The organism is Nocardia sp. NPDC059228 (assembly GCF_042754245.1).
GTDB lineage: Bacteria > Actinomycetota > Actinomycetes > Mycobacteriales > Mycobacteriaceae > Nocardia.
The window spans coordinates 1-57,671 of record NZ_JBHZAL010000019.1 but is presented as its reverse complement, the minus strand read 5'-3'; the positions used below and the strand labels follow the sequence as shown (position 1 = coordinate 57,671).

The 57,671-nt window shown below is 68.6% G+C and carries 43 protein-coding genes (1 of these 43 running past the window's edge); 15 read left to right on the top strand and 28 right to left on the bottom strand.

Annotated features, from left to right (window positions below; genetic code table 11):
• Window positions 1–92 carry the final stretch of a TetR/AcrR family transcriptional regulator gene (locus ACFXKA_RS26235; RefSeq protein WP_379429296.1) on the top strand. The gene continues 496 nt to the left of window position 1, outside the view, so 92 of the gene's 588 nt are visible here — the last part of the coding sequence; its start codon lies beyond the left edge, outside the window; the stop codon is at window positions 90–92.
• Between the two features lie 203 nt (window positions 93–295).
• On the opposite strand, the gene ACFXKA_RS26230 is transcribed toward ACFXKA_RS26235, so the two are convergent.
• Window positions 296–919 (bottom strand): TetR family transcriptional regulator, encoded by a 624-nt coding sequence (locus ACFXKA_RS26230; protein WP_379429295.1) that lies wholly within the window; start codon window positions 917–919, stop codon window positions 296–298.
• 97 nt (window positions 920–1,016) lie between these two features.
• Between ACFXKA_RS26230 and ACFXKA_RS26225 the strand changes: the two genes are divergently transcribed.
• Window positions 1,017–1,799 carry an SDR family NAD(P)-dependent oxidoreductase gene (locus ACFXKA_RS26225; protein WP_379429294.1) on the top strand — a complete coding sequence of 261 codons (783 nt, stop codon included), beginning with the start codon at window positions 1,017–1,019 and terminating at the stop codon, window positions 1,797–1,799.
• A 217-nt stretch (window positions 1,800–2,016) separates the two neighbouring features.
• Here the strand turns inward: ACFXKA_RS26225 and ACFXKA_RS26220 are convergent, their stop codons facing one another.
• Complete coding sequence (locus ACFXKA_RS26220) at window positions 2,017–5,457, bottom strand: protein kinase (RefSeq protein ID WP_379429293.1); 3,441 nt, start codon at window positions 5,455–5,457, stop codon at window positions 2,017–2,019.
• 179 nt (window positions 5,458–5,636) lie between these two features.
• On the opposite strand from ACFXKA_RS26220, the gene ACFXKA_RS26215 reads away from it, so the two are divergent.
• From ACFXKA_RS26215 to ACFXKA_RS26195, 5 genes are all read left to right on the top strand, one after another.
• On the top strand, window positions 5,637–5,771 hold the full coding sequence (locus ACFXKA_RS26215) for a hypothetical protein (protein WP_379429292.1): 135 nt from the start codon (window positions 5,637–5,639) through the stop codon (window positions 5,769–5,771).
• 259 nt (window positions 5,772–6,030) lie between these two features.
• Window positions 6,031–7,539, top strand: a complete 1,509-nt coding sequence (locus tag ACFXKA_RS26210) for a carboxylesterase/lipase family protein (RefSeq protein WP_379429291.1) — start codon at window positions 6,031–6,033, stop codon at window positions 7,537–7,539.
• 229 nt (window positions 7,540–7,768) lie between these two features.
• Window positions 7,769–8,215, top strand: coding sequence for a nuclear transport factor 2 family protein (locus ACFXKA_RS26205; RefSeq protein ID WP_354839996.1), 447 nt, complete (start codon window positions 7,769–7,771; stop codon window positions 8,213–8,215).
• Complete coding sequence (locus ACFXKA_RS26200; RefSeq protein ID WP_379429290.1) at window positions 8,212–9,192, top strand: NADP-dependent oxidoreductase; 981 nt, start codon at window positions 8,212–8,214, stop codon at window positions 9,190–9,192. The genes ACFXKA_RS26205 and ACFXKA_RS26200 overlap by 4 nt, the downstream gene beginning before the upstream one ends.
• Window positions 9,189–9,782, top strand: a complete 594-nt coding sequence (locus tag ACFXKA_RS26195) for a TetR/AcrR family transcriptional regulator (protein WP_379429289.1) — start codon at window positions 9,189–9,191, stop codon at window positions 9,780–9,782. Before ACFXKA_RS26200 ends, ACFXKA_RS26195 begins: the two co-directional genes overlap by 4 nt.
• A gap of 187 nt (window positions 9,783–9,969) precedes the next feature.
• Here the strand turns inward: ACFXKA_RS26195 and ACFXKA_RS26190 are convergent, their stop codons facing one another.
• The 11 genes from ACFXKA_RS26190 to ACFXKA_RS26140 all read right to left on the bottom strand — a co-directional run bounded on the left by ACFXKA_RS26190 (window position 9,970) and on the right by ACFXKA_RS26140 (window position 40,884).
• Window positions 9,970–10,680 carry a transporter gene (locus ACFXKA_RS26190; protein WP_379429288.1) on the bottom strand — a complete coding sequence of 237 codons (711 nt, stop codon included), beginning with the start codon at window positions 10,678–10,680 and terminating at the stop codon, window positions 9,970–9,972.
• A 50-nt stretch (window positions 10,681–10,730) separates the two neighbouring features.
• Window positions 10,731–11,984 (bottom strand): saccharopine dehydrogenase family protein, encoded by a 1,254-nt coding sequence (locus ACFXKA_RS26185; RefSeq protein WP_379429287.1) that lies wholly within the window; start codon window positions 11,982–11,984, stop codon window positions 10,731–10,733.
• A gap of 499 nt (window positions 11,985–12,483) precedes the next feature.
• Complete coding sequence (locus tag ACFXKA_RS26180; protein WP_379429286.1) at window positions 12,484–20,037, bottom strand: amino acid adenylation domain-containing protein; 7,554 nt, start codon at window positions 20,035–20,037, stop codon at window positions 12,484–12,486.
• Window positions 20,034–30,458 (bottom strand): amino acid adenylation domain-containing protein, encoded by a 10,425-nt coding sequence (locus ACFXKA_RS26175; protein ID WP_379429285.1) that lies wholly within the window; start codon window positions 30,456–30,458, stop codon window positions 20,034–20,036. The genes ACFXKA_RS26180 and ACFXKA_RS26175 overlap by 4 nt, the downstream gene beginning before the upstream one ends.
• Window positions 30,445–31,290: a 3-hydroxyacyl-CoA dehydrogenase family protein gene (locus ACFXKA_RS26170; protein WP_379429284.1), complete on the bottom strand. Its 846-nt coding sequence runs from the start codon at window positions 31,288–31,290 to the stop codon at window positions 30,445–30,447. The genes ACFXKA_RS26175 and ACFXKA_RS26170 overlap by 14 nt, the downstream gene beginning before the upstream one ends.
• A complete protein-coding gene (locus ACFXKA_RS26165) occupies window positions 31,287–35,672 on the bottom strand; it encodes a condensation domain-containing protein (RefSeq protein WP_379429283.1) in 4,386 nt (1,461 codons plus the stop codon). The genes ACFXKA_RS26170 and ACFXKA_RS26165 overlap by 4 nt, the downstream gene beginning before the upstream one ends.
• 8 nt (window positions 35,673–35,680) lie before the next feature.
• Entirely contained in the window at window positions 35,681–37,513 is a 1,833-nt protein-coding gene (locus tag ACFXKA_RS26160) for an AMP-binding protein (protein WP_379429282.1), read from the bottom strand.
• Window positions 37,510–38,535, bottom strand: a complete 1,026-nt coding sequence (locus ACFXKA_RS26155; RefSeq protein WP_379429281.1) for an HAD-IIIC family phosphatase — start codon at window positions 38,533–38,535, stop codon at window positions 37,510–37,512. Before ACFXKA_RS26155 ends, ACFXKA_RS26160 begins: the two co-directional genes overlap by 4 nt.
• Complete coding sequence (locus tag ACFXKA_RS26150; protein ID WP_379429280.1) at window positions 38,535–39,515, bottom strand: 3-oxoacyl-ACP synthase; 981 nt, start codon at window positions 39,513–39,515, stop codon at window positions 38,535–38,537. The genes ACFXKA_RS26155 and ACFXKA_RS26150 overlap by 1 nt, the downstream gene beginning before the upstream one ends.
• Complete coding sequence (locus ACFXKA_RS26145) at window positions 39,512–40,609, bottom strand: acyl-CoA dehydrogenase family protein (protein WP_379429279.1); 1,098 nt, start codon at window positions 40,607–40,609, stop codon at window positions 39,512–39,514. The genes ACFXKA_RS26150 and ACFXKA_RS26145 overlap by 4 nt, the downstream gene beginning before the upstream one ends.
• Window positions 40,606–40,884, bottom strand: coding sequence for an acyl carrier protein (locus tag ACFXKA_RS26140; RefSeq protein WP_379429278.1), 279 nt, complete (start codon window positions 40,882–40,884; stop codon window positions 40,606–40,608). The genes ACFXKA_RS26145 and ACFXKA_RS26140 overlap by 4 nt, the downstream gene beginning before the upstream one ends.
• A gap of 362 nt (window positions 40,885–41,246) precedes the next feature.
• On the opposite strand from ACFXKA_RS26140, the gene ACFXKA_RS26135 reads away from it, so the two are divergent.
• Window positions 41,247–41,594, top strand: coding sequence for a hypothetical protein (locus tag ACFXKA_RS26135; protein ID WP_379429277.1), 348 nt, complete (start codon window positions 41,247–41,249; stop codon window positions 41,592–41,594).
• On the opposite strand, the gene ACFXKA_RS26130 is transcribed toward ACFXKA_RS26135, so the two are convergent.
• Genes ACFXKA_RS26130 through ACFXKA_RS26120 form a run of 3 tightly spaced genes read right to left on the bottom strand, consistent with a single transcriptional unit; the run spans window position 41,571 to window position 42,865 of the window.
• Entirely contained in the window at window positions 41,571–42,398 is an 828-nt protein-coding gene (locus ACFXKA_RS26130) for an SDR family NAD(P)-dependent oxidoreductase (RefSeq protein WP_379429276.1), read from the bottom strand. The two genes, ACFXKA_RS26135 and ACFXKA_RS26130, sit on opposite strands and share 24 nt — an antisense overlap.
• Window positions 42,399–42,542 carry a hypothetical protein gene (locus tag ACFXKA_RS26125; protein ID WP_379429275.1) on the bottom strand — a complete coding sequence of 48 codons (144 nt, stop codon included), beginning with the start codon at window positions 42,540–42,542 and terminating at the stop codon, window positions 42,399–42,401. It abuts the gene before it with no gap.
• A 5-nt stretch (window positions 42,543–42,547) separates the two neighbouring features.
• Window positions 42,548–42,865 (bottom strand): MFS transporter, encoded by a 318-nt coding sequence (locus ACFXKA_RS26120; RefSeq protein ID WP_379429274.1) that lies wholly within the window; start codon window positions 42,863–42,865, stop codon window positions 42,548–42,550.
• On the opposite strand from ACFXKA_RS26120, the gene ACFXKA_RS26115 reads away from it, so the two are divergent.
• Together ACFXKA_RS26115 and ACFXKA_RS26110 are read left to right on the top strand one after the other, a co-directional pair.
• Window positions 42,864–43,214: a hypothetical protein gene (locus ACFXKA_RS26115; protein ID WP_379429273.1), complete on the top strand. Its 351-nt coding sequence runs from the start codon at window positions 42,864–42,866 to the stop codon at window positions 43,212–43,214. The genes ACFXKA_RS26120 and ACFXKA_RS26115 overlap by 2 nt on opposite strands.
• Window positions 43,215–43,253: 39 nt before the next feature.
• Window positions 43,254–43,850, top strand: a complete 597-nt coding sequence (locus ACFXKA_RS26110) for a nuclear transport factor 2 family protein (RefSeq protein WP_379429272.1) — start codon at window positions 43,254–43,256, stop codon at window positions 43,848–43,850.
• A gap of 238 nt (window positions 43,851–44,088) precedes the next feature.
• Here ACFXKA_RS26110 and ACFXKA_RS26105 read toward each other — a convergent pair whose 3' ends face one another.
• Together ACFXKA_RS26105 and ACFXKA_RS26100 are read right to left on the bottom strand one after the other, a co-directional pair.
• On the bottom strand, window positions 44,089–44,700 hold the full coding sequence (locus ACFXKA_RS26105; protein WP_379429271.1) for a malonic semialdehyde reductase: 612 nt from the start codon (window positions 44,698–44,700) through the stop codon (window positions 44,089–44,091).
• 31 nt (window positions 44,701–44,731) lie between these two features.
• Window positions 44,732–45,151, bottom strand: coding sequence for a nuclear transport factor 2 family protein (locus ACFXKA_RS26100; RefSeq protein WP_379429270.1), 420 nt, complete (start codon window positions 45,149–45,151; stop codon window positions 44,732–44,734).
• A gap of 177 nt (window positions 45,152–45,328) precedes the next feature.
• Between ACFXKA_RS26100 and ACFXKA_RS26095 the strand changes: the two genes are divergently transcribed.
• The gene (locus tag ACFXKA_RS26095) at window positions 45,329–46,111 is read left to right on the top strand and encodes an SDR family NAD(P)-dependent oxidoreductase (RefSeq protein ID WP_379429269.1); all 783 of its coding nucleotides are present in this window, start codon (window positions 45,329–45,331) and stop codon (window positions 46,109–46,111) included.
• 92 nt (window positions 46,112–46,203) lie between these two features.
• On the opposite strand, the gene ACFXKA_RS26090 is transcribed toward ACFXKA_RS26095, so the two are convergent.
• Both ACFXKA_RS26090 and ACFXKA_RS26085 read right to left on the bottom strand, forming a co-directional pair.
• Complete coding sequence (locus tag ACFXKA_RS26090) at window positions 46,204–46,587, bottom strand: lipocalin-like domain-containing protein (protein ID WP_379429268.1); 384 nt, start codon at window positions 46,585–46,587, stop codon at window positions 46,204–46,206.
• Between the two features lie 49 nt (window positions 46,588–46,636).
• The gene (locus ACFXKA_RS26085) at window positions 46,637–47,128 is read right to left on the bottom strand and encodes a luciferase family protein (protein WP_379429267.1); all 492 of its coding nucleotides are present in this window, start codon (window positions 47,126–47,128) and stop codon (window positions 46,637–46,639) included.
• 100 nt (window positions 47,129–47,228) lie between these two features.
• On the opposite strand from ACFXKA_RS26085, the gene ACFXKA_RS26080 reads away from it, so the two are divergent.
• Entirely contained in the window at window positions 47,229–47,597 is a 369-nt protein-coding gene (locus ACFXKA_RS26080; protein ID WP_379429266.1) for a winged helix-turn-helix transcriptional regulator, read from the top strand.
• A 1-nt stretch (window position 47,598) separates the two neighbouring features.
• Here ACFXKA_RS26080 and ACFXKA_RS26075 read toward each other — a convergent pair whose 3' ends face one another.
• From ACFXKA_RS26075 to ACFXKA_RS26040, 8 genes are all read right to left on the bottom strand, one after another.
• Window positions 47,599–48,360 carry an alpha/beta fold hydrolase gene (locus tag ACFXKA_RS26075; RefSeq protein ID WP_379429265.1) on the bottom strand — a complete coding sequence of 254 codons (762 nt, stop codon included), beginning with the start codon at window positions 48,358–48,360 and terminating at the stop codon, window positions 47,599–47,601.
• Window positions 48,360–49,604: an FAD-dependent oxidoreductase gene (locus ACFXKA_RS26070; RefSeq protein WP_379429264.1), complete on the bottom strand. Its 1,245-nt coding sequence runs from the start codon at window positions 49,602–49,604 to the stop codon at window positions 48,360–48,362. Before ACFXKA_RS26070 ends, ACFXKA_RS26075 begins: the two co-directional genes overlap by 1 nt.
• Window positions 49,601–50,533: an MBL fold metallo-hydrolase gene (locus ACFXKA_RS26065; RefSeq protein WP_379429263.1), complete on the bottom strand. Its 933-nt coding sequence runs from the start codon at window positions 50,531–50,533 to the stop codon at window positions 49,601–49,603. The genes ACFXKA_RS26070 and ACFXKA_RS26065 overlap by 4 nt, the downstream gene beginning before the upstream one ends.
• On the bottom strand, window positions 50,530–51,468 hold the full coding sequence (locus ACFXKA_RS26060; protein WP_379429262.1) for an aromatase/cyclase: 939 nt from the start codon (window positions 51,466–51,468) through the stop codon (window positions 50,530–50,532). The genes ACFXKA_RS26065 and ACFXKA_RS26060 overlap by 4 nt, the downstream gene beginning before the upstream one ends.
• A gap of 11 nt (window positions 51,469–51,479) precedes the next feature.
• Window positions 51,480–51,737 (bottom strand): acyl carrier protein, encoded by a 258-nt coding sequence (locus ACFXKA_RS26055; RefSeq protein ID WP_364623680.1) that lies wholly within the window; start codon window positions 51,735–51,737, stop codon window positions 51,480–51,482.
• A gap of 53 nt (window positions 51,738–51,790) precedes the next feature.
• Window positions 51,791–53,005: a ketosynthase chain-length factor gene (locus ACFXKA_RS26050; RefSeq protein WP_379429261.1), complete on the bottom strand. Its 1,215-nt coding sequence runs from the start codon at window positions 53,003–53,005 to the stop codon at window positions 51,791–51,793.
• Window positions 53,002–54,270, bottom strand: a complete 1,269-nt coding sequence (locus ACFXKA_RS26045; protein WP_379429260.1) for a beta-ketoacyl-[acyl-carrier-protein] synthase family protein — start codon at window positions 54,268–54,270, stop codon at window positions 53,002–53,004. Before ACFXKA_RS26045 ends, ACFXKA_RS26050 begins: the two co-directional genes overlap by 4 nt.
• Window positions 54,271–54,569: 299 nt before the next feature.
• On the bottom strand, window positions 54,570–55,295 hold the full coding sequence (locus ACFXKA_RS26040; RefSeq protein ID WP_379429376.1) for a BTAD domain-containing putative transcriptional regulator: 726 nt from the start codon (window positions 55,293–55,295) through the stop codon (window positions 54,570–54,572).
• Window positions 55,296–55,782: 487 nt separating this feature from the next.
• Here ACFXKA_RS26040 and ACFXKA_RS26035 point away from each other — a divergent pair, with 487 nt between their 5' ends.
• From ACFXKA_RS26035 to ACFXKA_RS26025, 3 genes are all read left to right on the top strand, one after another.
• Window positions 55,783–57,327 (top strand): acyl-CoA carboxylase subunit beta, encoded by a 1,545-nt coding sequence (locus ACFXKA_RS26035; RefSeq protein ID WP_379429259.1) that lies wholly within the window; start codon window positions 55,783–55,785, stop codon window positions 57,325–57,327.
• Window positions 57,328–57,343: 16 nt separating this feature from the next.
• Window positions 57,344–57,535 carry an acyl-CoA carboxylase epsilon subunit gene (locus ACFXKA_RS26030; protein WP_379429258.1) on the top strand — a complete coding sequence of 64 codons (192 nt, stop codon included), beginning with the start codon at window positions 57,344–57,346 and terminating at the stop codon, window positions 57,533–57,535.
• Window positions 57,532–57,671 (top strand): biotin carboxylase N-terminal domain-containing protein (locus tag ACFXKA_RS26025; RefSeq protein ID WP_364623696.1); only part of this gene is annotated, 140 nt, incomplete at its 3' end. The genes ACFXKA_RS26030 and ACFXKA_RS26025, both read left to right, overlap by 4 nt.

The following is a 57,671-nucleotide window of genomic DNA, read 5'->3' as shown; positions in this document are numbered from 1 at the left end:
CCTGTGAGACCACACCCGACGCCGCCGAACGCCTGATCGCGGTGACCCTCGACGGCCTGCGCGCCACCCCGGCCGACACCCAGCGGCCGTAGAGCCGTTCCCGAACCCAGCCGAAACCGCGCTCCAGTCTTCTTCGGCGAGCCGGGAAAGACTGTGCCGGACCCTATTTCAGTGGCGTCGGTCCCGACGGCCGTGTCTTCTGCGCACAGTGCAAGGGAAACCCAACGTCGGATCGAGCTGGTGAACCGCGCGTGAGAACCAGCGGTGCGAGCGCGGCGGGATTCGGCGGCGGCTGCTAGAGCAAGCTGTTGGCGGCGAGGCGGGCGAGGCAGGTGTCGACGACGTCGGCGGCGGAGCCGGACGCCTCCCCCGCCGCCCAGAGTTCGGTCGCCAGGCGGACGGCGGTATTGGCCATGGCGGCGGCGAGCGCGACGTCCAGGTCGTCGGCGGGGCGGCCGGTGCGGGCGGCGATGATCGGGATGAGCTGGGTTTCGCAGTCGTATTGGACGCGCAGCCAGGTCGCGCGCAGGGCGGGCAGTTGAGTCGCGGCCCGGACCAGCGGGCGCAGGCGGTTCTCGGCGATGCCCTCGATCGCGAGCGTGCCGACTGTCGCAGTGCGATACGAGCGGCTCAGAGCTTCCCGCAGCGACAGTTCGGGCGGACAGGCGGCGAGTTCGTCGGCCCAGGCCTGGGTTCCGATGGCGAGCAGCGGCGCGACGACGTCCTCCTTCCCGGCGAAGTACCGATAGAACGTGCGCAGCCCCATCCCCGCGGCCGCCGCGATCTCGTCCACAGTTGTTGCGGCATAACCGTTTTCGATGAAGAGCCGGGCCGCCACCAGCGCCACTTCCCGGCGTGTCGCCGCACGGCGGGTCTCGCTGAGCGCCGGACGTCCGGCACGGTTTCGCTCGCTCGTCACCCGGGAACTGTACCGAGGTCGAAAACGTTTGATGGCGCGACGTGCCATTTTCGGCATATCGTGTCAGAAACTAGTTCCACCGATCAGGAAGTGATCCATGAACCGTCTCGAGCAGCGCCGCATCCTGGTGACCGGCGCCGGATCCGGTATCGGCCAGGCCACCGTCCTCCGTCTGCTGTCCGAAGGCGCGGTCGTCGCCGGCGCCGACGTCAATGCCGAGGGCCTCGCCCTGACCCGCAAGCAGGCCGCCGAGGCGGGCACCGCCGCGCGGCTGACCACCGTCGAGATGAATATCGGCGTGGAGTCCGAGGTGGTCGCGGGCGTGCGCACCGCCATCGATGCCCTCGGCGGACTGGACGCGGTGGTGAACGCGGCGGGGATGCTGCGTGCGGCCCACACCCACGAGACGTCGCTGGACCTGTGGAACCAGATCATCAATGTCAACCTCACCGGCACCTTCCTGGTGATCCGCGAGGCCCTGCCCGCCCTGCTCGCCAACCCGCGCAGCACGGTCGTCAACTTCAGCTCGACCTCGGCGAACTTCGCCCACCCGTACATGGCCGCGTACTCCGCCAGCAAGGGCGGCATCCAGACCCTGACCCATGTCCTGGCCCTCGAATACGGCAAGCAGGGCCTGCGCGCGGTGAGCGTCGCCCCGGGCGGCATCAAGTCCGGCATCACCGACGCCACCCCCGGCTATCTCCCCCAGGACGCCGACTGGTCGCTGTTCGGCCGCCTGATCGCCGTTCTGCCCCAGGACAATCCGGCCGAACTGGCCGGCCCCGAGAACGTGGCCGGCGTCATCGCCATGCTGGTCTCCGACGACGGCCGCTTCATCAGCGGCACCGAAATCCGCATCGACGGCGCGGCCCACACGTAATACGGCAGGGCCCCGATCGATACGGCACGGCCCCGATCGACGATCCGATCGGGGCCTGCTGCCGCAACTACTTTCCGGCACCCACCAGCTCGGCCGACGCCCCGCGCAGAATGCCGTCCGCCGTCCCCGCCGGCCATTCGAGCGCCGCATCCAGCTTGTCCAGCACATCCCCCGCGGGCGCCTCGACCAGGCACCGCTCGATCCGACTCGTGCCGTGTCAGCCGTTTTCCGGTGAGTTGTCGCGGTGGAGCGGTACGTCTTCGAACTCGGTGAGCACGTGACGGAGGAATGCTCGAATCAGGTGCTGGGCTGATGTCGTTGCGCCGTACAGGGTTTCGACTACCGGTTGCAGCTGCGGCCCGGTGTCGACGGCCAGGCGCACCAGGCCTTGTTCGGCGCAGCGGGTCAGGGTCGGCTCGAGGAACGTCGCGGCGTCCGCGATCCGGCCGGCGGCCGACAGGCAACAGCCGTACAGGAGTTCGGCATTCGTGAGCGCGCGCGGGCGGTTCTGGGTGGAGATCACGTCGACAAGGCGCTGCGCTTGCCGGCACGCCTGGTCGGTCGCTGCCGGGGTGCCCTTGCCGAGCAGCAGCCGGATGGCCGAGTCGTGGGCCAATTCCGCGGCCACCGCGGTGGGAGCATCGGGGTGGGCGGTATACGGCTCGAGGTTTTCGAGATCGCGGCGGTCGGTGTCGGTGATCGGCAGCCCCAGCCGGATGCGTTCGTTGATCATGCGCGCTGCCAGCCGCGGCAGGATCATGTTCGCCGCGAGCTTGGCTCCCTCGTCCAATCGCTCGTTCATGGCGTCGATATCGCCGCGCACCGCGGCCAGGCGGGCGGCGGTGCCGTAGCCTGCCATCTGGAACTCGACCGCCCCGCCCTCGACGCCGAGCCCGCCCGCGAGCAGTTCCTCGGCCTCGGTGAATTGGCCCTTCTCGTACAGCAATTCGCCGAGCAGCGCGCTGGCGAGCCGGGTGGCCTGCGATTGCCTGCCCGTCTGCAGCGCCTGACCGAGCGCGGTGCGGAACCGGGCCTCGGCGGTGCCGGCATCGAGCTGTTCGGTGGCGGCGCTCCCGTCGACGCAATCGCAGTACACCGGGCCGAACGGTCCGCGCGCCCGGTCGCGGTACGGTTCGATCCAGCGATACCAGCTGTGCACCTCCGCGAAGTCGAAGCGATACAGCGCCGAGATCATCGCCCCCACTGCCAGCCCGTGGGCCATGAAGGGCCGCACCGAATCCCGTTCCTGTGCGAGCTCCGGCGCCAGTACCGTCGTCTGGTCGGTCGCGAGCGCCAGGCTGATACGCACCAGCTTCATCTCGAGCTCGAGCTCGACGGGTTCGCCATCGCGGTCGCGGGCCGCGGCGAGTGCTGTCTCCGCGCGTGCCAAGGCGGTCTCCGCGGCGGCCGGGCGCTGTATGGCTACGTTCGCCCACGCGATGTTCAGCTGCAGCTGCGGAATCGACGCGGTGAGCGAACCCGGCAGTTTGGCCACCAGCCCGAGCAGCGTCCCCATGCGCGATTGCTCTATCAATTGCCCGGCGTGCGCGGCGACCAGCCGGCAGGCCCGCTGGGGTTCGTCCGCGGCGAGCAGGTGATCGACGGCCTCGGTGAGCAGGTCGTGGGCCTCGAACCACTGCGCGGCGGTGAGGTGCAGTTCCTCGAGCAGTCCCGGATACTGCCGGATCAGCCGCTCGCGCAGGAAGTCGGCGAACAGCGCGTGGTAGCGGAACCAGCGCAGATCGTCGTCGATGCTGCGCAGGAACAGATCTCGCTGCCGCACCTGTTCGAGCATGTCCTGGCCGTTGCTCACGCCCGTCAGCACCTCGGCGAGCTCACCGTTGATGCGCGTCGGAACCGATGTCCGCGTGACGAATTCGAGCAGTTCGGGTTCGAGGGTGTCGACGACGTTCTCCATCAGGTACTCCCCGATGGCGTAGTGCCGTCCCGAGATCTGATCGATGTACGCGCCCGGATCGTCGCGCCCGCGCAGCGACATCGAGGCCAGTTGCAGTGCCGCGGCCCACCCTTCGGTGGATTCGCGCAGTCGCTCGACCTCCGCCGCGCCGAGGGTCAGCCCGCTGGCGTCGGCGAAGAACGCGGCGGTTTCCGCGTCGTCGAATCGCAGTGCGGACTCGTCGATCTCGGTGAGCTCGTCGCGAACCCGCATGCGCCCCAGCGGAAGTCCGGTACGGTGGCGGCTGGTGACGATCACCCGCAGGTGGTGGCAGCCGTGATCGAGCAGGAATTCCATCGCGGCCACGGTCGCGGCGCTGGTCACCCGATGCCAGTCGTCGATCACGAGCGCCACGTTCTGGCCGCTGTTGTGGATCTCGTCGATGAGGGTGGTCATGACGTGCCGCGCGGCATCACTGGCATGCTCCTCGAGCAGCTGTTCCAGATCCGCGGCCACACCCGGATGGGCGTAGCGGATCGCCTCCACCACATGGGTCAGGAACCAGACGACATTGTCGTCATCGTCGTCCACGCTGAGCCAGGCCGCTCGAACGCCCTCGGCGGCAAGCACATCCACCCATTCCGCGGCCAGCGTGCTCTTCCCGAATCCGACGGGTCCGTGGATCAGCACCAGCCGCCGGCCCTGCCCCTCCCGCAGCCGGTCGAGCAGGCGCCCACGCAGTACCGGCTGCCGCGGCGCGCTCGGCGGACGGTACCGGGTGGACGGCGTCGGTGCCGGCGCCGGGCTCGAACGCGGCGGCGGGACGGGAACAGGCGGTGTGACCGTCCGGGCTCCGGCGTCGGCCGGCAGCGCCATCGAGTCGACCACGAGCCCGGAGGCGAATTCGATATTGCGCAGCCGGTCACCGAACTCCCTTGCGGTCTCGGGCCGGTCCGAAGGATCCTGCGCCATAGCGGATTCCAGCGCCGAGCACAGCGCTGCCGGTACCTCACTGTTCCGCAGGTCGGGCACCGGCTCGGAGGTGATCCGCACGAATTGCGCGACCATCGACTCGCCCTCGCGGCGTTCGAAGGCGGCGTGCCCGGTGAGCAGGCAGAACAGGGTGGCGCCCAGGCCATAGATGTCAGCGGCCTCGGCAGGTTCGGCTCCCCGCAGCACCTCGGGCGCGGTGAATGCCGGTGTCCCGGCGATGAGTCCGGACCGGGTCTCGAAAGCCCCACTGATGCGAGCGATTCCGAAATCGCTCAGCAACGGCTCGCCATAGTCGGATTGCAGGATATTGGCCGGATTCACATCGCGATGCACCATCCCGTGCCCGTGCGCGGCCGCCAGCGCACCGGCGATCTTCACCCCGACCGACAGCACCTCCTGCCACGGCAGCGGCCCCCGCTCCCGAATCCGCGATTGCAGCGACCCGAGCGCATAGAAGGGCATGACCAGATACGGCCGCCCCGTGACCGTGACATCGGCGGACAGCACCTGAACGATGTGCGGATGCCCGCCGAACCGGCCCAGCGCCCGCTGTTCCCGGAGAAACCGCTCCCGCTCATCCCCGCTCGACCGCGCATCGAGCACCTTCACCGCGACCAGCCGATCCAGCGAATGCTCGTGACACCGGTAGACGACCCCGAAACCACCCCGCCCGATCTCCAGGGCATCGTCCAACCCGGCCGCGGCGAGTTCCTCGGCGACCCCTATCCGCAGGTCAGGCTGCGTACCGTTACTTTCCCGTTCGACCATGCCCGCTCATTTGCTTCGACGAGTTGGGCTCCGACACCCCGATCGTAACCACGGGTATGCCCGATCGGCGGATTGGTGCCCACCGCGGCCGGAACCGCGAACCCGCGCAGTACCCCCAGCGACCACACCAGCCTCACCAGCAACGGCCCGGCCGGCGACCGCCCTCAGCGAGCGCGCGCATGGCATCGATGGTGACCGAGATCGGCTGGTGCTGTACCAGCAGCCGAATCCAGTCCGGGGCGGGCCTGGACGAAGCCGGCGCCGAGCCGAATTCCGACTGGGAAGCCGCTCATGAGCACCCCGCACTGCTCTGACGTGTGCGGAGGCCGCCGCCGGGATTCCGGGGCGATGAGCCGGTTCGGTGAGTGGTCCGATAACCGGAAGCAATCCGCGAGACGAGACGTCCGGTCCACCACGTGTCTCTGACCGTTCCGCCGAATCGCCGCGCCGCCCGCTCCTCGCCGCGCGTCTCGCGCCCATGCGTCGAGTCGCGCGCACCACAGCCGGAAAACTCGGAATCGGGTCCACCCAGCGATCGCTGCGCGATAGTTGAAGTCGGCGAAGGAGTTCAAGATGGCAGAGATCGTGTCCGTCACCGGCGGCAAGGTTCTGGGCACGCGCGAGGGCGGCGTCACCCGTTTCCTCGGCATCCCTTACGCGGCAGCGCCGATCGGGCCCGCCCGGTTCGAGGCCCCGCGACCGGTCGAGGCCTGGTCGGGGGTGCGCGAAGCCCTCGGATTCGGACCCACCTGTGTGCAATCCCCGTATCCGGCACCGATTCACGCCCTCATCGGCAGCGACGGGATCCCCGGCGACGAGTATCTGAACGTCAATGTGTGGACCCCCGATCACACGGGGTCCGGTCTGCCGGTGCTGGTGTGGATTCACGGCGGGGCGTTCGTCCGTGGATCGAACGCCCGGCGTATCTACGATGGCACCGCCTTCGCGCGCGACGGCGTCGTGGTGGTGTCGATCAATTACCGGCTCGGCATCTCCGGGTTCGCCGCGGTTCCGGGATCCGCGTCGAATCGTGGTCTGCGCGACCAGATCCTCGCGTTGGAGTGGGTGCGCGAGAATATCGCCGCCTTCGGCGGCGATCCCGGCAATGTGACGGTCTTCGGCGAATCCGCCGGCGGGATGAGCGTGGTGGCGCTGCTCGCGTCACCGCGGGCACGCGGGCTGTTCCGGCGCGCGATCGCACAGAGCGCCAATGGTTCCGCGGTCGCCACCGCGGAGGACGCGGGCAAGGTGGCGCGGCAGCTGACCGATCTGCTCGGCATCGAACCGACCACGGCCGCCTTCGGCCTGCTCGGGCCGGAGGAGCTGCGCAGCGCCCAGGATGCACTCGCCCTGGCGCTGATGACCGACCCGGATCCGGACCGCTGGGGTGCGTCGATCGTCGCCAGCGGACTCGGCATCATGAGCTTCTTCCCGATGATCGACGGCGATGTCATCCCGGGCCGTCCGGCGGATATCCTCGCCGCCCAACCGGATCGGACCGTACCCCTGCTCACCGGATGGACCGCCGAGGAATTCCGATTCTTCACCTTCCCCGCCGGTCTCGCCGCCGGAATCACCGACCGGACGCTGCCGCATCTCCTCGCGCGCTACGGTCTGGATCCGTCGGTCGCCGAGCGCTACGCCGCCAACCGCCCGAACGCCACACCCGCGGACGTGTTCGCCGCCGTCCTCACCGACCTCGTCTTCCGCGATGACGCCATGCGCATCGCGGAATCCACCGCCGCAGCGGGCAACCCGGCCTACGTCTACGAATTCGCCTGGCGCTCAGCCATTGCCGACCTGGGTGCCTGCCACGTCATCGAGGTCCCTTTCGTCTTCGACCAACTCGCCGCCGCCCACACCCTGACCGGCCCGAACCCACCGCAACCCCTGGCCGACGAGGTGCATCGCGCCTGGGTGCGCTTCGCCACCCACGGCGACCCGGGCTGGTCCCGCTTCGACACCACCACCCGCACCGTCCGTGTCTTCGACGCCCCGGAATCCCATGAGGTGGCCGACCCCCGCGCGGACGAGCTACGCGCCCTGCGCCGAGCGAAGCTCACCTCCAGCGCACCGGTCTAGCGGCATGAAATGGCAAAGGCCGCAGGTCAGGAACCTGCGGCCTTTTGTCGTGCGTGCCCGCTCGAGTCGGCGGGAGGCCTTGAGAACCAACGAATCCGGGCGCGTTGGTCGGCATGCGAGGTCCACGGCCGCTCGACGCACGCCAGTCTTGACGCGTGTGCGGCCGCGCCGCTACCTTGAAATCGAGACAGATCAGTCTCGATTTTGACCCGATGGAGGCGAGTCGAACATGGTTGCGCAGGCACTGGACGTGCGGGAAGCCGTCCAGATCGTCGAACGATTGGCAGAGGCGAAAAGCCGACAGGACCTAGCGGCCACGATGGCCGTGTACCACCCGGACGCCGTACTCGAATCGCCGTCGCTCGAATCCCATTACGCGGGAGCCGGGGTCGAGGGCGCGATCAGGGGATGGTTCGCGTTCGCGCCCGACTACGAGGTCCGGCTGGACGGCCACGGGCTCGATGACGAGACGCTGTGCTGCTGGGGCCGGATCGCCTTCACTCCGGCGTTCACCTTCAATGGCGCAGTGCCGAACGGCAATCGGGTCTCGGTGCCGGTCTTCATTCTGTTCCGCTTCCGGGACGGCCGGGTCAGCTGGGAGAGCTTCCACTTCGACGTCGCCGGGGTAGCCCGTCAGTGCGGCGTCGACGCGAGCGCCCTGGTGCGGGCGTCATGATCGTCGGCGCTCGCCGGCCGAGCACCACCACCATGCGCGCGGCTCGGCACGAGAACTGGGGATCACCACTGGAGATCGCCGACGTCGAACGGCCGGAGCCCGCCGCGGGTGAGGTCCGTATCGCGGTGCGGGCGACCAGTGTGAACCCGATCGACATGCATACCGGCAACAATTCCGGCTACGAGCAGTCCATGCGGCTGCCCTGCATCCCCGGGTGGGACGTCGCCGGTGTGGTGGATGCGGTGGGCTACGGAGTGACCCGCTATGCCGTAGGCGACCGCCTCTACGGTCTGGCCTGGTTCCCCTATCCCGCGGGCACGTATGCCGAATACATGACGGTCCCCGCGTATCACCTGGTGCCGATGCCGAAGTCGGCTTCCTTCACGGAGGCGGCGTGCTTGCCGATGGCCGCGCTGACGGCCTGGCAGATGCTCGACGCGGTCGGGGCACGCGCCGGTCAGCACGTTCTGATCAGTGGCGCCTCCGGCGGCGTAGGTCACCTCGCGGTGCAGTTGGCGGTCGCGCGCGGCGCCACGGTCACCGCCCTGGTGCGTCCCGATCACCATGCCGCACTGTACGAATTGGGCGCGCACGCCTGCGTGGACTACACCGATCCGGATGCTGTCACGGCAATCGGGAAGGTCGACGCGGCGATCGATCTGGTCGGATTCGATTTCGGCGCTTCGCTGTTCGACCGCGTGACACCCGGAGGCGCGATCGCCTTGGCGACCGCATGGTCGGTCAAGGGATACCGGGCCGCCGCGGCGGAGCGAGGTATCCGCGCGGCCTCGTGCCTGGTGGAACCCGATCCCACGGCTCTCGCAGCCATCGCGGAGCTGGTCGATTCGGGCGCGGTGCGCGTCGTCGTCGGCGCCGAGTTCGATCTCACCCAGGCGGCCGATGCCCAGCAGTGGGTCAAGGACCGGCGTGGCTTCGGCAAGGCCGCGATCACGGTGAACGCAACGGATCCGGCGTGACCGAAAAGCCCAAGCAGCTACGCGGAATCGCGGTGCGCGACAAACTTGTCGGCATCGCGACCGACCTCTTCTACGACCACGGTGTACGTGCCATCGGTGTCGATGAGGTGGTGCGACGGGCGGGGATGGCGAAGGCGAGCCTGTATCGCTGGTTCCCCACCAAGGACGACCTCGTTCTCGCGGTGCTGCAGCAGCGCGACGACCGGTTCTGGGCCCGCTGGGACCAGACCGCGTCGCGCCACGCCGACGCACGGGCCGAACTCGATGCCCAGCTCGTTTGGATCCAGGACGTGGCGACGCGGGAGGGCTACCGCGGCTGCGCTTTCGTCAACACAGCCGCGGAATTCAGCACTGCGCAATCGGAGCAGATCCGGCAGCGGTGCGCCGAGCACGAACGCGAACTCGCGCGTCGGCTCCGCGCGCTGACGGCACGGCTCGATGTCCCGGACGGTGATCGGCTCGCCGATCAGCTCCATCTCGCCATCGTCGGCGCCTTCGCGGTCGGCGGGATCTACCCGACCGGTGGACCGGCCGTCCGCCTCAGGGCATTGGCCGAGGACCTGATGGACGGGCGCCGGGCGGCGAACTGACAGTGTTCGGAAGGCAGCACCGTTTCGACGGCCGACCGAGTCGGCAGGGATCGTTACCCTGCCGACGCGGTCCGCGCCAGGACTCTTCTGGATCGTCGGCCGAATTCCATTGCCGCACAGGGCCCACCGGGTCGCCGGGCGCGTTCCGTCGGGAACCGGACACCCCGAGCCACACCGGTGCAACCACTCAGTCGAAAACTGCTGCCGAACTCGCGACCGAGGACCCTGGTGCTCGATCAGTTGCAATTCGGTCATTGCTAGTTTGCAGCGCGCGATAGCCGAAGTAGTACACGACCATCTGGCAAGCCCATGTGGTGAGGGCCAGGATGTAGAAGATCGTGTGGTGCTCGTCGTCGCCGGGTATGCGGTAGAAGTCGTATATTCCGGCGATCGCGGCTGCCGCGGCCGAGACGGCCGCTACCGCAATCGCGTTGCCGCGCGCACCGATATTCCACAGCCGCCACGCGAAATAGAGCAGGAACAGGGTCGTCAGGGCGTTCATCACGACATAGAAGATGGCCCCGGCCAGCCCGAGTTCACCGGCGTAGATGGACATGACCAGTCCGCCCACGATGGCCAGCCCGAAGACGCCGATATCGACGGCAAGCGAAGGCTTGAACCCGTGGGTGACCTGCATCAGACCCAGGACGAGGATCACGGTGATTCCGACCGACCGGGAGAACGCATCGAAGAAGAAGGCGAGGTGATACATCGGACTGGTTTCGTTGGCGCCAACCAGCCCGTAGATGAGGAAGTTGGTTCCCGAGGTGGCGACGATGATCCATTCGAGGCCGAGTAAGTAGTTTCTGTAGTTCCGGATGAACTTCCAGCCGGTGGTGAATCCGGCGACGATCATGAGGAGATCGGCGAGTGCGTACAGTGCGGTTTTGAGATCCATGACCAACCTTGTTTCGAGGCTCGATATCTGACGTGTCGATGAACCGACACCTAGTGCGCGACTTCGAAGATCTCCTCGCGCGGGGTGCCGACACGTTCGAGCGCCTTGTAGAACCGCTCCGGCTCGGCCCACTCTTCAGGCGTGAATACCCCTGTGCGGGTTCCGGGCTCTTCGTCGAGTGCCACCACCATGAACGCAGCGCAGGCCGTTCCCGTCGCCGCGGCCATATTGGTGAACAGATAGGTGCCAGGTCCACTCACTGGAGTACGGCGGGTGACCACCGTGGGCACGCCATTTCGGAGGCCGGTCACCTCGACCTTCAGGGCGGATTTGTGGGGGAAGGTATGGCCCACCGCCGCCTTGGCCAGGAAGTTGACCAGCTCGGTGCGGGTCGCCTCACCGGTACGCACGAGGTTCCGCAATCCGGACAGGACCTTGCGCCAGCCCTGCACGCTGCCGAACTTGTTCGTCATCACGGCTTCCAAGAAGTCGATGGCCTTGTTCATCGGCATGTCGCCCTTCTGCACCGCCAGACCGACGCCGCGGACCATGCCGTTGTAGGGGGCCGGATCGAGCCCGCCGAAGCAGCGAATGTTCTTGGCATCCGGGTACTTTCGCGGCAAGGTCACCGGCTCGGGGTGCGCGGTCTCGTGGACCATGGTCAGCCCCAATCCGGCACCCAGCTCCGTCCAGCGGGTCTCCACCCAGGATTGGTGCAACACCGGTCCGCTGTTCTCCCAGGTCACACAGGGGCCGGCGGCGACCCGCAGCATATGGTCGAGAACCGCGCGGCCGACGGCTCCGCGCTCATCGCCGACTACCCAGTACACGTCGATGTTGTCGACCCGGTCCAACTCGCCGGCCGCGTCTGCTACCAGCACGTTGGTGAAGCCGGGCGACGCACCGCAGCCGATGTACATCGGCACTCCGGCCGCTCGGGCGTCGTCGTGCAGGGACAGCGCGTGCAGGGTGCTCTCGATGTCGTCGTCGAAATCGAGATAGGGCACCTTGGCCTCCAGACACGCCTCCATCACGGGGCCGGCGGTGCGGGTGTACGGACCGGCGCCGAGTACCACCAGCGCGGCGCCCTCGATGGCCTGGCGAAGCCCTTCGCGGTCGTACAGGTCGAGCCGCGCGGCGGTCGCCAGGCCGGACGGCAGCCGCCGCAGCAGCTCATCGAGCAGCTCGGGACGGATGTCGTACAGGGCCAGCTCCCAGTCCCCACCAGCGACGGCGAACCGTTCAATGGCAAGCCGACACATCTCTCCCGCGGCCCCGATGAAGACAATTCGCTTAGTGCCCATGGTCGTACTCCTGTGGATCGAGGGCCGCATGCGGTCCAGGTGACATTACTCGTAATCGATTCGAGTTCGAGTTTCAGTAGAAGCTAGTGCGGAGGCGCGCTCGGCGCTACCCGTTTACCGAAATCGGTTACGGTTTTACCGGAACGTAACGGGCCGTCGGGTTCGAGCTCGACGGTCGCGACAGGCGTGTCGACCTTGAACAGGACCGCTGCCGCGATCCGCATCGACATCTCCCAGCGTCACCATCGACAATGTCTTCGACCACGGCGGATCCGGCCAAGTAGCCCAGGACGAACCGCCGCGACACCTGCCAGGCCACGTCCGAGAACCAGCGGTCCAACACGCCGGTCGTCCACGTCCGACGGCACGCCGGAGCGGTTCATCGCCTCGGCGCCGTCGACGCCCCTTACGGCGAGACCGTAGGAGATCCCGCCCGGCTCCTCACCCGGTGTGTGCCCGCCGCGACTCGCAGATCACCGACTCCGGATCGGCCGCCGGCCTACTGGGGCGGGGCCTGATCGCCGCGGTCTGCCCGGTGGTGCGAGTGAGCGGTGGCCGCCGGTTCGGTACACAGCGTCTCCAGTGCGGAGGTCATGACGGTGACGATGGATTCGACGGTGGGGTGGTCGAAAAGTTCGGCGGCGTAGATCATTTCGCCGTGGATCCCGGCCTGGTCGCCGTCGGGGGTGTACTCCTCACGCAGGTTGAGCAGGAGTTCCCAGGGGATGTGGCGGACCGGGACCGGGCGGTGGCGGATGGTCAGTTCGGTTCCGGCTGTGGCGATGTCGGCTCCGCGAAGGTAGGTGACCATGACCTGGAAGAGTGGGTGGTGGGTTCGGGAGCGGGGTGGGTTGAGGAGTTCGACGAGGTTGTCGAACGGGAACTCCTTGTTGTCGTAGGCGGCCAGGACGCGTTCGCGGACCTGTTGGACGAGGTCGGAGTGGGGCGGGTCGCCGGAGAGGTCGACGCGGACGATCGCGGTGTCGACTACGCAGCCGACCAGGTCCTGCAGGCCCTCGGCGTCGCGGGCGCTCAGGGCGACGCCGATGGGCAGGTCGGGGCCCGCGCCACGCTCGTACAGGGCAAGGGCGAGGGCGGTGTGGACGAGCATGTAGATGCTGGCGCGGTGGGTGCGCGCGGCGTGGGCGAGAGTGCGGTGGGTGGCCGCGTCGAGGTGGACGGGGACGGCTGCCGCGGTGTTCTCCCGGCGTTCGGCGCGCGGACGATCAGTGGGTAGCACCGGATGTGGTGGCAGCCCGTCGAGTGCGGTGCGCCAGTAGCTCGCCTGCCGGGCCAGCAGGCGGCCGTGCGCGCCCCCGGACTCGAGCAATCGCCTCAACCACAATGTGTAGTCCGCGAACTGTGTTGCCGCGGTGGACCATTGGGGCGCTTGACCGGCAGCACGGGCACGGTAGGCGGTGAGCAGGTCCCGCTGGACCACAGGCAGGGATTCGCCGTCGCCGGCGACATGGTGGATGACGCCCAGCAGGATGTGGTGCTCGGGGCCCGAGCGGTAGAGGCGGATGCGCAGGGGTGGTTCCGTGGTGAGGTCGAATCCTCGTCGCAGCTCGGAATCGATTGCACTATCGACGTTTTCGCCGGCGGAGATATCCACAATCCGGAAGTCCGGCAGTGCGGACTCGATCGGCAGGATGCGTTGGATGGGACCGTCCAGGACGTACGGCAGCACGGTGCGCAGGATTTCGTGCCGTTCGACCAGATCATTCACGGCCGCCTCCAGCGCCGTGATGTCGAGCGGACCGTGCAGTTCGAGTCCGGTGGTCATCAGATAGTCGGGGCGGTTGCCGCTGAGATAATTCACGGTCCACAGCCCCTGCTGCATGGGCGTGAGCGGGATCGGGTCCGTTCGGCGCACGGCGGCGATGGCGACTGTCCCGAGCGACAGGGAGCTGCGCGGGAGATCCCCGGGTCCGCGGCGTTCGAGGGTCTGATCGAGGGCGGCGACGGTCGCCGATTCGAACAGATCACGCAGTGACACCGCGACTCCGAGCGCGGACCGCAAGCCCGCGACTATGCGGATCGCGGACAGCGAGTTGCCGCCGAGCGCGAAGAAGTCATCGGTGAGACCGACTTCCACCACACCCAGCGCCCGCGCGAACGTGGTCGCGATGACCTGCTGCCGTGGTGTGCGAACGCGAACGCGCTCACCGGCCACGGGCATGGGCAGCGCGCCGACATCGAGCTTGCCGATGGGGGTCAGAGGTAGTTCGTCCATCGCCACGATGGCCGAGGGCACCAGATACGAGGGCAGGGTTGCGGCCAGCCGGGTGCGCAATGCGGCGGTATCGACGGCGCCGTCCCCTACGACGTGAGCGATGAGCGACTGTCCGCTCGCGGCCCGGCGCGCGGTGACGATCGCCGCGGTGATGCCGGGCTCGCGAAGGATGGCCGCCTCCACCTCTCCCGGTTCGACGCGAAAACCGTTGACCTTCAACTGCCGATCGGCACGGCCGAGGAAATGCAGCAGGCCGTCGGTGTCCCAGCGCCCGAGATCACCGGTGCGGTACATCCGCCCACCGGCGGCGTCGAACGGGTCGGCGACGAACCGCTCCGCGGTGCGCGCCGGTTCGCGGTGGTAGCCGTTGGCGAGTCCCGCGCCGGACAGGTAGATCTCACCGGTGACCCCGGCGGGTACTGGTCGCAGCGCCGAGTCCAGTACCGCGACACGGGTATTGTCGGCCGGGCGTCCGACCGGGACCGGCCGGTCCGGCGTCATGTCGTCCGGGAGCGCAAAGCTGAGCACGAAGCTGGTCGCTTCGACCGGCCCGTACAGATTTCTCACCACGGGCGGGTGCGCACCGAGCCGCACGGCCGCGGCGGCGTGCGGCGGCAGCACATCACCGGCGGACGCGATCATCCGCAGTGCGGCGAGCTCGTTCGGAATTTGCTCGGCCAGTATGTGGAACAGGCCCGGCGACAGCATGATCGAGGTGACCCGGCCCGCGCGCAGTACCTCGCTGTAGTCGTGCACATCGAGGATGCCGGAGCGCGCGAGCACCACGGTGTGACCATTGAGCAGTGGCAGCCACAGCTCCCACACCACCATGTCCCAGGTGTAGGGCAGATGCATCAGCATCCGCTGATGCCCTTCGTCCCGGCCGATCCGGTCGCGGGCGCGCGTCACGATATTGCGGTGGGTGACCTCCACGCCCTTGGCCGCACCGGTCGATCCGGAGGTGAACATGAGCGTGGCCACGGCATCGGCCGGCACGGCGACGCCGAGATCGCTGTGGTCGAACTCGGTTGCCGCACCGTCGAGTTCATGTATCACCAGTTCGGCACCGGTGAACGCGAGCAGCCGCCGCACGTGCGCGGGCGGGTAGCGGTCGCTCAGCGGCACGCATACCGCGCCCACCTTGGCGATGGCGAGAAAAACGACCACGAGATCGACCGAGCGCGGCAATGCGATGCCGATGGGCACGCCCGGTCCCGCACCGCGGGTGCGCAGCCAGCGGGCGACCTGATTGGCGCGCGCGTTCAACTCGATGTAGGTGAGCTCCGCACCGTCGCACCAGAGCGCGACATCGTGTACGTGTGCCCGTACGGTCGACTCGAAACACGCTGCGAGCCCGCCATTGTCGATATCGGCCGCCGTGCCGCGTCCGGCGGCGAGCAGTTCGGCTCGACGCGCGGGCGGCAGCAGGTCGAGCTGCCCGACCGGGGACTGCCGCGGTGCGGTGAGCGCCGCCGCGGCGACGAGGATGCGCGACCACAGCTCGTCGACCTCGGTGAGGGCATCGACCTGTTCGAGCTGCACCGCGATTCGGAAGGTCAGCGCACCCGCGCCGGGCTCCACGATGACGGTCAGCGGGAAATGTGTTCCGCCGACGACATTCACGGAGGTCACCCGCAAGTCCGCGTCCGGATCGTCGAGCAGCGCGGTATCGATCGGGAAGTTCTCGAAGACGAGCGAGGTGTCGAACAGGTCGCTCGCGCTCGCCGCCGCCAGGATGTCGGGCAGCCCGAGATGGTCGTGCTCCATCAACGCCACGCGTTCCCGCTGAATCCGGACCGCGAGTTCGATCGGCGTCTCCGACATGCGCGAGCGCACCCGCAGCGGCACGGTATTCATGAGCAGTCCGACAGTACCGTCCAGATCGCCGCCGTCGCGGCCGGAGACGGTGATACCGAAGACGACGTCATCGCTTCCGGTGAGATGCGACATCACCAGCGCCCACAGCGCCTGGATCATCGAGTTGAGCGTCAGCCCGTGCGCCGCGGCCTGTTCGCGCAGCGCGGTGACCGTGGCGGCGGGAAGGATGAAGCTGCGCTCGCCGGGCCGCCGCCACCGCCGCTGGTCGGCCCGCGCGACCTTGCACGGTTCGGCCCCGGCGAGGGTCTGGGCCCAGGCCCGGCGCGCACCGTCGCGGTCCTGCGCCGCGGACCTTTCGAGGAATGCGGTGAACGGTGTGGCAGCGGGCAATTCGAGGCCGCGGTAGCCCAGCAGCAGTTCACGGAGCAGGATGCCCAGCGACCAGCCGTCGAGCAGCGCATGGTGGTGGGTCACGAGCAGGGTGGCGGAGTTCGGCCCGGTGCGAACGAGAGTGACCGTGAGCAGCGGACCCACCAGCGGCTCCGTGTGCGCGTCCTCGGCGCGCACCCGCGCCACCGCCTCGTCACGCTCGCCCGCTGCCGGATCGTCGAGATCCACTACCCGCCAGGGCAACTCGATGTCAGCGCGAATCTCGTATTCCGGTGTGTCGCCATCCACGACGAACCGGCCCAGCAGGTGCGGATGTCGATCGAGCACCGCGCGCAGGGCAGCGCTCAGCCGCTCCGCGTCGATCGGGCCGTCCACCGTCAGCACAACCTGTATGAGATAGGGGTCCTCGCCTTCCCCGCCCTGGTACAGCGAGTGGAACAACAGCCCGGCCTGTAAGGGAGTCGCGGGCAGGAAGGTACGGCCGTCGCGCATGGCGAGCGGGCTCACCGCCGCTCGGGCGGGCACCGGCGAAGGCGTCCCGACCATGCGCGCCAGGGCACGAATACTCTGGTGTTCGAACACATCCCGCGGTGTGATCGCGATCCCGGCGGCACGGGCCCGGTCCGAGAGCCGGATGGCGAGGATGCTGTCCCCGCCGACGGCGAAGAAACCGTCGTCGACGCCGAAACCCTTGTGCCCGAGCACTTCCTCGAACACGGCGTACAGCCGCGCCTCGGCATCGCCACGCGGCGAAGCACCGCCGGCGGCTGCCGTGCCGTCAATGGTGAGTGCGCGCAGAGCGCGTTCGTCGATCTTGCCGTTGGAGGTCGTCGGGATGGCGTCGACCGCCACGATGATGGACGGAACGGCATGTGCGGGAAGTTGTTCGGCGATCGCGGCGCGCACCGCGCCGATGGCGATACCCGGGCCGGCGACATAGGCGGCCAGCCGCCGGTCACCCGGCCGGTGTTCCACGATCAGCACCACCGCCGCACGCACCGCCGGGAGTGCGCACAGGGCGGCCTCGATCTCGCCCGGTTCGATGCGGAAGCCACGGATCTTCACCTGCCGGTCGGCTCGCCCGAGGTATTCGAGTGTCCCGTCCTCGGCCCACCGCGCCACATCGCCGCTGCGATACATGACGGTGCCGGGTCCGCCGAAGGGGTCGGCGGTGAAGCGCACAGCGGTGCGGCCCGGCCGGCGCAGATATCCCGCGGTGACGCCGGGGCCGGCGACGTAGAGCTCACCCGGCACCCCGGGCGCGGCGGGTCGCAGCGCGGCATCGAGGATGTACACGGCCAGATCCGGTATAGCCGTGCCGATTTCGCCGGCCGACGAGACACCGGTCAGCGGCGTTCCGGTGGTGAACACCGTCGTCTCGGTAATGCCGTACATATTGACCAGGCGCGGCGCCCGCGGATCATGCCGCGCCCACCACTCGGCCAGCCGCCACGGCTCCACCGGCTCACCGCCGAACAGCACGTAACGCAGTGCGAGCCGGTCACTTTCGGCCGGTCGGCTCGCCTCGGCGTCGACCAGCATGCCGAAGGCGGACGGGGTTTGGTTGAGCACCGTAACCTGTTGCGTCACCAGCAGTTCGAGAAATTCACGCGGCGATCGTGCCGTCTCGGCGTCGACGATGACCAGCTTGCCGCCGTGGCCCAGCGCTCCCCAGATCTCCCACACCGAGAAGTCGAATGCGGCGGAGTGGAAAAGGGTCCAGACATCATCGGGCCCGAACTCGAACCACGGCCGGGTCGCGGTGAGCAGCCGGACCACATTCGCGTGTGTGACGACCACGCCCTTCGGGCGGCCGGTCGTTCCGGAGGTGTGAATCACGTAGGCAGGCAATTGCGGCGACCGCAGCACAGCGTGCTCGCACGGAACGACCTGCAAGGGGTCCCCGATGCACAGGACGGGCGCGGCCGAGATCCCCGCCGGGAGTTCGACTCCAGCACCCGTGAGTACGAGCGCCGGTGCGGCATCGTCGAGGACCGCACGCAGCCGCCCCTGCGGAGAGCTCGGATCGAGCGGGACATAGGCCGCACCCGCGCGCAGCACCGCGATGATGGCGACGATGAGGTCCAGGGAGCGCGGTAGTGCGAGGCCGACGAATTCCCCAGGGCCGACGCCGTATCCGGCAATGATCCGGGCCAGTCGGCGAGCCCGCTCGTAGAGTTCGGCATAGGTGAGCTGCTCGTCGCCGTGCACCACGGCGACGGCCCCACCGTTCGCGGCCACCATGCGGTCGAATCGATCGACGAGCGTTTCGGCTACCTCGTCGGTGGCCGAGGGCCCGGCCGGATCCGGTGTGGGCCGCAGCATGCCGAGCGGGAGTTCCTCCGGGGCGACGGCCAGGGCGGCAACGGTCTGGGTGAGCCGGTGGTGGTGCGCGGCGAGGTCGTGTTCGGAGTATCGCAGCGCCGTCGATTCCAGCACCACCGACAGCGCCGGATCGCCGTTGTCGTAGACGCTGATGTTCAGATTGTCGGAGCGTCCGGCCGCCAGATGCCGCAGGGAGGCGGATCCGGATCCGAACCGCAGATCCTTCTGCATGGGCATCACATTGACGGTGGGTCCGAGGATGCCGCCTTCGAGCCCGCTCCCGCCGAGGTCGGCGAGCATATCGCCGTACTGGAAACGCTGGTGGCGCAGGATGATCAGGGATTCGGCCCGCACGGCGGCGAGGAGCTCGCCGAGGGTGGCGGCCGGATCGACCGTGATCCGCAGCGGCAGGATGTTCGCCGTCATCCCGAGTGCGTGCCGGGAGCGCTTGGCGGGTACCGCCAAACCGACAGTGACCGTGCGCGTGCCCGAATCCGCGTGCAACAGCAGCGCGATGGCGGCGAGCAGCCACACCGGCCACGGGGTCCCGGTGGCATCCGCCCGGGCGCGCAGTGTCTTCCACTCGGCTTCGGCGAGCACTCCGGCCTGCCGCAGGTACCGATTGCCGTCCGCGGCCGCCGGCGCGGCGGCGAACTGCGGTGGCTCGTAGGGCCCGCCGATGGCGAGCCGCTGCGCCCAGAATTCGCGGTCGGCCGCGAACCGCGTGGAAGTCCGGAACCGCTCGTCCTCGGCCACCAGATCCGCCACCCGGTCGAATACCGATTCCTCCACCGGACGCCCGTCGAGCAGCGCGGTGTAGGTGTCGGCGACACGCCGGATGAAGGCGGCCGAGGACGCCCCGTCGAGCACCAGGTGATGCGAGCGAATGAACCACAGCGTGCCCGCCTCGCCGGCATCGAGCAGATGGTGTTCGAACAGCGGCGCGCGCCCCAGGTCGAACGGCCGCTGCAGGGCCGCCTCCATGAACCGCACCGCCTCCCCGTGCGCGTCCGCCGCGGCGCGGAAGCTGTTGCGGTGCAAGGGCCAGTCCGGCACCTCCTCCACCACCTGCACGAGCGATCCGTCGGCCTCGGTGTCGAAGCGCACGCGCAGTGATTCCGCCCCGGCGGTGACGAGGCGCAGTGCCCGTTCGAACACCTCCTCGTCGAGCGCGCCGTGAATCTGCACGTAACCGCCGACGATCAGACGCTGCCCGGTGTCGTCGAGTTGCTGTGCGACCCAGACGTGTTGCTGCGCACGTGTCAACGGTAGGCGCCGGGTCATGCTAGCTCCTCGATGGTCGCGTGTGGATGGCGGGCGATGGCGGTCAGCAGTTCCCGCATGGTGGCCCCGATCTCGGCCACCTGTGACTCATCGAAAACCGCTCGGAGATAACCGATTCGAACTCTCAACTCGCGTCCCGGATCGACGGTGACCGACAGCGGATAGTGGGTGGCGTCGGTGAGTTCGAGGCGCCCGCCGGTCACGCCGTCGAGGGTGGCGACCGCGGCGGTGATCTGCTCGGCGTCCACCGGATAGGACTCGAAGACCAGCACCGTGTCGAACAGCAGGTCGCGCAGGCCGGCGGCGGCGTGGATCTCGCTCAGCCCGAGCTGGTGGTGTTCGATCATTTCGGCCTGTTCGACCTGCACCGCGCGCAGCAGATCCGCCACGGGCATGTGCGCACCGATTCGCACACGCACCGGCACGGTGTTGATGCACAGCCCGACAATGGATTCCACGCCGGGCAGTGCGGCGGGTCGACCGGACACGGTCGCGCCGAAGACCACGTCTGGGCGTCCGAGCCTGCGCCCCAGCAGAATTGCCCAGACCACCTGCACCACGGTGTTGACGGTGACACCGATCTCGGCGGCGGTCGCGACGAGTGCGCCGGTGGTCTCCACATCCAGAGACCACCGGTATTCCCCTGTCGTGACCGTACTTTCGCGGAAGCGGGTGGGCGGGGCGACCAGGGTCCGCTCGGCCACACCGTCCAGGGCTCGCTGCCAGGCCCGAGTGGATGCGGCCACGTCCCGGTCGTGGTTCCAGGCGAGGTAGTCGCGGAAGGATCCGTCCGGCGCGGGCAGCGACACACCGGCGTAGAGCGCCAGCAGATCGCGCAGCACCAGCGGCACCGACCAGCCATCGAACAGGATGTGGTGGTAGGTCACGATCAGCACCGGCTCCGCCTCCGCGACACGCGCGAGAGTGAAGCGCAGCAGCGGTGGTCGGGCCGGATCGAATCGACGTGCGCGTTCCTGTGCGGCCAGCTCCACGAGATCGTCCGCCGTGGCCAGATCCACTTCACGCCACGGTAGTTCGACTGTTTCGGGTACCACCTGCCGAGGCTTACCCGAATCGTCGAAGACGAAGGCCGCGCGCAGATTCGCATGGCGCTGCAGGATGTCCTGCCCGGCCTGCCGCAGCCGATCGCGGTCGATCGCCCCACCGGGTCGCACCACCGTCTGCACGTTGTAGACGTCGGCGACGCCGGAAGCGGACGGCGTGGCCATTACGGCGTGGAGCAACAACCCCGACTGCAGAGGTGTGAGTGGCCACACGTCGGTGAGCCTGCCATAATCCCGCTCCCAGCCGGTGATGTCGTCACGGCTCACCCGCACCAGCGGGAAGTCCGACGGCGTGTGCCCGCCTGCGCGTTCATCCCGGGCGTGCGTGGCGATGGCTCCCAGCGCGGTCATCCACAGCCGCGCCAGCTGCGAGACCGCCGCCTCGTCCAAAAGCGTGGTGGGGTAGGTGAATCCGGCGCGCAGCCGGGTGCCCGTCACGATCGCGTTCACGTCGATGGCGGCGGCCGCGGGCAGGTCCGGGTCCCGGTCGGTATTCGGTGTCGCGAGCACGTCCGCACCGCGGTCGTCGACGCGGCCCAGGTAGTTGAAGGCGACCTGCCCGGGCATCGCTGCCGGGAGCCGCCGGGCGGCATCGGGATTCAGGTAGCGCAGCAATCCGTAGCCGATCCCGTGATCGGGGATGGCACGCAGCTGTTCCTTGACCGTCTTGAGCAGGGCACCGGTCGCATCGGTCCCGGCCAACGCCGCCCCGAAATCGATCTCACCGATATCGAGCCGAACCGGGTACAGCGAGGTGAACCAGCCGACGGTGCGGGACAGGTCCGCGCCCGGCGCGACCTGTTCCTCGCGCCCGTGGCCTTCCAGCCGCAGCAGCGAGACCGGAGCGTGCGTGCCCCGCCCGGCACGCCAGACCGCAAGCGCGACGGCCAGCGCGGCGATCATGACCTCGTCGGCACCCGCATGGAAGCGTGCGGGAACGGTCCGCAGGAACGCCTCGGCCACCGTTTCGTCCGCGGCGACTTCGACTGTCCCGAGCCGGGCGACGGTATCGACGGCGGGGTCCAGCGGCCGGGAGCCCAGCAGGGGATCCGGTGTCGCGCAGACCTGCCGCCAGAAATCGAGCTCGGCGACCCGATCCGGTGCGTGCGCGGCGTCGACCAGGCTGTGCGCCCAGCGGCGCATGGAGGTTCCGACCGGATCCAGCCGCGGCACGACGCCACTCGAGGCATTCGCGAGGGCTGAGAACAGGTCGGGCAGCACGATGCGCCAGGACACGCCGTCGACGGCGAGATGGTGCACGGAGATGATCAGCCGGCCCGGCACGCTCCCTCGCTCGGCGTCGAGCCGGACGAACTGCGCCATCACCCCGGCGGCCGGATCGAGGCGATCCAGCGCGGCGTCGAGTTCCGCGGCGATGAGCTCGCGCAGGGCATCGGCGTCCGCGGCATCCTCGAAGGTGCGGCGGTGCACCAGTTCCGACGCGTCCAGCGCATCCGTCGGCATGGTCTCGAGTCGCCATTCTCCGGAGTCGTCGCGGAACAGCCTGCTGCGCAACATGTCATGACGATCGATCAGCGCCGAGACGGCCTGGATCAGGGCGTCGTGCCCCGTCCGAGCGGGCAGTTCGACGGTGACGGTCTGATCGACCCGGCGGAAGCCGCCGCCACGTTCGGTCAGCCACCGGACCACGGGCGTCAGCGGCATTTCGCCGATCCCGCCGCCGGGCAATTCCGGCAGCAGGCGGGGCGCATCGGCAGCCGCCTCCGGTGTCCTTGCCACAGAGGCGATCCCGGCCACGGTCCGGCGCTCGAACACTTCGCGCGGCGTGAAGTGCAGGCCGCGAGCCCGCGCCCGGGAAGCCAGCTGAATGGAGATGATGCTGTCCCCGCCGAGCGCGAAGAACGAGTCGTCCACACCCGGCCGGTCGACGCCGAGCACCTCGGTGAAGAGTTCGGCCACCACCTGTTCGGCAGGGGTCCGCGGTGCCCGATCCGAGCGCGACACCAGGACGGGGTCGGGCAGTGCGGCCACGTCGAGCTTGCCGTTGCCGGTCAGCGGCAGCGTATCGACCGGCACGATGGCTGCCGGTCGCATGTAGACGGGAACACGCTGTGCGATATGCGTTTCCAGTGTCTCGACCGCGAGTGCATCATGAGTGCCCGGTACCACATAGGCGATCAGGCGTGCCGATCCGGAATCCCCGGTCCTGGCCACGACGACCGCGCGGGCCACCGACTCGTGTTCGAGCAGCGCGGCCTCGATCTCCCCCGGTTCGATGCGGTAGCCGCGAATCTTCACCTGCTGGTCGCTGCGGCCGAGGTATTCCAGCTGCCCGTCGCCATTCCAACGCGCCAGATCACCGGTGCGATACATGCGGGTGCCGGGTGAACCGAACGGATCCGCCACGTAGCGCTCCGCGGTGGTCGCGGGGCGGGCGCGATAGCCACGGGCGAGCTGGGCTCCCGTGAGATAGATCTCGCCCCGCGAGCCGACAGGCGTAGGCCGCAGCCACGAATCCAGCACGCGCACAGTGATTCCCGGTAAGCCACGACCGACAACGCTGGCAGGCGCCGACCCGGCGTGGGTACGGTCCACCGCGAAGTGTGTGGCGTGCACGGTCGCCTCGGTGATGCCGTACAGATTCGAGATCCGGACCTCCCCGTCCGGATCCGTGTCGTACCACGCCCGCAGGAGACGCGGATCCAGCGCTTCGCCACCGAGCACGATATGCCGCAGCGCGGGCACGGCGGCGCGGCGCAGGCCGGTGTCGAGCAGTGCGCCGAAGGCCGAGGGTGTCTGGCTCAGCACCGTAATACCCTCACGGGCCATGAGTTCGGCGAACTCGTCCGGTGAACGTGTCACATCGGCGTCCGCGATGACGAGTGTGCCACCACTCGCGAGCGCTCCCCACATCTCCCATACCGAGAAGTCGAAGGCAGGCGAGTGGAACATGGTCCACACATCGGTGTGGTCGGTACCGACCAGATCCCGCGTCGCGGCGAGCATTCCGACGACATTCCGATGCGTCACGCTCACGCCTTTGGGACGCCCCGTGGAACCCGACGTGTACAGCACGTAGGCGACATTGTCCGGACCCGAGGCGACCGAGGCGACTTCGGCGCCGCTGCGGTCGAGAGTGTCGAGCACCAGGTACGGCTGGTCGCCCGCGGGCAGTGCCGCACGATCGGCGGCGGTGGTCACGACGCAGACCGGGTTCGTTTCAGCGAGGATGAATTCGAGCCGCTGCGCCGGATTACCGAGGTCGAGCGGGACGTAGCCCGCCCCCGATTTCAGCACTCCCAGCAGCGTCACGATCAGCTCCACCGACCGTGAAACACCCACGGCAACCAGCGATTCCACGCCGACGCCGCGCGCCGCGAGGGCGCAGGCCAGGTCATCGGATGCCTCGTCGAGTTCCCGATAGGTCAATACTCGGTCGCCGAATCGCACCGCGACGGCATCCGCGTGCACCGCGGCCCGGGCGCGGAACAGGTCCACGAGCGTCACCTCCGGCGCCGGCGCGGCGGGGCGCTGCCAGTCCCGCACCCGGCGGTGTTCCGCCTCGCCGATCGGATCGATGTCCGCCACAGCGGTATTCGGATTCGCGGCGAGCGCCGCCAGCACCCGGGTCAGCCGTTCCCCCAAGAGAGACACGGTCTCCGCATCGAGCAGTTCCGGCCACCAGCCGGCCAGCAGGTGCAGGCGATCGGTTTGGCGGACAGTCAGGGTCAGCGCGTAGTGCGTCGCCTCCCTGGACTCGAATCCGCCGATCGCCAATCCGGCGAATGCGAGGGCATCCGACCGCAGTTTCGCCTCGTCGACGGGGTAGGACTCGACGACCAGCAGCGTGTCGAACAGGTTCCGCTCACCGCCACCGGTCTGCGCGCCGATATCCGGCAGGCCCAGGTGGTGGTGGGCCGTGAGTTCGAACTGCTCACGCTGTACGCGACGCAGCAGCGCGCCCACGGACTCGCCCGGGGCCAGCCGAATGCGCACCGGGATCGTATTGATGAACAACCCGACGATGTTCTCGACGCCCGCGAGGTCGGCGGGGCGGCCGGAAACCGTGGTGCCGAAGAGGATATCGTCGCGATCGGTGATGCGCGCAAGCAGGATTGCCCAGGCCGCCTGCACGACGGTATTGATCGTCACCTCGAACTCGGCCGCCAGGCGGATCAGCGCCCGGGTCTGCGCCTCGTCCAGGTCGAACGCCCGCTCCCGGGGCAGTCCGGTGGGGGCGTGCACGGCGGCGGTGTCCGCGAGCAGCGTCGGCTCCGTGACCCCGGCCAGCGCCTTGGCCCACACCCGCCGGGAAAGTGAGTCGTCCTGCCGGGCGAGCCATTCCACATAGCGGCGGTAAGGAGGCGGGGGTTCGACCGCGAAACCGGCGTAGCCTGCCATGATCTCGCGCAGCAACAGCGGGATGGACCAACCGTCGAGGAGCACGTGGTGGCATGTCACGGCGAACCGGGTTCGCCCGTCGCCGAGGCGGAGCAGCAGGAAGCGCAGCAGCGGTGCGGCGGTGAGGTCGAACGGCGTCGTACGTTCGGTGGCGAGCAAGCGCTCGCCGTCGCCGGTCGCCCCGGACAGGTCGACCTCGCGCCAGGGCAGGACCACATCATCGGTGACGATCTGGACGGGCGTCCCGGCGGCATCCACCTCGAAGGCGGTGCGCAGGTTGGCATGTCGCTCCAGCACGGCCGCCGCGGCCGACCGCAGCCGCGACGCGTCGACCACGCCCTCCAGGCCCAGCACAAGCTGCACCGTGTACACGTCGACCGCGTCCGGATCGAACAGGGCGTGGAACATCATGCCGGACTGCAGCGGCGTCGCCGGCCACACTTCGCTCAGCGTCGGGTACCGCTGTTCCCAGACGTCGATATCGCCCTGTGTGACGGACACGAGGGGGAAGTCTGACGGGGTGTATCCGCCGCTGGTACGGGGATCGCGCGCGTGCCGCGCGACGGCCTCGAGCGCCGCACGCCACAGCTCGACCAGTTCCTCGCCCGCGGCCTCGCCGAATATGCCACGCGCATAGCCGAAGCCGGTCACCAGGCGGTCGCCGAGGACAATGGAATCCACCTCCACCGCACCCAGCGCGCCACGGCCGGCGTCCGGACGAATGGCAAGCATTCCGTATTCGGTGGAGGGCAGGAAGCCGACTCCGGCGAGTTCCTCCGGAATGTCGAGGCCGGCGATGTGCCCGAAGTAGTTGAACGAGATCTCCCCCGGCTCGCCCGGCGGCAGTGCGGCAGCGGTGTCCGCGTTCAGGTATCTGAGCAGGCCGTAGCCGAGGCCATTGTGCACCGCTGCCCGCAGCTGTTCCTTGACGGCCTTGAGGGCGACTCCCATGGCAGCGCCGCCGCCGAAGGCGTCGTCGAGATCCACTCCGGTCAGGTCCAGCCGTGCCGGGACGATGGAGGTGAACCAGCCGACGGTGCGCGACAGTTCCGTCCCGGGCACCGCGTCCTGTTCGCGGCCATGGCCTTCCAGGCGCAGCAGCACCGACCGCTCGACCTCGCCGCGCCGCGACCGCCAACGCGTCACCGCCAGCGCGAGCGCCGTCAGCAGCGCGTCCGCGACGCGGGCCCGGTAGCGGTCCGGAACGACGGTGAGGATGGCGGCGGTATCGGGTTCGTCGAGTTCGACGACGGTGTGCGCCACGTCGGCCGCCATATCGCGGTGGGGATCGAAGGGCCGCTCGCCGAAGGATGGCGCCGGGCCCTCGACGATCTCGCGCCAGAGCGGCAGCTCGGCGGTGAGCGCCTCGGAGTGCGCGGCGTCGACCAGCGCGTGCGCCCATCGGCGCATGGATGTACCGACCGCGGGCAGCCGCGGCGTCTTCCCCGCCGCGACCGCCGCCCACGCGGCAATGAAGTCGGGCAATAGAATTCGCCAGGAGACACCGTCGACAGCGATGTGGTGCGCGGCGACGACGAGCATTCCGGGGGCGGTGCCCGAATCCGGTGTCAGCCAGACGAACCGCAGTACCACGCCGGCGGACGGGTCGATCCGGTCGATGGCTGCGTTCAGCTCGGCTTCGGCGAGTACCCGGAGTTCCTCACCGGTGAGGCCGGCGTGGTAGGTCACCTGATGGATGAGCGAGTCCACATCGACGCTGCCCGGCGGAGTGACCCGCAGATGCCATTCCGCCGACCCGTCGCGGTAGAGCCGCGAGCGCAGCATGTCGTGGTGATCGATGACCGCGGAGAGGGTGGAAACCAGTGCGCCGCGGTCGATTCCGGCCGGCAGGTCCAGCGTCATGGCCTGGCAGAAACGATCGAAGGTACCGCCGCGCTCGACCATGAACCGGAGGATCGGGTTGAGCGGCAGTTCGCCGACGCCGCCGCCGGGCAGCTCCGCGAGCGGCGGAATCTCCTCTCGGCCCGCAGTTTCGGCGATGGCGGCCAGGCGGGCGACGGTGCGGTGCTCGTAGACCTGTTGAGCGGTCACCGCGATACCGCGCGAGCGTGCCCGGGACACCAGCAGGATCGACATGATGCTGTCGCCGCCGAGCCCGAAGAAGGAGTCGTCGACACCGATGCGGTCCCGGCCGAGCACCTCGGCATAGGCGGCGGCGAGCGCGGTTTCGGTGTCGGTACGCGGGGCCCGGAAGGCCACCGTCTCGACATCGGGTGCGGGCAGGGCCTTTCGATCCACCTTGCCGGAACGGTTCACCGGCAGCGCGGGAAGACCGATGATCACGGCGGGCACCAGGTGCCTGGGCAGTACCGCACGCAACCGCTGGTCCAGAGCGTCCGGATCGATGCTGTGCCCGGCGGCCGGGGTGACATAGGCGACCAGGCGACCCCCGGCATGGTTGCGGTCATCGACGATGGCAACCGCCTGGGCCACGGATTCCTGTGCGGCGAGCACCGATTCGAGCTCTCCGAGTTCAATGCGCACGCCGCGCAGCTTCACCTGGAAGTCACTGCGGCCGAGGTACTCCAGCTCGCCGTGACCGGTCGACCGCACGATGTCGCCGGTGCGGTAGAGCCGCTGCCCGGCAGCACCGAACGGGTCGGCGATGAAACGTGTGGCGGTGTGCCCCGCCCGGCGCACATAGCCGCGCGCGAGCGTCGCGCCACCGAGATAGAGCTCGCCCGGCACGCCTGCCGGCACCGGCCGCAGAAAGGCGTCCAGCACGTGGGCACGGACATGCCACGCGGGTGCTCCGATGGGTACCGCGGCAGTGTCGCTCGCGCCGATCGCGTGCCGGGTGACGGCGATTGTCGCCTCGGTCGGACCGTAGAGATTGTCGTAGCGCGCGCCCGGAGCGACAGTCGGCAGCGCCGCGGCGAGCGTGGGCGTCACCGCCTCACCGGCGAGCAGTATGCGACGCACACTCGGCGGCATCGGTGCGGCCTCCGCCTGCCGGTGCGCCGCGAGCGTGGACGGCGTGAACTGCACCGTGGTGACATCGTGCTCGATGATCGCTCCGACCAGCGCGTTCGGATCGCCGTGTGCACCCGATCCGTCGACTACGAGCCGGGCGCCGACGGTGAACGGCCACAGTACTTCCCAAGCCGAGACGTCGAAGGTCAGGGTGGTCTTGCGTACGACGGTGTCGGTGTCGTCGAGGCGGTGCAGGTGCTGCATCCAGGCGAGATGGGCGCACACGGCCGCGTGGGTGACGCCCACGCCCTTCGGCTGCCCGGTGGAGCCGGACGTGAACAGCACGTACGCAAGATTTTCCGGACGCAGCGGGGCGATGCGGTCGTCATCGGTGACCGTGGCACCCGACTCGGCGGTCAGGTCGAGTTCCTCGATGTGGATCACCCGGACGCCGTCGGGAGCGTCGAATCCGTCCCGCTGCGTGGTGAGGACGCACACCGGCTGCGCGATATCGAGCACCTGGGCATGACGCGAACGCGGATGCTCCGGGTCCAACGGCAGGTACGCGGCACCGGTTGCCAGCACCGCGTGCACCGCGAGGATCTGCTCGCCCGATGGTCCGAAAGCGAGCGCCACCACTTGTTCGGGTCCCACACCGAGGGAAATCAGCTTGCGCGCCAAACGATTCGAGGCACCGTGCAGGTCCGCGTAGGTCATGCGGGTTTCGCGTCCGACGATCGCCGCCGCCTCGGGCGACCGGGCCGCCTGCTCGGTGAACAGAGCCGCGAGTGTCGTGGACGCTGCGACCATGTCGGCGGGGGGACTGCCGATGAGGCGCTCGATCTCTCCCGATGCGGCGATATCGATCCGGGCGATGGGCGCATGCGGCGTATGGACCAACTGCTCCAGCAGCCGAATCAGCCGGTCCCGGTGCGAACGATGCACTCCGGGAACGGCAATCCGCCAGCCACCGGTCGCCTGATCATCGACGCACACGGTGAGCTCGTCCCCGCTGCCGAGACACTCGGTCACCGCTGCCGTGCCGAAATCGTCGATCGCGGCACCGCCGAGCATGCGTACCGCGAGCGGCCACTGCCCATGCACCGGCGAATTCGCCCAGGGCTCATCGATATCGGGAATGAACCTGAGTCGCCGCGCTTTGCGCAGCTCCCGCCCCACCTGTTTGGCGATCGAGTAGAACCCGGCGTGAGCCGTGACCAGAATCCGCAGCGGCACCGTGGTTTCCCCGGTATCGAGTGCGACCACGCACTCCCCCGAGGACGCCATGCGAGACGCGTAGACGGCCAACGCGGCCAGCACCACCGCGGGCGCACCGGCCCCGCACACTCGCGCGGCCCTGGTGAGTTCCGCCGATGCTCCCACCGCTGCCCAGACCGCCTCATCAGGAGTACCGCTGAGAGGACGCGTGATACCCGCGGCGGGAGGTTCGGGCCGGGCGGCGTCGGCGAGAGTGTGCTCCCAGTAGTCCCGATCGCCGGACCACGCGCCCGATTCGCGGTATCGGCGTTCACTTTCCAGCTGGTCGGCCGTCGCACCGAACGGCGGATTCGCGCCGGGGCTCGTGGGCGCGCCGTCCAGCAGATCACGCACCCGGGCGAGAATCGCGAGCGCTCCCGGCTGGTCGTTGACCAGGCGGTGATAGCGCTGGTACCAGCCGAGCCGGCCATCCGGGAACCGGAAGACGGCCTGCCGGTACAGCGGGCCGTTCGCGATATCCATTCGGCACGCGCGTTCTTCGGCGATCCACTCGGCGACGAAATCGCCCGGACCGGTCCCGTCGACGCTGAGCACGGCAGTCGGTACCGGCGGGTTCTCGCACACCTGGATCGCACCGGCGTCGGCACGGAACACACTGTGCAGCACCGGGCATTCCGTCATGACGGTGTCGACCGCCTGTCGCAGGGCGTCCGCGTCCACCGAGCCGGTCAGTTCGATGTACAGGTCGACATAGCGATCACCGGCCGCGAGGGCGGCGCGTTGCGCATCGCTGGGGACCTGCGGTCCGGCCGTCGCGATGCGGGTGCTCTCAACGATAGTCATGGAATCCTTGTCCGGTCTTGCGGCCGAAATGTCCTGCGGCGACGAGCGTCGCGAGCGCGGGCGGAATGCGGTAGTGGTCCTCGCCGGTCTCACGGCGCAGCACCTCGATGGTGTCGGCGACGTTGTCCAGGCCGATCAGGTCGGCGGTGCGCAGCGGACCCATGCGGTGGCCGAGGCAGCGTTCGAAGAGGGCGTCCACCGTCGCGGCGTCGGTTCCGGTGTCGAGGGTGGCGGCGGCTTGCGCGATGCTCAGCATGAGCAGGCGGTTGATGACGAACCCGGGGCGGTCGCCGACGACGAGCGATTCCTTGCCGAGCGCGGTGAGCAGTTCGGTGGCGCGCGCCATGGTGCCGGCCGAGGTCTGTGCCCCGCGAACGACTTCCACCGCATCGGTGAGTGGGGCCGGGTTCATGAAGTGCAGGCCGAGCACGCGATCGGGGCGACCGGTCGCGGCGGCCAGCCGGGCGATGGGGATGGCCGACGTCGCGGAGGCGAGCACGGCGTCGGCCGGGCAGACGCGGTCCAGTTCGGCGAAGAGCTTCTCCTTCAATTCGATCCGCTCGACCGCGCACTCGATGACGAACTCGACCGCGTGGAGGTCATCGATGCGGTCGGTCCAGCGCACCCGGCGGGCAGTCTCGAGCGCCGTCCGCCGATCACCGCGGCCCAGCAGCAGCGCCAGGCGCACCGCTTCGTTCAGGCCCCGGCGCGCCCGCTCCACGGCGGCCGGATCGGGTTCGACCACAATGACATCGCGTCCCGCCTGCGCGAGGCACTGTGCGATGCCGGCGCCCATGGTGCCCGCGCCGATCACTGCTACGACTCCGGTCATCGGGTCATCTCCGTTTCCGCGATACAGCGCACCGCGATATCCGGCACCGGATCATTCGGTGTCTCCAGCAGACCGTGCAGCAACCGGGTCAGATCCGAGAGCATCTGCTGCGCGGTCGATTCGTCGAAAAGTTCTGTGGCGTAAACCAGTTTCAGGACCGCACGGTCACCGGACTCCCGGCCGAGCGCCAGTTCCGCAGTGTCCGGCGGGGTGTCGCCGAACCAGATGGCCCCGGCGCGGCTGTCGCCCTGCGCCGGCCCGGCCAACTCCGCGGCGGTTCGTTCCAGTAGCTCGACCCCGGTGGGTTCGTCGGCGAAGTCCATTCGGGCGGTACCGGTTGCCGAGCCGACCACTATGTCATCGGAGCCGGAGTACCAGCTCAGCAGTGCCGCCCAGGCGGCGAGCAGGTCCGCATCGCCCGGTACGGCATCGAGCCGCTCACGCACCGTCGCCGGCGTGTATCGGGCCGAGTCGTTTCCGCGCGGCCGGTCTGTCGGAATATCCAGCGCCACAGCCCGTTCTGCCGTGCCCACGCCGGCAGGCGACGGCCTGGTGACGACCAGCTCCTCGATCGACCGCTCCGGAGCCGACTCCACGACCTCGGTGAGGATCTCGAGGTAGGCCGCCGCCAACCCCGCGGCGGTGCGCTGGGTGAACAGCTCGGTGCTGTACTCGAAGCAGGCCAGCATGTCGAGATCGTCGCTGCGATCGTAGGTGATCAGGCTGAGATCGAATTTGGCTGTGCCGGGCGGCAACCCGCCGAAGGCATTGTGGATGGTGTGCTCCGAGTCGAAGAACTCCGTCGCCCCGCCGCCGAGCGGGTTGGCCGATCCGGCGCCGGTGAGATCCTGGTGGACGTAGAGCACATCGAAGATCGGGGTGCGGGACATGTCGCGCTGATCGTCGAGGGCATTGACCACCCGCTCGAACGGGATCTCCTGATTCTCCAACGCGCCCAGCACGATTCCACGCACTCGTTCGAGCAGATCGCCCAGCGTCGCGGGACCGGAGAGGTTGGCGCGCAGCGCGACGGTGCTGTTGAAGAAGCCGATCAGCCCTTCCAGCTCGCGGCGGGTGCGGCCGGTGGTCGGCGTGCCGACGACGAGGTCGCGCTGACCACTGCGGCGGGCGAGCAGCAGATAGAAGGCGGACAGCAGCACCACGAACAGCGACACCGACTCCCGCTTCGCGACCGTGCGGGCCGCGGCGAGCAGCGTCGCCGGCACCGTGAACGGCTCCAGCTCACCGGCAAACGTCTTGCGCGCCGGTCGCGGGAAGTCGGTGGGCAGCCGCAGTTTCGGCGCGCCGCGCAGCATATGCGTCCAGTATTCGAGCTCGTGCGCGAGCGCGCCCGAGTCGAGCAGCTCCCGATGCCAGCGCGCGTAGTCGCGGTAGCGGATCGGCAGCGGTTCCAGCTCGGCCGGGCGCCCCTCCCGCCGCGCGGCATAGAGCACCGGAATCTCCCGCGCGAGAATTCCCGGCGTCTGGCCGTCGGTGACGCAGTGATGGCACACCACCTGCAGCACATGCATATCCGGAGTGAGCTTGACCACCAGCACTCGCACCATGGGGTCGCGGCCCAGATCGAACGGCCGGACCGCCGCCTCCCGGACCAGCTCGCGCGCCCGGGCGACCGAATCGGCCGCACCGGACACATCGACGACTCTGAAGAACTCGCCGAGAGCGGGCCGCACTCGCACCGCCGGCACACCGTCGACCTCGACGAGGTTGTACCGCAGCGGTTCGTGCCGCTCGGCGAAATCCTCGAATGTTCCCTTGACCGCGTCGACGTCGATCGGCCCGCGCAGCACGTTGACCACCGGGTAGTTGTAGAGCGTGGTGTCCGGAACAAGCTGATGGTGGAACCACATCCGTTCCTGCCCGGGCGACATGACCAGCTCGTCGGTGCGCGTAATGGCCGGCAGCCCCCGCGCTCCCGGCATCACCTCGGGCGCCGGGCGCGCCCCTTCCCGCAGCAGGTCCGCGAACTCGGCCACCCTGGGCCGCTCGTACACATCGAGCAGTTTCGGCCGGAACCCGAATGCCTCCTCCACCCGCTCGACCAACTGCACGGCAATGATCGAATTGCCACCGACATCGAAATAGTCGTCATCCAGCCCGATTTCGGTCTCCGCGTGCAACAGTTCGCGCAGCACTGCGCGCAACCACTCCGCCGCATCCGACGGCACGACCACCGGAGGCTCGGGCGCGGCGACAGCTTCGACGGGCTCGGACGCGATCTCGGCATGCTGTGCCGCAGTGGGCAGTTCGACCCAGCACCGGGTGCCGCGCAGCGGGTGCCCGGGCAACCGCATCCTGCGACCGTCCCCGTCCTGCACCCGCGCCCAGTCGAGATCCACTCCACGCTCGTAGAGCCGCGCCAGGATGCCGAGCGCCCCGGCTGAATCCGCGGAGCCGAACAGGATCTCGGCATCCGCACGACCCGCGAGATCCTCGGTGAGGTACCGCCCGAGCATGCCGTCCCGGCTGGGATCGACGAAGACGACCGGCCCATCCCGCAACAGCGTTTCCGCCGCCGCGAGCAGACGCGACCGGTCCACCGCGGGCGTCTCCGCGGCAACAGCCAATTCGCCCGGGTCGACAGGCTCTCGCGATCCGAGCAGATAGCGTGCCGCGAATTTCGACGCGCCCCCGCTGAGCACAGCCGCGAACTGAATCCCACAGGCCCGCAATCGATCGTGCACCGCGAGCTGTGCCGCGAGCACCGCGGCCGTTTCCCCGTTCGCGGGCAGCTGTTCCGGCAGTGCGGCGCCACCTTGCGCGGCCGGCAGAGCACCCGGCGAGAGCAACAGTGCCACTCGCGGCGCGACCGGCTGCGTTCCGTCCGAATCGACGGCAACGCCGCGTGTTTCGAGCAGATCGGCCAATTCCGTTGTGCTGCTCGCACAGACCGCGATGCGATGGCCGAAGTGTGCACGGCCCCGGCCGAGCGTGAACGCCACATCCGCGAGATCGATCGAATCGGCCCGCATACGCCCCGCCAGCGAGCCGCACAGTTCCGCGAGCGCCGGCGCCGTCCGCGCCGACACTCCGATCAGCCAGGGCACCGGCTCACGACCCGCCTCGGCCGGTTCGGCTTCGCGCAGCGGTACCGCATCAGGGGCCTGCTGCACGACGCAGTGGGCGTTGGCGCCACCGAGGCTGTAGGAGCTGACACCCGCCAGGCGCGGGCCCTCGCTCCGCCACGGTCTCGGTTGCGTGACCACCTCGAGGCCGGCCGCGGCCAAATCGAGATCGCCGGTGGGACGGTGGAAGTGGAGAGAGGGGAAGAGTTGCCCGTCGTCGACCGACAGGACGGCCTTCACCAGGCCGGCCACGCCGGCGGCGTGATCGAGGTGGCCGATATTGGTCTTCACCGATCCGATCGGGAGGGCGGTGGCGCGCTCGGCGAACGCGGTGCGCAGGCCCTCCAGTTCGATGGCGTCGCCCAGCCGGGTGGCGGAGCCGTGGGCTTCGAGGTATCCGGCATCACGGGGATCGGCACCGGCCTTGCGCCAGGCGCGCGCGATGACCCGAGCCTGTGCGGCGGCGCTGGGGGTGCTGATGGTTGCGGCGGCATGGCCGTTGTGCAGGACGGCGCTGCCCCGGATGACCGCGTAGACCGGAGCACGGTCGGCGCGGGCACGCTCGAGCGTGGTCAGCAGCAGCGCCGCACCGCCTTCGCCGGGGACTGTGCCGTCGGCCTCGGCGTCGAACGCTCGGACCCGGCTGCTCGGTGAAGCGATCTCGGTCATGGTCTGCACGGCCCAGGCCGGAGCGCCGTGCGCGCGGACGCTGACTCCGCCGGCCAGTGCGTAGTCGGCGTCGCCGCTGCGCAATTCGCGGCAGGCGTGGTGGACGGCGATGAGAGAGGCGTTGCAGCCGCTGTCGACGGCATAGCAGGGGCCGTCGAAGCCGAGCAGGTGTGCGATGCGGGCGGGGACGCCGAAGGGCAGATTACCCAGCATGGCGAGGGGGCCGGGGTCGACGGCCATGGCGTGATAGCTGGGCATGGGCGCGCTGAACACCACCGCGGTGGTGGCCGCACGCAGGGTGGCGGGCGCGTAGCCGGCATCCTCGATGGCGCGGTGCGCCAGCTCCAGGGCGATCCGCTGCTGCGGATCCATCAGGGCCGCTTCGCGTTTGGACAGGCCGAAGAACGCGTAGTCGAAGGTGTGGATATCGGCGAGGTGCCCCATGGGCAGATACCGGACGCGGCGGTCCAGGGCGGTCGCCGCGGCGCGAGACTCCGGCATGGGGCCGATCGAATCCCTTCCGGCGGACAGGTTCTCGCGGAACTCGTCGAGGTTCGCCGCGTCCGGGAAGCGCGCGCCGATGCCGATGACGGCGATGTCGCCGTCGCGTGGTGCGGATGCGGTCACGATGTCCTTCACACTTCGAATGCCAGGGGAACGTCCGCCGGTGCGGCCGGCTGTACCGGATCCGCGGGCAGTGCGGCCGCCTGCGCGGCCACGGTGTCCAGATCGAACAGCAGGCCCACCGGGATGGCGCCCGGCCAGCGCGCCTGCAAGCGCACGTGCAGAGCGACCACCCGATGGGAGTTGCCGCCCACGTCGAGAAAGCGGTCCACGCGATCGAATTCGTCGTGCAGCAGCACCTCCGACCAGATCTCGCCGAGGGCGCGCTCGGTCTCGGTCCAGTCGTCCCGCGACACCGCCTGGCGGGCCACGGAACCGGTCAGCAGCGTGCGCAGCGCCGCCTCGTCGAGCTTGCTGCTGCCCGGCGTGATGGGAAGGGCATCGACGGTCACGAACCGTGCCGGAACCGCTTCCGGCACGAGGTGTTCAGCGCAGAATCCGGCCAGCGCGCTCGATGCGGGCGTGGTCGCCGCGGGGTCCAGCGGCACCCAGAAGGCGGCCAGGTACACCGAGTCGTCGGCATCGGCGACGGGCAGCACGACCGCTTCCCGCACGGCGGGATGGTCTTCCAGCACCGCCTCCACCGCGCCGCGTTCGATCCGGACGCCACGGACCTTCACCTGATTGTCGGCCCGGCCGTGGAATTCGATGTCGCCGTTCGTGTCCGCGCAGGCGAGGTCGCCGGTGAAGTACATGCGCGCACCCGGTTCGGTCGCGAAGGGGTCGGCCACGAATCGAGTCGCGGTCAATCCGGGACGGGCCGCGTAACCGTCGGCGATCTGCCCGCCACCGAGGTACAGGTCACCGCGAGTGCCGCTGCGCACGGGGCGCAGCTTGTCGTCCAGCAGGTGAGCCGTCGTGCCCACGGCAGGTTTTCCCATCGGGACGACCCGCAGCGGCGTATCCGCGACGTACGGGCCGATGCAGGTGATCGTCGCCTCGGTGGGGCCGTATTCGTTGTGCAGCGCCACGGCGGGCAGTACTTCGCGGTGCTCGTCCACCAGGCGCGGCGGGACCGCCTCCCCCGCCAGGATCACCGCTCGCAGCGTCGGCCGCAGCTCGGCCAGCCGTGGCAGCGCCAGCCGATAGAACGACGGCGTCGCGATGAAATGCGAAACACCCCGGCTGCGAGCGAGTTCGGCGACGGCGTCGACATCTCGCACCATCCGGAAATCGGGAAACACGCTGGTGCCGCCGACCGCGAGCGGCCAGACCACACCCAGCAGGGAACCGTCCCAGATCAGCCGCAGGGCCGAGAAGGTGACCAGCGCACCGTCGGTGTGCGCATTGTTCCGGGACCCGATCTGGGTGGCGAGGTTGGCACGCGACACGACCACCGCCTTCGGAACACCGGTGGAGCCGGAGGTGGTGATGGCATAGGCCGGGGCGAGCCGCGGCGGCGGGCCGGGCAGCGAGATCTCGGGTGGATCCACCCGCGCCGCGATGTCGATCACCGCCGGACCATTCGTCGCGTCCGCCAGCGCTCCCGCCGCCTCGCCCGGAGTGAGCGGATCCCGGCCATCGATGATCACCGCGGCACAGTCCAGCGCCTCCAGCACCGCGCCGAGCGACGACTCGCCGCCGTGGCCGGGTTCGATGACACACCAGGCCGCGGCGGCGCGCAGGGCGGCGATCATGCCGATCACAGTGTCCAGGTTCTGCCGCTGGTAGACGACGACCGTCTGCCCGGGCCGTACCCCGGCCACGAGCAGGCGGCGCGCGAGAGCCATTGTCGCGGTGTCCAGTTCGCGGTAGGTGAGCGACCGATCCCCGACCACGACCGCCGGACGATCGGGCACCCGCTCGAACTGGCACATCAGGCCGTCGAGCAGATCCACGCTCATCGAACCACCTCGACATGGCCGGTGCCGCCGATGTTTTCGGCGGGCACGGTGCACACGAGCAGGATGCGATCGCCGTCCTTCTCGGCCACTTCGAACCCGGCGAAGCGCAAAGTCACGAGCATGACCCGATTCCGTGGCGTGGCAACGAATTCCGCCGCAGGCCGCAAACCGGCCGCGTGGGCACGGCGCACCACCTCGGCGATCAGCGTCGTACCGACGCCGCGCGACATGACACGACAGGACATGAGCAGCAGGAGCAGCACGGAATCGGGGCCGCGCCGTTCGGTCACCGCGAGCCCGATCGTGCCGTAGCCGCCGAAACGGTCGGTCAGGGAAGCGACGAGCACCTCGTGACGCGGGGACGCGCACAATGCCCGCAGCTCGTCCAGGTCGAAGGTGACGCCGGTGGTGTTGAGCTGATGGGTACGTTCGGTCAGCTCGTGTGCGCGAACCAGATCCGCCTCGGTCGCCTCGGCGACGGTCATGACCAGGTCCAGCGAGGCCAGGAAATCCGCGTCCGAGCCGCTGAATTCGGCTTCGGATGCTTTGCGCTCCCGTTCCGCGCGATACAGCAACCGGCGCTGCCGTGCCTCGGATGTCGTTGTGGCCGGGGTGAATTCGGGAAGGTCGGGGAGTTCGTCGATCCGTTCGGCCGGATAGCATCGGACCTGCGGGAAGGCGGCGGCCACCTCGGCCAGCTCGACCGGATCGTTATCGACGAAGGCGATCGCGTCCCGGCCGATATTGAGGGATTCGGCGATCCGGCGAATGGCCTCCGACTTGGGACCCCAGCTGATCTCGAAGGCCGAGAACATCTCCTCGATACCGTGCTTGCGCAAATGTGCTGTGGCAGCGTCTGGTTCGCCACGACTGGCGACGGCGTGCAATATGCCGCGTTCATCCAGTGCCCGGATCGTTCGCAGCACCTCCGGTTTCGGCGTACCGCCGTCCGACTCCAGCACAACGCCGGGCCACACCGTATCGTCGAGATCCCAGACCAGGCATTTCACCGTCGCCGCCATTACACCCTCCGTAGCAGGCCGGCGCTCCACGCGGCGACCGGGCTGCTGTTCAACAACAGCGCGTATTCAGCGCGTGCACGAGTGGCCGCGGCAGCCTCCAGATTGACCAGCATGTCCATCGAGCCCAGGTGGCCGTAGGCCGCGAGATTGGTCCGGCAGACCTTGTCGACGGGGCGATCCAGGGCCTCCTCCCAGAAGGCGAAGGCGCCGGCCGACAGGTTCTGCATGAGGATCGGTCCGACCTCTCCATCTCGAATGCCATTGCGTCGCAGTAGTTCCGGAATAATGGCCTCGAATCGCTTCTTGCTCTCGACCGCGAGCCGGAACGAGTAGGTGGACTCGTCCGCGCACACCTCGGCCCAGTCGCCGGAGCCGATATCGCGGTAGTCGATGCGGAACAGGTCCGCGTATTTGCCCTCGCTGCGCACGATCTGGTCGACGAACTCCCAGCGGCCGGGGCCGGAGGTGGTGACCAGCAGTGCGGCCGCACCGTCACCGAGCAGTGTCATGGGGGCGCGGTAGCGATTCCGGGTGGGCGTCCTGGCGGCTGTGACCACCAGGACATTGCGGCAGTGGGCATCGGCGCGAACCAGGCTCGCCGCGAGAGTCAGTGCGGCGGAGACCGATACACAGCCGAGGTCCCCGGCCGCCGTGGTGAAGGCGCGGGCCGCGCCGATCCGGTGTTGCAGCCGGGTCGCTTCCGAGGCGAGCAGGTACTGCGGCGCGCGGCCGGTGACCAGGAGCAGCGCGTCCAGATCGGCGGCCGCGAGACCGGCCTCGTCCAGCGCCGCGCGCGCCGCCGCGGCGGCGAGATCGACTTCGGTCATGCCATCAGCGGTGCGCACCGTGTCGATGCCCAGGGCCAGGGCGTGTTCCCGGCGGTTCGGGGGCAGATCGGCCAACTCCGCCAGCGTGGCGACCGCCGCGGTCCGGTCCGGGAACCAGGTCGCGACCGGACCCAGTAGCACGCGTTCGTTCATGATCGCGCACCCCGCATGACGTGCTCGCCCATGGCCACCTCGGCGACCTCCTGTGCTCCCTCGATGATCTGCATGACTTTGGCGTCGCGATAGAAGCGGCCGATCCGGCTGTCCGGTGCGCAGCCCGCCGCACCGAGTACCTGCACGGCCCGTTCGCAGACCGCCGCCGCGACACCGGCGGCGGCGTATTTGGCGGCAATCGTGAAGATCAGCGCCTGGGGCGATCCCGCGATCCGCGCATCGGCCGCGCGTTCGCAAAGGGCTTGCGCACCTTCCACATCCGCCCAGCAGCGGCCGAGCGTGGCGCGGATCAGCTGATGTTCGGCCAGCGCTGTGCCGCCCTGGACGCGGGCGAGCGCATGGGCGGCCGCATCGCCGAGGCAGGCGCGGGCCAGCCCGACAGCACCCCAGGCGACGGTGTAGCGGCCGTGATCCAATGCGGTGCCGAGGACATGGGACAGACCGAACCCCGGTGGTGCGATCAGCTGGGCGGCGGGTATGCGCACGCGGTCGAACCGGACGGTCGCCAGCCGCGCGCCGCGCAACCCGAGACCGCTCTCGGCAGGTTCCACACCGACCCCGGGCCGGTTCCGATCCACCAGTGCGGCACACAGTCCGCCCGGCGCTCGACCGAGCACGAGGTAGACGTCCGCACGCTGACCGAAGGTCACCCACAGCTTGGTGCCGGACACCAGGAAATCCGTGCCCTCGGGCTCGAAAGCCGTAGTGACAGCGGACAACTCGGTTCCGGCGCCGGTTTCGGTCGCCGCCAGCGCGGCGATGACCTCACCGGCGGTGAGCCGGGGCAGCCACGCCTCGCGCTGCGCGGCCGTGCCCCACCGATCCAGGGCGGCGGCCACCATGCCGTGCACGGTCACCAGCGAACGCAGGCTGGTGCACGCGTGCCCGAGCGTCGCGGCCAAACGCCCGAGTTCCCGCGCATCGAGCTCCGCACCACCGAAGCACGCGGGCCGATCCGCTCCCAGCAGCCCATTCCGAGCCGCGAGCTCGATCATCTCGTCGGGCAGACCGTCCCGATCCCACCGTGCCCCATCGCGGGCCGCAGCCCGCACGAGGTCGTCCGCTTCGATCACGAGTGGCTGTCCCCGCCCTGCTTGCGGACGACGAAGGCCGCCGCACGAGCGGCACTGCGAAAGTTGTCGAGCTCGAGATCATCGACATCGACCGAGATCCCGTAGGTGTTCTCCACGTGCACGACGATCTCCAGCGCCCGTAGTGAATTCACCAGTCCAAGCGCGAAAATGTCGTCCTCCGGCGCCAATTCGATCTCGGCCATCGACCCGAAGTAAGCCAGCAACTCCTGCGTCAGCTCCGCCCCGTGCCGCACGCCCCGCGCCAGATCCTCCACCAACACTCCCTCTCAACGACCTCTCACGGCGAGCACGTCAACCCGTCCTCCCGCGTAGACCACGACACCATCGCGGCTGTTCCCGGACAAGCCCCGGGTTTCACGGGCGGACCGGCACGGATGCCACGCAGAGAGGTTCGAGTCCCGCCTCGCGCAACACTCGGGCACGCTGTCGTGTCCCCGTGACACGGGAGCGTGTTCGGCAATCCGCCGAGCTGTCCCACCATCAGGTCTCCGGACTCACCGGGGCGGTTCGGTTCACCGGCTTGCGTCGGCAAAGCGACTGATCGGCCGGGCCAAGCCGAGCATCCCCGTAACGTCGTCGCCTCGTACGCGGTCCGGAACCCCGCCCGGCTCCGCAAATGCGGGACCAGGTCGCGGCAGATCGCCTGGAGATCGTCGGGCAGCATGGCCGGCTGCAACCGAAAGCCGTTGAGACCGGCCGATTTCCAGTCCACCATCAGATCCACCAGTTCGCCCGGGGTTCCCGTGAAGATCTCGGCGTCGGAGGTCAGTGCTTCGCCGTCGAGAGTGTCGAGCCGGTGCAGGCGACCGGCGGCGGCGCCCGGCTGATCGTCGAGCACGACGAGCAGTTCACCGAAGTCCGCAAGAGGCCGGTCAGCGGGACGGCCGGTCTTCCCGGCGTGACGGAACTAAAGTGCAGCGATCTCCTGCGACGGTGTGTTTTATCGGGCGGACTCTCGGTGTGACGCCAAGAATTTTCTGGTCAGTTCGTTCAAGTGGTCGGCGGCATTCGAGTCGAACCCGCGACCACGAATCGGGATCCGCCGGCCTTCGACGAACGCGCTCAAGATGTCCGCGGGCGGGGCGTCGATCAGGTCCACGATCGGCTTTGCCGCGGCCGGAATCGGTTTGCCGAACCGCCGCATGTTCTCCACCATCAGCGCCGTCGCCGGGTCGTACTCCCCGGTCTGACCAGTCGCGGTGACGCCGGGATGCAGCAGCACATAGCGAGTCTTGCCATCCGGGTACTGCGCAGCGAACGAGACACCGAGCAGGTCGTTGAGCTTGCCGCCCTGCCCCAGGGCCGCGCCGCCGCTGTAGTACCGCTCGAACTGGATGTCGTTCCACTGCACGGCCGACAGATCCGCCCCGGGTCCGGCCACGTTCATGATGACCGGATTGCCGCTGCGCTCCAATGCCTCCCGCAGCTCGTGACCGAACAGGTAACGGCTCAGGTAGAAGTGCGCGAAGGTGGATTCGATGCCCTCGGGCGTCTCGTAGCGCGCGGACCGATAGAACCGCGCGCACAGCACCAGCGCGTCGAGGACCGGATACGAGTTCCGCAACTCCTCGATCAGCGCCCGGTTGTCCGACAGCAGATCCAGATCCGCGCGCAGGAACCTCACGTTCGATCCCGCCGCCGCGGCGAACCTCTCGCCCTTCTCCGGATGCCGGCCGATCACGACGACTCGGTCACCGCGCACGGCGTAGACGCCGGCGAGGTACCGGCCGATGCCGTCGGTGCCGCCGGTGATCACGATGGTCTTCATTCACGCCTCCTGCGGGACGGCGGTCGGTTCCGCGGCCGACGCGTCCATCGACGGTGGGGCCGGGCTGGGTCCGGCCGCCAGGGCCAGCAGCATGAGCATGAGCGGGTCGACGATGCCCGCGCCGATCCCCTGCACGATGCGCAAGGCGATCAGCGTTCCGGCCTCTGCACGAGCCCCGAACCGAGCGGTCCGATCAGGAACAGCCCCAACCCGATCAGCCAGAGCTTGCGCCCGCCGATGCGGGTCACCGCCAACGAGGTCACCGGGATGGTCACCGTGAGGGCCAGCAGGTAGCCGGTGGACACCCAGCCGACCGTGCTGAGCGAGGTCTTCAGCGCGTGTGACAGCGTCTCGGTGGCCACCGCCACCATGGAGCCGCTCAGAATGCCCATGCCGCCGCCGAGCAGCAGCACGGCGATCAGGCGTCTGAGCGCCGGATCGAGCCGATTATCGAATGTCTGTGTCATGACTGGAATCTCCTGTCGAACAATCCCAGGATTGAACCTATCGGTTCAATCTATCGTCCTTTTCCGTACAGAACAAGAGATACGAAACCTTGAAAGCTGGGCGCAGTCGGTGCGCGAAACCCGCACTGTCACAGCATCATTCGGCGATATCGCGATGCGCCAGATAGACCCGATCGATATCGCCGAGGTCGCCGCGCACGTCCTGGTGGAGCCGCGCCATCGCCACGCGACCTACGTGCTCAACGGGCCCGAATTGATCACGTGCAAAGGTTTCGAGAGCCGGGCAGCGACACCGGCGGCGCGAACGGATCGAAAGGCATCGCCGAAATGTCGGACAACCTGGAGTTGATCGAGCAGGTGAAACGGCTCACCGAGCGCCTCGAAAACCTTGGAGGACCAGCACTCACTGCGCACCCTCCGCCACCGGCTACCGCGCCGCATCAATGACGGCCAATGGCATCGTGTCGGCGAATTGTTCAGCGAGACAGCCTTTCTCGACTATGGCGAGCTGGGCCGCGCCGAGTGTCGACCGGCGATCGAACGGTACTTCGCGAGTCTTCCGGAGCTGATCGAGAACAGCGGTCCAGCGTCGGGGGCGCTGGTCAAGCAGTTCGCGCACGCGCACGACGTCCAGATCGAGGGCGATCGGGCGACCGGGGGCAACGCCCTCCGTTCGGAGTTGCTCGGCCGCCGGGCTTCTACCAACGCTTCTTCATCGACGACCTCCCAGACCTGGTCGCACCCCACATCGCGGACGAGAAACAACCCTCTTCGCAGACCTCCACCGCGCCGGCCGCGCGTGCCCTGGCACCCCCTTCCCAGAAAGAGCCGAAAGGGGGCTTATCCCCACCCGCGAGCGAACGCTGGTTGGGATAAGCCCCTCATGGTGGTCCTAACCATGATCAACCCGAACCATCCCACGGCCCACGGACCGCCATTGCGAATCAGGCCAGTCGGCACGCGCAGCAAGCCATCAAGGGCTTGACCTACGGCTCAACCTGAAGCGGTCAGCGATGACCCTGTTCGTGCGGACATTCGGCGGGTATCGACTACTGCCCGGCACGTCCACCGGCGTTCGGTCCGCCACAGCAAGGGGCCGCGGAGGCGCACGTCACCGTCACCGCCGCAGTCCCTCGAGCAGGCTGCGGCGCGCGAGTCCACATGCTCGGCCTCCCGGTATCGAAGGCCATTCGCGCCCAATACTTTCGGGTGGTTCGCCGGGATCAGACCACGGTGACGACCTGGTCGTAGGTGAGGCGGGGAGAACGGGGGAACCAGGCATCGGGGCCCGGCTTGCCGATATTGACCACGACCAGGGATGCGAGATCACCCGCGGGGAAGAAGTCGCGGTCGACGCCGGCCGCGTCGAAGCCATTCATCGGTCCGGCGGCCAGGCCCGCGGAACGGATGCCGAGGATGAAGTAGCCGACCTGGATGAGAGCGTTGAAGCGGGCCGAGTGGGCGCGCACCTCCGGATCGGCGAAGTAGTCCTTCGCGTCGGGGGCGTGGGGGAAGACCGTCGGCAGATGGTGGTGGAAGTTCAGATCGGCGGCCAGGATCGCGGTCAGCGGGGCGGTGGCCGTCTTGGGCTTGTTGTTGTCGAGCATGTGGGTGACCAGGCGAGCCCGGGCCTCGGGCGTGCGGACCAAGACGATGCGCAGCGGCTGCTGGTTCATCGAGGTTGGGGCGTACTTGGCCAGCTCGTAGATCTCACGGAACTGCTCGTCGGTGACCGGTTCGTCGGTGAAGGTGTTAGCGGTGCGGGCCTCGCGGAAGAGCAGATCCTGCGCTTCCGCGGCGAGGGCGAGCCGGGTGTCCGATTGGGCGGTGCTCATGTGATTCTCCTTGGGACAGGCTGATTTGGGGTCAGTCGTGGGAAACTCGGCGGGATCGGGTGAGGAGGGCGCCGTCGAGGCGCACCAGCACGTCGTGCACCACGCAGCTGGGGTTGATCTCGGGCGCCCGGCCGGGGCGGATCTTCACTACCAGGCAGTAGGAGGTGGCGATGATGCTGCCGTCGTCCTGCGGTCGCAGATCGGTCATGCCGAACCAGTGCCGCCGCTGCATGGGATCGGCTTCGAAGCGCTTGTGGAACGCGACGAGGTCGGCGGTGATGCCGGCCCGGGTACGCGCCGGCGGCCGACCGGGGGTGTGCTCGAATTCCGCGTCCTCGGTGAAGGTTTGCGCGTACCCGGGGATGTCCCGGTTGTCTAGCCGCTGCATCTGGTCGGCGTAGAACTGCTGGACCTCGGCATACAGCTCGGCGCGGCTGGCGACTGTGGTCATGCTGGCTCCTCGAATGCTGTTGTGCCTGCCTCGATTCGGCGGGCCGCGACTGCGATCCACCGTGTCCGACACTGCTCGAGCCTTGGTCGAGCCGGTTTGACCGGAGCTATAGGTCCGGCCGCCAGGCTGATTCCGCAACAGCCCCGCCGAACCGGACACCCCATCGATGGAGGAGAAATGACCGCAGCTCAACGCGTCGCGCTGGTTACCGGCGCGACCAGTGGAATGGGCCTCGCCATCACCGAGAGCTTTGCCGCCCAAGGCATCTCGGTCTTCATCTGCGCGCGCGATCAACAACGCCTGCTCGACACCACCAAGCGACTGCAGGACGAGGGCCACGCGGTGGACGGCATCGCCTGCGACGTCCGCGACGCCCCCCAGGTCCGCGAGTACGTCGACGCCGCCGTCGACCGCTTCGGCCCCGTCGACATCCTGGTCAACAATGCCGGCCGCAGCGGCGGCGGCGAAACGGCGCAGATCGCCGACGAGTTGTGGCTGGACGTGATCAACACCAACCTGCACAGCGTCTTCTTCGCCACCAAGGCCGCGCTCACCGCCGGCGGGATGCTCGAACGCGGCAGCGGCCGCATCGTCAACATCGCCTCCACCGGCGGCAAACAGGGCGTGGTGCACGGCGCGCCCTATTCGGCGTCCAAGCACGGCGTCGTCGGCTTCACCAAGGCGCTGGGCCTGGAGTTGGCCAAGACCGGCATCACGGTCAACGCCGTCTGCCCGGGATTCGTCGAAACCCCTATGGCCGAACGGGTTCGGGAGGTGTACTCGGGCATCTGGGGTGTCGACACCGACGAGGTGCACGCCCGGGTGAGCGCCCGCGTCCCCATCGGGCGTTATGTCGAGCCCACCGAGGTGGCGGCCATGGTCGACTATCTGATCGGCCCGGGGGCCGCAGCCGTCACCGCCCAGGCGATGAATGTCTGTGGCGGACTGGGCAACTACTGATCCGTGTGCGTGCAGGTGCACGTCGGCGACCCCCGTTCTCGTTCGCGCCGGTGCGGCCGCGACCGGCTGGTCGACGAGACTGGACCGGATGATCAGCAAGGATGAATGGTGCGGCGCCAGGCCAGAATTCGGCGCTGGGTCCGGCCGTCGACCTGGGCGGCGCCGATGAGCGTGAGCTCATCGCCGCTCAGCTTCAGCTGCCGGACCTGTTCGGTGCCCGCCCAGGCCGGATTCGAGCACACGCTGATGGCATGCACGACCTCGTCGCCGCGCAGCCGCCAGGTGCCGGCGTAGCCCATGAACAGGACGGCCGCAGCGGCGGCGTCGGTGCGCATCATGCTCACCGACATATGGCCGCAGGATTCGTAGATCAGCAGCCCACTCGGCGAATCACCGAGTGGGCCTTCGCTTTTGGCGTCATCGTCGTCGATGTCGTAGTAGGAGCGCAGTTCCCAGGTGCCGATGAGGTCAGTCATGGAACCCACGATGGTTGCGCGCCCTACAGTCACGCTCGAGGCACCGCGATCACGTGCGCGGGATACCGCGGGCGAAGTCGTAGGCGGTCCGGATCAATCGCCACACCACGGCCATCTCGTCGGTATCGCGCGGCCCGTACACCAGCAGCAGCGCCGGCGGCAGATATCCCCGCCGCGCCATCGGATGCTGTTCGGCCCAGCCCTGTTCGATGGCCTCGAGCGCGACCGCCGCGGGCTGGCACAGGTGCAGGCTACCGTCGCCGCGCCCGTGCAGATGCGCGAACTCGTTGCCGGACACGAAGGCATGCTCGGGCCCGTGGGCGAGCTCGGGCAGCAGATACAGCGCGCGAGTGTCGGGCAGCGAGACCCGGCTGCGGCCGATCTGCGTACCGGGCAGGGTGATCATCTGCGCCCACAGCGCTTCCTGCAGATCCGGGGGCGCGATATCGGAGAGCTGTTGATGGGGATTGTGCGGCCGGGTCCGGGGCCGCTCACCACTGCGTCGCGGGAGGCCGAGCCGGTCGGTTGCTGTCACGGTCATCACTGTGCTCCTTTCGGTTTCGCACTTCGTCGAACCGCCTGGTCACACAGTAGTTTCCAAAGTATAGTAGTTACCAAATGGAAAGCATGCAGGAGTTGCTATGACGGACGTCACATCTGCCGCGGTGGACCCCTGCCCCATCGCGCCGGTGGTGGATCTCTTCTTCGGCCGCTGGTCGACGCAGGTGCTGTGGGTGCTCACCCACCACGGCCGGATGCGTTTCAACGAAGTGCTGCAACGCATTCCGGGCCTCACCCCGAAAGTGCTGACCCAGCGGCTGCGCCAGCTCGAACGCGACGGACTGCTGGTGCGGACCTATTACGCGGAGATGCCGCCGCGGGTGGAGTACGAGGCCACCGCGCTGGCCGAGACCCTCTCGCCGGTGTTCATCAGCCTCACCCAATGGTCCGAGCAGCATCTGGCGGCGGTGCTCGACGCGCGGGCGGCCTACGACGCCGCCGAGGGCTGACCTACGACGCCGCCGAGGGCTGTGCCGCCAATTCCAGGAGATGCCCGGCCAATTCGCGCGGCATGGTGATCATGCAGTCGTGCCCGGTGGGCAGCAGCTTGAGCCGCTCGGCGGGCAGATCCGCCGGCGGCAAGGTGCGCGGCATGGCCGCGCGTATGGCCTGGAACTCGGCCCCTCCCCCGGTGCAGTGAACATGGGTCACCGGAATCTCCTGCAGCGCATCGGGATTGCGCAGCACCATGGGTTCGGTGAACGTCTTCAACGACTGCGGGGTGAGCATCGAGGCCAGCCAGCTCAGATCCGATTCGTCGGTGACCCCGTAGAGCCCGCCGTCGCCCATCGGCTCGGTCTGCGGTGGAACACACCAGCCGTCACCGAATTCGGCCGCCAGCGCGGCGAAGGCGTCGACCATGGGGGCCATGATGTCCGCGACCGCCTCACCGTCCCGGGGGACGAAGGTGTCGACATAGACCAGCTCGGCCACCCGATCGGGCAGCGCGTCGGCGAGCGCGGTGATGACGATCCCGGCGTAGCTGTGACCGACCAGCACGAGATCGCGCAACTCGGCCGTGCGCACCAGCTCGACCAGATCCTGGACGTGGGTGCCGAGCCCGACCTCCGGGCCGAGCGACTCGGCGCGTTCGCCGAGGCCGACCAACGAGGGGGTGAGCACCAGGTGGCCGGCGGCGCTCAGCAGCGGCGCCACCCGCTGCCAGGCCCAACCGCCGTGGAACGCACCGGGAACGAGTAGATAGGTGGCCATCACTTCTCCTGTGTCATCGCTTCGAGGCGGGGCGCGTGGGGTTTCGAGGGCACGTGTTCGGGCCGGACACCGAGTCCGATGACCCGCGCGACCACGTGCGCCAGCCCGGGGAACCGGCGCAGCAGCCGCGCCAGCAGCGGCTTGTCGGTGCCGGGTCGTTCGGCGCTCGGATAGAGATCGGTGAGCAGCCGCAGTTGCGCGAATTGCACGACGCGCATGGGCAATTCGCGGCGCCGCTGCACCGCGCGCAACTGGGCGGTGGTGGGTGTGCGGCCGTCCCGCAGGGTCGGTGCGAGCAGCCGGGCGGCGGCGATGGCGTCCTGAACGGCGAGGTTGATCCCGACCCCGCCGGCCGGGGACATCGCATGGGCGGCATCACCGATGGCCAGCAGGCCCGGCCGGTACCAGTCCCGCAGCCGGTCGACCCGGACATCGAGCGGTTTGATCGCGTCCCAGTCGTGGATCTCGGCCGTCAGCGCCGCGGTCAGCGACGGGTAGATGGCGGCGATCGCGGCCCGGAACGCGTCGAGCCCCCGCGCGCGCACCGCCTCGAAGCTGCCCTTGGGAATCATGTAGGCGACCTGTAGGTACTCGTCGCGATCGATGCAGACGATGAAGAAGTCCCGCCCGCTGCGCACCGCCGGCAGACGTTCGCCCGCTGGCTTGCTCACCCGGAACCACAGCACATCCATCGGCGCGCGGCTGGCCGCGACCTGGAGCAAATCATGGTGCCGCACCAGCGAATTGCGCCCGTCGGCGGCGACGACGAGTCGGCTGCGCACCTCGAGCACCGCCTCGGGGGTACGGGCGCGCAGCCCGGTGACCGTTCCGTCGTGCTCGATCAGTTCGGTCACCTCCGCCTGTTGGATCAGCCGGAAATTGGGGTAGCGGCCGGCGGATTCGACCAGGAAGTTGAGCACATCCCACTGCGGCATGAAGGCCACGAACGGGAATCGGCCCGGCAGCCGGCGGAAATCGGCGAAGGTGACCGGCCCCATCGCCGTCGCCATCGGCAACTGCGGCAGTTCGACGTGCGGAAGCTTCAGGAACTCCTCCGCCAGCCCGAGCTCGTCGAGCGCCATCAGCGTCGATGGATGCACCGTGTCGCCGCGGAAGTCGCGCAGGAAATCCGGATGCTTCTCCAGCACCAGCACGTTCGCGCCGGCGCGAGCGAACAGCAGTCCGGCCGTCAATCCGGCCGGGCCGCCACCGGCGACGCACACGTCGACGACTTCGGTGCTCACGCCCAGCATTGCGGCACCTGCCCGCCGTTGTAAGTCACCATCTCGTCGAAGATGGCCAGGACATCCAGTGGCACACCGATTTCCGAGGAATCCAGCTCGGCGTAGGCGACGTGCAGATTTCCCACCACCCGTTCGGCGTCGATCAGCTCCTCGAACTCGCCCAGCTCCACCTGCGACGCCAGCTCGAGCGGGGCCAGGCCCAGCGACTTGCCCTCCGCCGCAAGGTTTTCGATCCAGTGCAGGTATCGGACGGTCTGGGTGAGGATCTCCGGCCCCGCCACCGGACCGTGCCCGGCCACCACGGTCCGCGCACCGAGTGCGGTGAGCTTGCGCATCGCGTCGAGAGTGCCGCGGACCGAACCGAACAGGCAGAACGGCGCGGCCCCGGACATCACGACATCACCGGCGAAGAGCACCTTCTCTTCGGGCAGCCAGGCCACCACATCGTTGGTGGTGTGCGCGGCCGGCCCGACATGGATGAGTTCGACCCGCCGCTCCCCCACCCAGACGGTCACCCGATCACTGAAGGTGATGGTGGGCAGGGTGACTCGGACATCGCCCCACTCCACCTGCGGCCACAGCTTTGTCAACGCCAGCCCGGTCTCGATCATCTCCGGGCGGATCCGATCGTGGGCTACGACGATCGCCGCGCCACCGAACTGATGATTGCCGAAATTGTGGTCCCCGTGGTGATGCGTGTTGAGGATGGTGCGGCCCGGCCCGCCCGCACGCCCGTCGACGAACTCGGCCAGTGCGCGGGTGCGTCCCTCGGTGGCGAGCGTATCGATCACCAGCGCGCCGTCGCGCCCGGCGACCACCCCGGCATTGCTGACACACCACCCGCCGCGATCGTGGGTGTAGGCGAAGACGTCCTCGGCCACCTCGCGCACCACCGGTCGCGCGAGGGGCCGGGCTCCCGTGGCGGTCATCGCGGTGACTTCGTGGTCTCGGCCCGGTGGTCGGCGACCTCCCGGACCCCGCACAGCAGGGTGTTGCGGCTGTTGGTGCCCAGCGCCTCGGCCAGATAGGCGCGCGCGTCCGCGAGAGTGGTGTGCGCGCCGAGAGTTTCGCGCGCCACCTCCGGGTTGACCGCGACCAGGTGCCGGGCGGTGACCACGGCGCCCGCGCCGCTATCGGCGAATTCCCAACTGCCACTGTGGCCGAACAGCATGGCCGGCGGCACCAGCTGCTTGTAGTCGATGCGCTCGGCGGGCACGCAGATGCGGATCGAACGGGTGGTGTGCGGGACGCTGCCGGCGGTGACGGTGTCCATCTCCATGAGCTGCACGCCGGGCTCGTCCTCGGTCAACTCCACCCGGCCTACGTGCGGAACGTGGTCGGGCCAGCGGTCGCTGCGATAGACGAAGTCGTAGAGTTCCGCGGCCGGTGCATCCAGGACCACCTTGTCCTCGAAGGTGTGCACCACCTGCGACACCGGGTACCCCAGTTCCGCGACACGGGCCAGCGCGGCCAATTCGGTGACGCTGTTGCGGTCCACCGCATCCGCGATCGCCTCCTGATCACCACCCGGGATCACCGAGAAGTGATGGTCCAGCGTGATTTTCGTGCTGCGCGCCCCCACTTCCTCGAAGGTCCACTGGCCGCCCATGGAGGCGATCGGTGCCGCGCTGCGCTCCTGTTCGAAGGTGATCCGACGCTGCCGGGCCATGAACTCCCGGCGGGAGGTCCAGTTCTTCACCTCGCCGTTGACCGTCGCCCACAACCGGAACCGCTCCTCGGTGGGCGAGCGATCCAGGTGCCGCACCAGCACACTGGGCTCGAAGATGACCGGCCAGTAGGTGACATCGGCGACCAGACGATAGACGTCCGGGAGCGCCGCCTCCACGACCCGGTGATGACTCATCCGGAAGATGCTCATACCGCACCCGCCAACTGCCCGTTGACGATGCCGATCAGCTCGGCCGGGGTCTTCACCTCGACGAGCCGGTCCTCGGGGATCTTCACCCCGAAATCGCGCTCGATGCGCGAGGCCGTCTCGATCAAGGCCAGCGAGTCGTAGCCGAGTTCCTCGAACTCGACCTCGGCGATATCGCCGGCCAGCTCCGGTGCGGTCTCGTCACCGCCGGCGCACTCCACCAGAATTCGCCGCAGTTCGTCGATGGTCATGGACATGATTCGCTCCTCGATTGTGCTGTTGCTCGGGCATTGCGTTGGTTCGACAGCGCTCATTGGTCGACGCTGCGGAGCACCACCGCGGAGTTGAAACCCCAGCGGCCGCGGGCCAGCACCAGGGCGGTTTCGATGGTGGCGGGCCGCGCGTCTCCGCGGACCAGGTCGATCCGGTACTCCGGCGCCGGGATGAGGGTGCCGGCCGTGGGCGGGATCACCGAATCCCGCATGGCCAGAACGGCGGTGACGATGTCGAGCGGCCCCGCGCCCGAGAACAGCCGTCCCGTCAAAGGTTTCGTCGCCGTGACCGGCACGCCGGCGGCGCCGAACACCGCTTCCAGGGCCGCCGCCTCCGCCCGATCCTGCTCGGGTAGGCCCGCGGCGTCGGCGAACACCACATCGACGTCGGCAGGGTTCACACCCGCGTCGGTCAGGGCCAGCTCGATCGCGCGCCGCTGACCCGACGGCCGACCGGAGTCCGGCGGCGGATCGAATGTCTGTGCGTACCCGGCGATTTCACCGTAGACATGCGGCACGCCCCGGGCCCGCGCCGCCTCTGGATCCTCGAGCACGAGCATCGCCCCGCCCTCCCCCGGCACATTGCCGGTGGCCTCGGCGTCGAAGGGCAGATAGGCCCGCGCCGGATCGGTCGCGGTGCTGAGGCTGCCGCCCGCGACGTGGGAGGCCCAGCCCCACGGGTCCAGTGCGGAATCCACACCCCCGGTGACCACCAGGGGCGTCCCGCGCCGCACCGTGCGCCGGGCGTGCCCGACCGCGTCCAGGCCGCCGGCCTGTTCGGCGACCAGGGCGCTGCTGGGTCCGCGCATGCCGTGCCGGATGGAGATCTGCCCGGTGTTGACCGCGTAGAACCACGCGAACGACTCGTAGACGCTGACATGCTCGGAGCCCATCGACCACAGCTTGTTGAACTCGCGATGGGTGAATTCGAAGCCACCCGAAGCGTTTCCGGTCACCACGCCCATGTCGTAATCGGTCAGTTCAGCGGTGTCGACCTTCGCGTCGTCCAGCGCCCACTGCGCCGCCACCAGGGCGAGTCGGGTGGAGATGTCGGTCTGCGGCAGCAGCCGACTCGGAAGATGTTGCGCGGCCTGGAAATCCGCGATCTGCCCGGCCAGACACACGCCCGACCCGGTGGTGTCGAACCGGGTGAGCGGCCCGATGCCGCCTCGGCCGGCCAACACCGCCTCCCAGAAGGGTTCGGTACCAAGCCCGTTCGGGGCGATCACGCCGACTCCCGTCACGACGCTCATGCCGCGACCTCCGACGTGCGGCGCAGCACCATGGCGCTCTGGAATCCGCCGAACCCGCTGCCGACCGTCAGCACGGTGTCCATGCGATGGTCGCGGGCGGTGAGCGGCACATAGTCGAGATCGCATTCCGGATCGCGCTCGTGCAGGTTGGCCGTGGGCGGCACCACCTGATAGTCCAGTGCCAGCAGGCAGGCGGCGATCTCCACCGAACCGATGGCGCCCAGCGAATGACCGACCATGGACTTGATCGAGCTCATCGGCGTCCGATACGCGTGCTCGCCGAGACTGCGCTTGACCGCGGCGGTCTCGTGCCGATCGTTCTGCCGGGTACCGGAGCCGTGCGCGTTGACGTAGCCGATCGCGGTGGGATCGACCCGGGATTCGTCCAGGGCCACCCGGATCGCCTCAGCCATCTCCCGGCCGTCGGCCTTGAGTCCGGTCATGTGGTAGGCGTTGCAGCGCGTCGCGTAGCCGGTGACCTCCGCGTAGATGCGGGCGCCCCGGCGGCGGGCGCTCTCGAACTCCTCGAGCACGAACATGGCCGCGCCCTCGGCGAGCACGAAACCGTTGCGGGAGTTGTCGAACGGCCGCGAGGCGTGCTCGGGGTCGTCGTTGCGCGGGGTGGTCGCGCGAATGGCGTCGAAGCAGGCCACCACGATCGGGGTGATCGGGGTGTCGGAGGCGCCGGCGATCATCACGTCGGCCGACCCCTCGCGGATCAGCTGGACTGCGTGCCCGACCGAATCCAGGCCGGAGGTGCAGCCGTTGGAGACCATGGCGACCGGTCCCTCCGCCCCGACGCTCCAGGCCACCTCCGCGGGCATGACGCTGGGCACCATGTAGTCGAACATGTAGGGCGACAGGTGCTTTTCGTCGAGCACCCAGCTGCGGCCGGAGTCCGACAACACCAGGTACTCCTGTTCGAGGCTGGTCGCGGCGGCGACCGCGCTGCCCAGGCTCACCCCGAGGCGGAACGGATTCACCGACTCGATCGCCAGGCCGCTGTCGGCGACCGCCTCGCGGGCACACACCACCGCGAACTGCGCCGCGCGGTCCATGCGCCGAATCTCGCGGGGCGACAACCCTTCCCCGAGCGCATCGAAATCGGCCTCGCCGGCGACCCGGGACCGATACGGTGCGGCGTCGAAGAAGCTGATGGCCCGGGTGGCGGTGCGGCCCTCGGACAACAGCTTCCAGAATTCGTCCTTGCCGGATCCACCGGGTGCCCGCACACCCAGTCCGGTGACGACCACACGGCGGCTCATTGCATACCCCCGAATATGTTGGCGTACATAGCAATTCTCCTTCGCACCGAACGCTGGTCGAAGCTCCGATGTCCGCCCCAGCCTCGCGCCTCCGGCTCGAGGGCCGCTCGAGCTCCGGGCTCGAGCGGTCCTCGAGCCGGGACTGCGATCGTCGCTGAAAGGCACACGCGGCCAACAGGATCAGGGAGGAAACACAGCACCGTAGCCCCGTCCGAGGGCGGGGCTACGGTGGAATCACCGGTCGACGCCAACGGCAAGCGCTAGGTCATGAGGGTGGATCGAAAAATGAGAACAAGTGATCAGGCGGGGCGGGCGGACCTGCCGAGCCCCGAGGTCGCGTTCCAGCCGATCAAATAGCCCGCATGCCGTGTCTCCAATATATCCGCCACCGACTCGTCGGAGGCATTGAGAATATCCAGGTGCAATTGTCGAATTCGCCAGCACGGGTCGAGCCCGAGTTCGAGCTGCATCAACTCGGCGAAATTGTGATAGACCTCGAGCGCTCTATACCGTTGCCCCGATCGGCACAGCGCGTACATGTAATACGCCTGCATTCGCTCATGTAGCGGCTGCTCGGCGGTCAATCTCGCCAGATCGGGGCAGGCCTCGCGATGACCACCCAATCGCAACAGGGCCTCGATCCGCCGCTCCTGATTCACCAAGCGCAATTGCTCGAGATGCGTCAATTCCGCGGTGAGCGGATTCCCGGCCTCCACATCCAGCAGCGGCGGGCCGGTCCACAGGGCCTCCGAGGCGGTGTACAGCTCGACCGCCCGCCGATCGTCACCCACCGCGACCGCGCAGCGCGCGGCCTCGGCCATGACCTGGTAATCCCTGACATCCAGCACACAGTCGCGGGCGTCGAACAGATACCCCTTGCTCCAGGTGCGCAGGTATCGGTCCGCCACCTCACCGTGCTCGACGTCCAGGAACTCGGCCATGCGCTTCCTGATCCCGAGCACATACGTCTGCACCACCGTCACGGCACTGCGTGGCGGATCCTCGTTCCATAACTCCTCGATCATCGCGGACACCGGCACGACAGTCGAATGCCGGACGAGCAGCAGCGCGAGCAATTGCCGCTGTTTCTGAGCCGTCGGTGTGGCATTCCTGTTCTGCAGCGCTAGCGTTAGCGGTCCTAGCACACGGGCATAGATTTGCTGTGTCACGGGCGCTCCCTACTACCTTTTCCCCGGCAAAGCGCGGGAAATGAATACCCACGACACTGGAGGCCACTCCAGGCTAACGGTCGGCAGGTATCAGCTTCGTGAACAAACCGTAATTTGATGGTTAAAGCCCAAATGTTCCCAAACCGTCGACTACCTGCTACGTCAACGCATCGATAATAAATGACAAATCAAATACGCATCACGTATAAACCCTAATGCCATCGGGACCTCCGCATTTGAGCGACGCTCTAGGGCCCCTGGGTCAGACTCGGAGGCAGTGGAGTCCGGAAGTGGTTGGTCGCGACCGATTCCGGACCACTCCCGATCACCACCGAGGACAGGCATGCGTGAACGCGTCGAGGAGCTCGACAAACTCAAACAATCGGTACTGGCCGGGCCCGATGCGGCCGCGACGCAACGTCAGTACGACAAGGGGAAGCTGACCGCCTACGAGCGGATCGACCTGCTGCTGGACCCCGGGTCGTTCCAGGAGATCGAGGCGTTACGACGCCATCGGGCAACAGGATTCGGGCTCGAGCACCGGCGTCACCACACCGACGGCGTGGTCACCGGCTGGGGAACCGTCGAGGGGCGGACGGTGTTCGTGTTCGCGCAGGACTTCCGGATTCTGGGTGGCGCGCTGGGCGAGGCGCACGCGCAGAAGATTCACAAGGTCATGGATCTGGCGCTGGCCGCAGGCGCACCGCTGGTCGGGCTCTATGACGGTGCGGGGGCCCGCATCCAGGAAGGGGTCACCGCGCTGGCCGGTTTCGGTGGGATATTCGCGCGAAACACCAAGGCCTCCGGAGTGATTCCGCAGATCAGCGTCATCCTCGGACCTTGCGCCGGTGGCGCCGCCTACAGTCCCGCGCTCACCGATTTCGTCTTCATGATCCGGGAGACGGCCCAGATATTCATCACCGGACCCGACGTGGTGGCGGCGGTGACCGGCGAGCGGGTCACCATGGACGAGCTGGGCGGGGCCGACATCCATTCGCGCACATCGGGTGTCACCCATTTCACCTACGACGACGAACCCTCCTGCCTGCACGATGTCCGGCATCTGCTGTCGATCCTGCCGGCCAACAATCGTCAGCATCCGCCGACGGTGGTGTGCACCGATCCCCCGGATCGGCGCAACGAGTCGCTCTACGATCTGGTCCCCCTCGACGGGAACCGGCCCTACGACGTGCGCGCGGTCATCGAGGAGATCGTCGACGACCACGAGATCTTCGAGGTGCACGAGCAGTGGGCGGCGAATGTGGTGTGCGCCTTCGCCCGCCTCGACGGGTACGTGGTGGGCGTGGTCGCCAATCAGCCGAACATGCTCGCGGGGGTGCTCGACATCGCCGCCTCGGAGAAGGCCGCCCGGTTCGTGCAGCTCTGCGACGCGTTCAATATTCCGCTCGTCACGCTGATCGACGTGCCGGGTTTTCTGCCCGGTGTCGCGCAGGAGCACGGCGGGATCATCCGCCACGGCGCCAAACTGCTCTACGCCTACTGCAACGCCACGGTCCCCCGGGTCTCGGTAGTCCTGCGCAAGTCCTACGGCGGCGCGTACATCGTCATGGATTCCCGGTCGATCGGCGCGGACCTGGCGCTGGCCTGGCCCAGCAACGAGATCGCCGTCATGGGCGCCGAGGCCGCCGCGAACGTGATCTTCCGCCGCGAGATCAATGCCGCGAATGATCGGGAGGCGATGCGGCAGAACAAGATTGCCGAGTATCGCTCGGAGCTGGTGCACCCCTACTATGCCGCCGAGCGGGGTCTGGTCGACGACGTGATCGATCCCGCCGACACCCGCTCGGTGCTCATCCGCAGCCTCGCCATGCTGCGGACCAAACACGCCGACCTGCCGATTCGCAAGCATGGCAACCCACCCCAGTGAGCAGAGCGAGAAGCACATGACAGCACCCCTGGTCCGCGTCGAACGCGGCAATCCCGACGACATCGAAACCACCGCCCTGCTCATCGCATTGGTGAGCGCGCTCGCGAATTCCGTCGAGAGTGCCCCGCCCGCGGTGGCCCCCGTGCGCTGGATCGGGCCGCCGCGCGCGAGCGCCTTCGTCCCGCCGCGCAGCTGGGCCGCGGCATGAGCGCCGAATCGGTTGCCGTGGAAGGGAGTTACGGCCTGCGCAAGGTCCTCGTAGCCAACCGAGGCGAGATCGCCGTGCGCGTGATCCGGGCCGCCAAGGACGCCGGTATCGCCAGTGTGGCCGTATACGCCGAACC

Coding starts and splice junctions, on each gene's coding strand:
- ACFXKA_RS26225 (WP_379429294.1), top strand. CDS start 1,017: ATGAACCGTCTCGAGCAGCGCCGCATCCTGGTGACCGGCGCCGGATCC.
- ACFXKA_RS26220 (WP_379429293.1), bottom strand. CDS start 5,457: ATGGTCGAACGGGAAAGTAACGGTACGCAGCCTGACCTGCGGATAGGG.
- ACFXKA_RS26215 (WP_379429292.1), top strand. CDS start 5,637: ATGGCATCGATGGTGACCGAGATCGGCTGGTGCTGTACCAGCAGCCGA.
- ACFXKA_RS26210 (WP_379429291.1), top strand. CDS start 6,031: ATGGCAGAGATCGTGTCCGTCACCGGCGGCAAGGTTCTGGGCACGCGC.
- ACFXKA_RS26205 (WP_354839996.1), top strand. CDS start 7,769: ATGGTTGCGCAGGCACTGGACGTGCGGGAAGCCGTCCAGATCGTCGAA.
- ACFXKA_RS26200 (WP_379429290.1), top strand. CDS start 8,212: ATGATCGTCGGCGCTCGCCGGCCGAGCACCACCACCATGCGCGCGGCT.
- ACFXKA_RS26190 (WP_379429288.1), bottom strand. CDS start 10,680: ATGGATCTCAAAACCGCACTGTACGCACTCGCCGATCTCCTCATGATC.
- ACFXKA_RS26185 (WP_379429287.1), bottom strand. CDS start 11,984: ATGGGCACTAAGCGAATTGTCTTCATCGGGGCCGCGGGAGAGATGTGT.
- ACFXKA_RS26180 (WP_379429286.1), bottom strand. CDS start 20,037: ATGACCCGGCGCCTACCGTTGACACGTGCGCAGCAACACGTCTGGGTC.
- ACFXKA_RS26175 (WP_379429285.1), bottom strand. CDS start 30,458: ATGACTATCGTTGAGAGCACCCGCATCGCGACGGCCGGACCGCAGGTC.
- ACFXKA_RS26170 (WP_379429284.1), bottom strand. CDS start 31,290: ATGACCGGAGTCGTAGCAGTGATCGGCGCGGGCACCATGGGCGCCGGC.
- ACFXKA_RS26160 (WP_379429282.1), bottom strand. CDS start 37,513: ATGAGCGTGGATCTGCTCGACGGCCTGATGTGCCAGTTCGAGCGGGTG.
- ACFXKA_RS26155 (WP_379429281.1), bottom strand. CDS start 38,535: ATGGCGGCGACGGTGAAATGCCTGGTCTGGGATCTCGACGATACGGTG.
- ACFXKA_RS26150 (WP_379429280.1), bottom strand. CDS start 39,515: ATGAACGAACGCGTGCTACTGGGTCCGGTCGCGACCTGGTTCCCGGAC.
- ACFXKA_RS26135 (WP_379429277.1), top strand. CDS start 41,247: ATGCGGGACCAGGTCGCGGCAGATCGCCTGGAGATCGTCGGGCAGCAT.
- ACFXKA_RS26130 (WP_379429276.1), bottom strand. CDS start 42,398: ATGAAGACCATCGTGATCACCGGCGGCACCGACGGCATCGGCCGGTAC.
- ACFXKA_RS26115 (WP_379429273.1), top strand. CDS start 42,864: ATGACTGGAATCTCCTGTCGAACAATCCCAGGATTGAACCTATCGGTT.
- ACFXKA_RS26120 (WP_379429274.1), bottom strand. CDS start 42,865: ATGACACAGACATTCGATAATCGGCTCGATCCGGCGCTCAGACGCCTG.
- ACFXKA_RS26105 (WP_379429271.1), bottom strand. CDS start 44,700: ATGAGCACCGCCCAATCGGACACCCGGCTCGCCCTCGCCGCGGAAGCG.
- ACFXKA_RS26100 (WP_379429270.1), bottom strand. CDS start 45,151: ATGACCACAGTCGCCAGCCGCGCCGAGCTGTATGCCGAGGTCCAGCAG.
- ACFXKA_RS26095 (WP_379429269.1), top strand. CDS start 45,329: ATGACCGCAGCTCAACGCGTCGCGCTGGTTACCGGCGCGACCAGTGGA.
- ACFXKA_RS26090 (WP_379429268.1), bottom strand. CDS start 46,587: ATGACTGACCTCATCGGCACCTGGGAACTGCGCTCCTACTACGACATC.
- ACFXKA_RS26085 (WP_379429267.1), bottom strand. CDS start 47,128: ATGACCGTGACAGCAACCGACCGGCTCGGCCTCCCGCGACGCAGTGGT.
- ACFXKA_RS26080 (WP_379429266.1), top strand. CDS start 47,229: ATGACGGACGTCACATCTGCCGCGGTGGACCCCTGCCCCATCGCGCCG.
- ACFXKA_RS26075 (WP_379429265.1), bottom strand. CDS start 48,360: ATGGCCACCTATCTACTCGTTCCCGGTGCGTTCCACGGCGGTTGGGCC.
- ACFXKA_RS26065 (WP_379429263.1), bottom strand. CDS start 50,533: ATGACCGCCACGGGAGCCCGGCCCCTCGCGCGACCGGTGGTGCGCGAG.
- ACFXKA_RS26060 (WP_379429262.1), bottom strand. CDS start 51,468: ATGAGTCATCACCGGGTCGTGGAGGCGGCGCTCCCGGACGTCTATCGT.
- ACFXKA_RS26055 (WP_364623680.1), bottom strand. CDS start 51,737: ATGTCCATGACCATCGACGAACTGCGGCGAATTCTGGTGGAGTGCGCC.
- ACFXKA_RS26050 (WP_379429261.1), bottom strand. CDS start 53,005: ATGAGCGTCGTGACGGGAGTCGGCGTGATCGCCCCGAACGGGCTTGGT.
- ACFXKA_RS26045 (WP_379429260.1), bottom strand. CDS start 54,270: ATGAGCCGCCGTGTGGTCGTCACCGGACTGGGTGTGCGGGCACCCGGT.
- ACFXKA_RS26040 (WP_379429376.1), bottom strand. CDS start 55,295: ATGATCGAGGAGTTATGGAACGAGGATCCGCCACGCAGTGCCGTGACG.
- ACFXKA_RS26035 (WP_379429259.1), top strand. CDS start 55,783: ATGCGTGAACGCGTCGAGGAGCTCGACAAACTCAAACAATCGGTACTG.
- ACFXKA_RS26030 (WP_379429258.1), top strand. CDS start 57,344: ATGACAGCACCCCTGGTCCGCGTCGAACGCGGCAATCCCGACGACATC.